Below are 56,018 nucleotides of genomic sequence, written 5' to 3'. Positions count from 1 at the left end.
TCAAAAACAAGAAAGACCGCTGCGCGATGTCTGCGCAGCGGACTTTTGTTTATAGCTCTTCCCGGCGGGTGTAGGGCGTCATGCCGTGGTCGGCGGGGTCGTAGGCTTCCAGCACGGTAATGTAGTTTTCCTGAAAGTGGCACAACACGGTCTTTAAAATGCCGCTCAGCTGCCCCTTTACCGTGATGGTGGACAGGACAAAGTCTGCCACCAGCTGCACCGTCTCCGGCTGCAGCTCAAAGCACAGGCCCACCGCCAGCATAGGGATGACGATCTGCTGCGCCTGCAGCGGCACCGCGCTGCCCAGCTTTTCCAGCACCGGACGGCTCAGCGCCGAGGCTGCCTGTACGCAGCGCTCCACCTTTTCCTGCGGGAAGCGCTGCATCAGTTCCATGCTGCGCAGCTGCGCCACCACGGCGGCATCGTCACGCACGATGCCCCGGGTCACTTCTTCCTCCGTGCGGGTGGTCGCGCATTGCAGCATACAGCGCATGGCGTCCTCATAGCCCTTGTAGTAGGTCTGACGGTCGCAGAACAGGTCCAGCATGGAGCGCAGCACGGCATCGGTCTCCTCGGAGACCGCCAGCCGCCCGAAGTCCATCGGCGTGCCTTCCATCCCTGCGCTGCGGTCGTTCAGTGCCTGCAGCTCCTCCGGGATGACCGTGGAGGGCAGAAAGCGGTCGTTGCCGTTGCGGTAAAAGCCCCACTCTGCGGGCAGGATGCGGGGGATGACATCGCCGCTGGAAACGATATTGAAGATATTGCTGGTGCCCCAGTTCTTTTTCAGGCTGCCGTCTGCCGCGTGGTTGTTGTCATAATCCTGCTGCAAATCGGGGCAGTCTGCCGCCGTCAGGGACGCCGGGGCGGCAAAGGTATAGACAAAGGTGTTTTTCTTTTCCAGCTGCGGCAGCACGGCGGGCAGACGCGCCGCCACAAGGTTGGCCACACCGCCGCCCCGGCTGTAACCGCCCATCCAGAGCTTCAGGGTGCCCAGCGGCTGGCGCTTTGCCGACGTCTGAACGTATCCTCGTATTTTTTCAACCAGCTGCCGCGCCGCCGTCACAAAGCCGACGTGGGCGCTGCCCGGCCCTGCATGAAGGTTGCCGGACCACTCGGCCCCGTAGCCGGAGCCACGCAGGAACGCCCCGATAATAGTCACCTGCCTGCCGCCGCGCACCAGCGTTTTGCGGGCGATGGCGCAGCCCACGGTGTCCGGGGTGTCGTTCAGGCTGTGGGTATAGTTGAACAGCTGCACCTCGGTAAAGCCCAGCTTTGCAAAGGCGTCCCGGATATGGTCGGCGCGGCCGACCTCCCCCTCCATCCAATAGCGCTGGTCGCTCTCCCATGTACAGTCGGCGGCTGCCGCCATGCCCAAGGTGGCCAGCGCCAGCTGGTTGTCGTACTCCGTGGCAGGGTGGTCGAACAGGCTGTCGCTGTAATAGTAGTCGTGCCGCAGGTCGGCACCGCAGCGGTCGCTGCGGTACCACAGGGTATAGTAGTCGTCCGGTACGGCGCGGCCGACCAGCGCCGTAGCCGCCCCGGCCTGCGGCAGCGCCGCACCGGGAGCCAGCGCACCCGCCGCAAGGGTCACCGCAAGACCCTTACAAAAATCCCGTCGTTTCATGGTTTCATCCCCCGCATCCGCTCCTGCGGCCTGTGCACCGCAGGCTTTTTTATAGTATAATCCTTTTTGCCGCCGGATGCAATTTTTACTTGCGGCAGCAGACGGGACGATTTAGAATGCGCGCCGCTATCGGGTTGCGGCACCCAGCATCCGCATCGTGCCTTGAGCGGCACTTGCGTCTTGCTGGCCGCTGCCCCAACAACTCCTCCCTGTTTCCGCCGCTGGCGGCGGTCGTCGTCGTTGCACTCTGCGCATATTCAGCGGAAAGAATATTTTAAATTTCGGGTTTCAGGAAAGTCTGCGGACTTTCCTGAAACCCATTTTCACGGGAGGGGTCGTAAAGGCAAACGGCATTTGTAGTGCCGCTTTCTGCGAAAGCGCGGCGCTGCGGGCGGGCGCTTGCTCCCCCGAGAGGGACGACTTCCCCCGGCCGGGGGAAGATGTCACCGCAGGTGACAAAAAGGGGAATCTGTCGCGCAGCGACTGAGGGGCTTCAAATCGGCGGAGCCGGAAAAAACGGTTAAAAGATCTTCACGCCGAACAGGCGTGAATCTTCAGTTTTTTCCGGTGTAGCCCTCCTCTTTGGGGTTAAAAGGGGCGAGCAGCCCCTTTTTCGTGGCTCCAGCGCGTCGAAATCGCTGGTGGTTTTCTGGTTCTCTTTTGCCACCAAAAGAGAACATCCCTCGGCTACCACCTCCTACCCCGTGCCGCTGCAACTGCCGCTTTTTCTCTACACTCTCTGTAAAAAATCAACCGGAAAGCTCCGCAGAACTTCCCGGTTGATAGATACCATAATATTCTTTATTACAGCGAAAGATCCAACTCATGGCAGTACTCCACGATGTGGTGGAACATCTGCTCCACGGCGGGAGCCATGGAGGTCGGGCGCTGCACGGCCAGACCCACCACGCGGTACTCCTCCGGCTCGATGGGGTACACCTTGACGGCGGCCTTGCAGTCCCGCAGCAGCATCTGCGGCATGATGGAGATGCCAAGCCCGGCCTCCACCATGGCAATGTTGGACTGGTCGTCGATGACGTGGCAGCGGCGCTCGGTGCCGATCTTGTATTTCTTGAGGAACTGGCGCATTTCGGCGTCGGTGGCATCGCACTGCACCACAAAGCTCTGGCCGTTCATCAGCGCCGGGGTCATTACGCCGTCCTGCGGCTCCGGCCAGTCCTGCGGCACGATGCACAGCAGCGGCTCCCGGAACAGCTCGGTGAGGTTGAATTCCTCCCGGCAGGTAGAGGACAGGAAAGCGATATCTACCTGACCGGTGCGCAGCCATTCCTTGACATCATCGTAGGTACCCTGATATACTTCGATCTCGATCTGCGGATAATGCGCCGCAAAGCTTTTCAGCAGCCCGGGCAGCAGCGAGGCACACACCGAGTTGAATACCCCCAGCTTTACCTTGCCCTTTTCCAAGCCGTTCAGACGGGCGATGCTCTGCTTCAGCGCCTCGTCACTGTTGAGCACATCGCGGATAGAAGGATACAGGGAAGCGCCGTAACTGGTCATGGATACGCCGTTTTTGCCGCGGTTGAACAGGGCAAAGCCCAGCTCCTCCTCCATTACGGCAATGGCGTGACTGATGGCCGAGGGGGTCAGGTGCAGCTGCTGTGCCGCCTTGTTGAAGCTGCCCTGCCGGGCCACGGCATCAAAAATTTCGTAGGAAAAAAGCGTCATGCCCAAAGCCTCCTTCCGTCTTTACTGGTTCGGAGACGCCCGATTCTCTGTGAATCTTTTTCATCTTTCATTTGAGATAGTTCAATTATCTTCTTGATTGTACTATCCCGCGCCTTTTCTGTCAAGCATTTTGCCCCGATTTTTGCACGTTCTGTGCAGATTTTGCCGCGATTTTTGCAGGAAATGCCGCCTTTATTACGTTATAGTTCCTGTAACGATTTTTAACGACCTGAACGAGGTATTTTTATGACCGCACTTTCCCCGCGCCGCACTTTCAGCGGCACTGCTCTTAAAACCATTGCCTGCATCACCATGCTGGTGGACCACATCGGCGCGTCCTGCATCGAGGCAGGCATCCTTACGCCCGGGCTGGACGCTGGCATCCTCTCGCAGGACACCCTTTCCGCCTACCCGCTGTACCGGCTGGACATGGTGCTGCGCTTCACCGGGCGGCTGGCCTTTCCCCTGTTCTGCTTTTTGCTGGTGGAGGGCTTTGTGCACACCCACAACGTCAAAGGCTATTTGGGGCGGCTGGTGCTGTTCGGCCTTCTGAGCGAGGTGCCTTTTGACCTTGCGTTCTTCCGCACCCCCTTTGACCCCAGTGCACAGAACGTTTACTGGACGCTGGCGCTGGGCGTGCTGGCTATGGCAGGGCTCAAGCGCTTTGAAAAGGAAAACGGCCTGCCCGGCTGGCAGGGGCTTGTGTGGGCGGGCGGGTGCGCCGCGCTGGCGCTGGCTGCCTGCACCGACTACAACGCCAGCGGCGTGATCATCATCTGCGCGCTGTACCTGACCCGCACAAACCGCAAGCGGCAGTGCCTTGCGGGCGCACTGCTGTTTATGTTCGAGCTCACCGCCCCGCTGGCCTTTGTGCTGATCTGGTTCTATAACGGGCAGCGCGGTGCGTGCAGTCCGCTGCAAAAAAAGGCCTTTTACTGGTTCTACCCGGTGCACCTGCTGGTGCTGGCAGGTATCACGAACCTGCTGCTGTAAAGCTTTTCCGGTTCAGCTGGCTCACCGCTGCAAGACGAGACGATTGGGAATGCCCTCCGCGTTGCTCTGGGCATATTCAGCGGAAAGATTATTTATAATTTGGGGGTTCTGAAAAGCCCGCGGAGCTTGTCGGGGCAAAGCCCCTCCATCTGCTTGCGCAGACCGCTCTGCCGCTTAAAAGCCCCACTGGGGCTTTCATTGCTGCGCAAACGCGGGCTTTTCAGAGTCCCTTTTTCACGAGTAAAAACGCTATAAAAAAGGAAAATCCCCCGCAGTTTTCACGAAACTACGAGGGATTTTCTTGGCGGAGTAGGAGGGATTTGAACCCTCGCGCCGTTGTTTAGACGACCTACGCCCTTAGCAGGGGCGCCTCTTCGGCCTCTTGAGTACTACTCCAGAGCAAAGTGTGTTACACTTATTCAATAAAAATGGCGGAGAGAGTGGGATTCGAACCCACGGTACGTTGCCGTACGGCAGTTTTCAAGACTGCTTCCTTAAACCACTCGGACATCTCTCCTTGTGGACACTCGCGTTACGCCGTGTCGAATGCCTATTTACTTTACCAGATTTGCGCCGTTCTGTCAAGCCCTTATGCAAATTTTTCTTTTTTCTGTACGATAGCTGCACAGCAGGCGCATTTATCACAACCTTTATTCGAAGTTTTTTTGGATTTTCTCTTTACAGAAACACCCTTTTGTTGTATAATAAAACCAACATAAACCACCCATTGGGAAAAGGAGCATCATCATGTCGTTTTCAGAGCTATTGAAGCAGTGCCGCAAAAAGCAGGGCGTCAGCCAAGCGGAGCTTGCCTCCAGACTGGGGGTCACCCAGCAGGCTGTCGGCAAGTGGGAAAGCGGCAAGTCCTCCCCCGACCCCTCCACCGTGGCCCGCATTGCAGAACTGTTGAACACCACGGCGGACTATCTGCTGGGGCTGTACCGCCCGGTCAGCAACGTTTCTGCCCCCGAGGAGCGCTTTTTCGGCAGCTACACCGAGAGCCTGATCCCGGTCATCGGCACGGTGAAGGCCGGTTACGGCGCACTGGCCTTTGAAGAGGACTACGGGCAGGAGTACGCCCGCGTGAAGGACCCCTCCAACTATTTTTATCTGGTGGTGCGCGGCGACAGCATGGAGCCCCGCATTCAGGATGGCGACCTTGCGCTGGTGCACAAGCAGGACACGCTGGAAAACGGCGATCTGGGCGTACTGATCTACGGCGACGAGGGCGAGGGCACCCTGAAGCGCTACATCCAGCGCGGCAACTGCGTGGTGCTGCAGCCCTTCAACCCCGCCTATCATGAAATGGTCATCAGGGGCGAGGACCTGAACCACCTGCACATTGCAGGCCGCGTGGTGGAAACCAAGGCCAAGTGGTAAGCGGAACCCTCTCAGTCATCGCTACGCGATGCCAGCTCCCCCAAGGGGGGAGCTTATAGCACTGCCATAAGCTTTTATCATTCATCCGATACGTTTCCGTTATCGCAAAAAAGCTCCCCCTTCGGGGGAGCTGGATGCGACCAACGAGAGCAGACTGAGAGGGTTCGAGGCCAAAGACGTCCCCTCTGTTTTTCATAAAGCCATCTGCTATTTTGCGTATGGCTTTATTTTTTGACCCTTTTTCCCGGTTTTATCCTTTTGGGAGGTGCATTCTGCATGGAACAGACCCTGATGGACAAGCTGACCATTCTGGCGGACAGCGCCAAATATGACGTTGCCTGCACTTCCAGCGGGGCGTCCCGCACCGCGCGCCCGGGCACGGTAGGCAGCTGCTACGCCCCGGGCTGCTGCCACGCCTTTACCGCCGATGGCCGCTGCGTCAGCCTGCTCAAGGTACTCATGACCAATTGCTGCTCCTTCGACTGCGGCTACTGCGTCAACCGCCGCTCCAACGATATCCCCCGCGCCACCTTTGCACCCCGGGAGCTGGCAGAGCTGACCATGGAGTTCTACCGCCGCAATTACATCGAGGGGCTGTTTTTGTCCAGTGCGGTGCTGGGCACCCCGGACTACACCACCGAGCGGATGCTGGCGGTGCTGCGGCTGCTGCGGGGTGAATACCGCTTTGGGGGCTACATCCACGCCAAGGCTATTCCGGGCACAAGCCCGGAACTTTTGCAGCAGCTGGGGTATCTGGCCGACCGTCTGAGCGTGAACGTGGAACTGCCCAGCGAGCGCAGCCTGAACCTACTGGCCCCGGACAAGGGGCGGCATTCCATCTTCCGCCCCATGAAGCAGATCGCGGTATCCGGCGCCGCCAGCCGGGAGGAGCTTACCCTCTACCGCCACGCGCCCAAGTTTGCCCCCGCCGGGCAGAGCACCCAGATGATCGTAGGCGCTTCGCCGGAGACGGACTACCACATCTTAAAACTGACCGAGGGGATGTACCACAAATACGGGCTGAAACGGGTGTTCTACTCTGCTTACATCCCGGTAGCCGAGGACACCCGCCTGCCCGCACTGGACACCAAGCCGCCCCTTCTGCGGGAGCACCGGCTGTATCAGGCAGACTGGCTGCTGCGGTTCTACCAGTTCGAGGCAGACGAAATTTTAGATAAGGATAACCCCAACTTCAACCCCTATCTGGACCCCAAATGCAACTGGGCGGTGCAGCACTACGGGCTGTTCCCGGTGGATGTGAACCGTGCCCCCTTCGAGATGCTGCTGCGGGTGCCGGGCATCGGCCCCAAAAGCGCCCGGCGCATCTGGCACGCCCGCAAGCAGGCGGCACTGGGTCTGGACGAGCTCAAGCGCATGGGCGTGGTGCTTAAGCGGGCGCAGTACTTCATCACCTGCCGGGGCTTTTCCGGGGCGCACCCGGGGCGCGGCAGTGCCGGACGGGAGCGCATTACCCGGGCGCTCATCGACCCCAACGTATTCAGCGGCAGCTGCGAGCAGCTGAGCCTGTTCAGCCCGCCCGCCGTGGACAACCTCATCGGGCAGGGCGTGCCGCCCCGGACGGCTGTCCGCATGGTAAGGGAGGAGGCCGTGCAATGTCTTGCCAAGGCGCTGTAAATCCCAAGGGGGCACGCAAGCTGCACGATGCCGACGTGGTCTACCTGTACGACGGCAGCTTTGAGGGCTTTCTGTGCTGCGTGTACGAAAGCTTTGCCCAGCACGAGCTTCCCTTTGCGGTGTGGACGCCCCAGCGGGAAACGGCCACCCTCTACCCGGTCAAGGACATTGCCACCGACCCCGCCGTTGCCCGGCGGGTATTCGCCAGCTTTGGCAAAAAGCTGGGCGCAGAGACCGAGTACCTCGTCAGCCGGGATTTTCTCTCCGGACAGGAGGACAAGGAGCTGCTGTTGCTCCGGTTTCTGCATCTGGCCTTTGCGCTGGGCCCGGGCACGGTCAAGCGGGAGGGACACCCGGTGGTCGCGCCCCTCTACGCCATGAAAAAAAGTCTGGACTGGGAGGTAGACAAGTTTCAGGGCTTTGTGCGGTTCGAGGAGCACGATGGCATGCTGGGCGCGGTCATCCACCCCAAAAATTATATCCTCCCCCTGCTGCGCCCACACTTCTGCGGACGCTTCCCGGAGGAGGATTTCATGATCTACGATGCCGTCCATCAGGCGGTGCTGCTGCACGAGGGACACAGCACCCGGCTGCTGGAGCTGGCAGCGCCCTTGGAGCTGCCGCCGCCCAGTGCGCGGGAGCAGCAGTTTCAGGCGCTGTGGACGCAGTTCTACAAAACGCTGGAAATCAAAGCGCGCCACAACGAAAAAGGCCGCATGACCCATTGCCCCAAGCGCTTCTGGGCGGATATGGTGGAGCTGCAGGGGGAGTTGTAATTATTTTTCCTGTGCTTCCAGTGCGCTTTCCACGCCCTTGAGCAGATCCTCTGCCGGGATGCCGTACAGCCTTGCCAACGCCATCAGGTTGGAGGTGTTCGGCTCCGAGGTGCCGTTCTCCCACTTGGACACTGCCTGACGGCTTACGCCGATAGTCTCAGCCACAAACTCCTGTGTCATCTTGCAGCGGGTGCGGTTCTCCTTGAGCATCTCGGAAAGCGACTTGCGCACGATCTTGACTTCCTCCGTGAGCTTGGGCGGCTTTTCCAGATTGCGGGCAATGCGCCAGAGCAGATAGAGTGCAGCCACGATGGCCACCGGCAGCAGCAGCCGCACGAGCATCGTCGCGACACTCACCGTCTGGAGCGCTCTGAAAAAAAGGTTGGTCAGAAAATCACTTTTCATATTCGTTTCCTCCTTTGGAAGCTTTCTCTTGTGGTTTTTGTGGCACGATTCTAGCACAAAAGCCCGGTTGCGTCCACCAACCAGAGCGCAAACTCCGGTTGCGGCGCGTATTTTTAGCCTATTGGGGGCAGATAATTCACAAAAACGTTGCATCTGCATCGTTGCAACGGGCAAAACCTATGGTATACTATAAGGGATATCCGGGCAGGCATTTCTGCCCCCCAACACCCCCGCTGCGGGGTCAACACAAAAGGAGTATTGTAGCGTTATGGTTCGCATTACTATGGAAGACGGCGGCATCATCGACATCGAGCTGAACGAGGAAGTTGCCCCCATCACCTGTGAGAATTTCAAAAAGCTGGTCAAGGAAGGCTTTTACAACGGCCTGACCTTCCACCGTGTCATCCCCGGCTTTATGATCCAGGGCGGCTGCCCGCTGGGCACCGGCACCGGCGGCCCGGGCTGGAACATCAAGGGCGAGTTTGCCGCTAACGGCGTCAACAACCCCCTCAAGCACACCCGCGGTGTGATCAGCATGGCACGCAGCATGAACCCCAACAGCGCAGGCAGCCAGTTCTTCATCATGCATCAGGATGCACCTCATCTGGACGGCCAGTACGCCGCCTTCGGCAAGGTGGTTGCCGGCATGGACGTTGTGGATAAGATCGCTTCTGTCCGCACCGACTGGAACGACAAGCCCACCACCCCGGTCAAGATGGCCACTGTGGAGCTCATCGAGGGCTAATTTTAAATGCAAAATAGCGGAACACCCTGCGGGTGTTCCGCTATTTTTTTGCAAAAAACTCTCTGTGAAAAGGGTGCCCCGGAGCGTCCGCAGACGCTCCGGGGCACTGAAATAAAAAATCAAATTCCTTGGAGCATGGCCAAAGCGCACGCGGCGGCCATTTCAAATCGTTTTCAGCAGCCTTCTTTTTCAGCCAGCTTGCGGCCCATGAGCACGCCCATGACCGAGGCCATCATCAGCCCGCGCGTCCAGCCGGAGGAGTCGCCCAGGCAGTGCAGCCCCTGAATGTTGGTGTCGAGGTTCTCGTCCATCTTCACCTTGTTGGAGTAGAACTTCAGCTCCGGGCTGTACAGCAGGGTCTCGTTGGCGGCAAAGCCGGGCACGACCATGTCCAGCATCTTGATGAACTCGATGATATTGGTCATGGCGCGGTAGGGCATGGCGGCGGTGATATCACCGGCCACGGCATCCTTCAACGTGGGCTTCACGTTGGACTGTGCCAGTTCCTTCTGCCAAGTGCGCTTGCCGTCCAGAATATCGCCGTAGCGCTGCACCATGATGTGGCCTGCGCCCAGCATATTGGTCAGCTCGCCCACCTTCTGGGCGTAGGCGATGGGCTGGTTGAAGGGCTCGGTAAAGTTGTGGGACACCAGAATGGCAAGGTTGGTGTTCGGACTCTTCTTTTCCTTGAAGCTGTGGCCGTTGACCACGGCAAGGTCGTTGTCGTAGTTTTCCTGCGCCACAAAACCGCCGGGGTTCTGGCAGAAGGTGCGCACCTTGTTCTTCCACGGCTTCGGGTAACCGATGAGCTTGGACTCATACAGCACCTTGTTCACCTTTTCCATCACCTCATTGCGGCACTCCACACGCACGCCGATGTCCACGGTGCCGGGCTTATGGGCGATGTGGTGCTCTGCGCAGAGCTTTTCCAGCCAGTCTGCACCGCGGCGTCCGGTGCCGATGACCACCTCGTCCGCGTACACAGGCAGCAGGCTGTCGCCGTCCTTCAGCAGCACGCCCTTGCAGCCTTCCTCTTCCAGAATGATGTTTTCGCACTCGGTATTGAAGCGCATCTCCACGCCGTTGTCCGCCAGATAGTTCTGGATGGCCAGATACAGCTCCTGTGCCTTCTCGGTGCCCAGATGGCGGATGGGGCAGTCCACCAGCTTCAGACCTGCGTGGATGGCGTTTTTGCGGATCTCCTTGATGTCCTCACCGGTGTAGATGCCCTCCACATGGGGGTCTGCGCCGAACTCCAGATAGATCTTATCGGTGTAGTCGATGAGTTCCTGTGCAAACTCCTCCCCGATGAGGGTGGGCAGGTCGCCGCCCACCTCGTAGGAAAGGCTCAGCTTGCCGTCCGAGAACGCGCCCGCACCGGAAAAGCCGGTGGTGATGGCGCAGGTGGGGCGGCAATTGACGCAGTGGCCTACCTCTGCCTTGGGGCAGTGGCGTTTTTCTACCGGCTTGCCCTTTTCCACCAGCAGCATCTTCTTTTTGCTGCCGTGGCGCAGCAGCTCCACAGCGGTAAAGATGCCGGCAGGGCCCGCACCCACAATGATCAGATCGTACTTTTCCATGATTTTGTTCCTTTTTCCTTTTCTTGATAATTGGTGTAGAATCCTCTCAGTCAACGCCTGACGGCGTTGACTGAGAGGGTTTATTCCTTACTCCCGCTTCTCCTGCTCCACGGTGGCGCTCTCGTCCACATGGTCCAGTTCCACGGCGGTAGCCTCTGCATCGGTGCGGGTCACGTCCGGGGCGACAACGCCGTCGCCGTTCAGGTCCTCGCCGGTAATGCTTTCCAGCACAGACTGGGTCTCCGGGTGCAGCTTGGCAAAGCGGCGCACGGCCAGCACGGTGTACAGAGCGCTGAGCAGGTTGATGGCACCCTCTACGATCAGGATGACGCCGATGGCCATCACCAGCGTTTCCATGGCGCCGAAGGGGTTTGCGATCAGGATGACGCCCAGCACCACGCTGAGCACCGGCAGCAGCAGAAAGCCTTTCCAGCTGTCATAGCCGCAGCGGCGCAGGTCCAAGGCGTTCTGCACCCGGCCAATGGCGTCAAAGATGACGAACAGGCCGAACACGATGGGCAGGATACTTACCACGATATCGCTGCGCAGCAGCAGAAAAACACCCAGTGCAAGGCAGATAAGGCCGGAGATCAGGGTAAGCTGGCTCTGGAACACCCCGCGCTCCACCACAAAGTAGCGGATCAGCTGCACCGCTGCGCAGGCCAGCACCACGCCGCCCAGCGCGTAGCAGACGATGTTCAGCGCCGTGCCGGGCTTCATGACCAGAAAAATGCCCAGCCCGACGTACAGCAGGCTCATGAGGATCAGATTCCACTTCAGCTTTTTTACCATAGAGATCACGTTCCTTTCGTTTGCAGGGCCGCTGCCCGCACCCGGGTCAGTGGTACAGGGGTGCGATGGTGGTCTTGTTGATACGGGCATAGAAGGCCATGCTCATCAGGATGCTGACGACTTCCGCAATGAGGAAGGCCCACCAGACATTATTGACACTGCCGGTCTGTGCCAGCAGCCACGCTGCCGGCAGCAGCACGAACAGCTGGCGGCAGACCGAAACGATCAGACTGAAGACGCCGTTGCCCAGCGCCTGAAAGACCGAGCTGAGCACGATGCTGACGCCCGCCAGCAGGAAATGCAGGCAGATGATGCGCATGGCCGGGATACCGATGGCCAGCATGGCGTCGCTGGCGGCAAAGATGCTCAACACCTGCCGGGGTGCGAACTGGAAGATGCAGAAGCCTGCCAGCATGATGCCCTCGGCGTAGCACACCGCCAGCTTGATGGTCTTTTTCACACGGTTCGGTCTGCGGGCACCGTAGTTGTAGCTGATGATGGGTACCATGCCGTTGTTCAGGCCGAAAATGGGCATAAACACAAAGCTTTGCAGCTTGAAGTAGACGCCGAACACCGCCACCGCCGTAGCGGAGAAGGCCATCAGGATCAGGTTCATGCCAAAGGTCATCAGGCTGCCCACGCACTGCATGGCGATGCTGGGCAGACCCACGGTGTAGATGCGGCCAATGGCCTTGGCGCTGGGACGGAAGCCTTTGAAGCTGATCTGGATGTCCGGGTTTTTGCGGGTGTTGAAGTACAACGTCATGCCTGCACCGCAGAACTGGCCGATGACCGTAGCCACCGCCGCACCGGTGGTACCGGACAGCGCCTCGCCGCAGTAGCCGAAGATGAAGATGGGGTCCAGAATGATGTTCACCACGGCACCCACCAGCTGGCTGATCATGCTCAGATAGGTGCGGCCGGTAGCCGCCAGCAGCTTTTCGCCCATGGTCTGAGTGAACAGACCCAGACTGAAGATGCAGCACACCGACAAATACTGGATGCCCTGCTGCGCAATGACGGGGTCACTGGTCTGGGCGTAGAAGTAGGGCTTCATACAGGTAAGGCCGATGACAAAGAACACCGCAAAGCTACACAGGGAAAGAAAGATGCCGTTTTCTGCGGTGGCGTTGGCACGGCTCTGGTTCTTCTCGCCAAGGCTCTTGCTCAGCAGGGCATTCACGCCCACGCCGGTGCCCACGCCCACGGCGATCATGACATTCTGCAATGAAAAGGCCAGCGATACGGCGGTAAGAGCGTTCTCGCTGACATGGGACACGAACACCGAGTCCACCACGTTGTACAGCGCCTGCACCAGCATGGAGATCATCATCGGGATGCTGAGTTTCAGCAAAAGGGGGTTGATCTCCATGGTGCCCATGATGTTTTCCCGCACCTCGGCGGGTGCGGTCTGCGATTGATTTGTTTTCACGATTTCTCCTTTTGAACACTTGGGATTGGGGATGCTGCGGCATGGATATCACTCTCAGTCAACGCCGCAGCCACTAAAGCCTTTCCCCCAAGGGGGGAAGCCTTCAGAAGGTATACGCTCTGTAAGAACTTCCCTTGCCGGAAACGTGGGCAGGGCGCAGAAGCGCCCTGCCCACGTTCTGTCGTTGTTTATTGGGTCTGGCTGGGGGTCACAGCGTCTTTTCCTTGGCGGCGGCTGCGTCCAAGATCATCTTCACGCAGGTCTCGCGGCCAAGGGCGGCGTTGATGGCCAGATCGTAGTTGTGGGCATCGCCCCAGCGGTTCTGGGTGTAGTAGTTGTAGTAGGCCGAGCGGTTGCGGTCGGTCTTTTCCACCTCGTCCTTGATGCCCTTTTCGTCCTTGGCCTTTACCAGAGGATTGGTCTTGGCGTACTGCAAACGCCACTCCTTGGGTGCATACACGAACACCCGCAGCACGTCCTTGCGCTCCCGCAGGACGTAGTCACCGCAGCGGCCAAGGATCACGCAGGGGCCTTCCTCGGCCAGCTGCTTGATGATACGGCTCTGCAGAATGAACACCTGATCGCCCAGCGGCAGCTCGTTGCCCATGGTGTACAGACTGTACAGCAGGCTGTGGGTGTGCCGTTTCTCGCTGGCGGCAACAGCCTCCTCCGACAAGCCGGAGTTCTTTGCTGCCATGGTGATCAGCTCCTTGTCGTAAAGCTTGATGCCCAGCGCATTTGCCACGTCCTCTGCGATGAAGCGTCCGCCGGTGCAGTACTCACGGCCCAAAGTGATGATCGTCTTTGCCATAATGTGTTCCTCCTGTTTCATATATCGCCCTGAAAAAGCTTACGGCTGTGCCGGGGCGTCCCCGGTCTGGCCATTGGCTTTGGGTTCTGTGCTTGCAGGTACAGGCTTCGGCTTCGGCAGCCGTACCTCTGCTACCCGCATGGTGCCGGTCTGGTCCACTGCATACACGCTGCATCGCCCGCCTGCGGCCAGCAGCTCCGGCGGGAACTGTACCCCGCCGTCCTCGGTGCGGGTACAGCGCAAAAAGGTGCGGTGAGCGGTGGTGGCGTGCGCCACGCCGTCGTGGGGCGCGCAGGCGATCCAGCCGGAAAAATCCTCCGGCAGGTCTGCGGGCTCTCCCCGCCGCTCAAAGTAGTAAACGCCCGGCTGGGTGCCGGCGCGCAGCTCGCAGCGCAGCCGCCGGGGACGGTCGGCCTCAGTCTCCCGCTGCTTTGGCCGCAGGGCAATGGCCTTGCCGGTAAAGTAACGCATAAAATCCACCAGCGCCATGGTGCAGTTCACCGCGCCGTCGGTATCGGCGGTGGGGTCGTTCAGCAGCACAAAATCTGCCATCACGGCGTCATCGTGGCCAAAACCGTGCAGCCCCATCCACAGCCGCACCGGGTCGCGCTGACCGCGCACCCGTCGCTCCACCTGCACCGCTACCGAGCAGCCGTCGTGGATCTGCTCCCGCAGGTCAGCAAGGTCCATCCATGCCTGCCAGCAGGGGTAGCCGCAGCAGCCTGCGGCGGCCGCCGCAAAGGCAGTGTTGCCGGTGCTGCGGGTGCTGCCGTCCTCCATGGCGTAGGCCACTTCTTCCGGCAGGATATCCTCGCCCCAGCGGTTCATCAGCGCCGCCATGACCAGCGGCAGATCCATCTCCCGCCCAAAGCTGGGGTCGTGGGCGGAAAGGCAGTATTCCGGCAGATAGAGCCGCCGGTTCAGCGCATGGCCGTTGCGCTTTTCCCACGCAAGGGGACGCACCGCCGCCGCCAGCAGACGCACCGCCGGGGTGACTTTATCGTTGTTGGTGGAAAGGTTCACCTGCAATTGTACGCCGGTGCCGCCGCCCGGGGCGGCCACCGTGACGGTATCGCCCATCAAAAAGATCATGCCGTCCTCGCTCTGGCTGGACACGCTGCACCGGGGGTAGTCCGGTGCCCACTTGCCAAAGCTCATCCAGGCTGTCCACGCCCCTGCTGCGTATACCCGGCAGCGCACCTCCACCATGGTGTCCCGGGGTGCATGGGCGTTCCAGCTGACATTCAGGTTGCAGAACGCCGGCATGGCGAATTCCGGGGTGGTGTAGCTGCCGTACAAAAGGCTGCGTCCGGCCACGCTATCCAGCACCAGTGCGCCGTTTTCCAGCGCAAGGTTGTCCAGCTGCCCGCGGGAAAAGGTCTCTGTCCCCTGCAGCACAAGATTATTCCGTTGTTCCATGGGACATCGCTCCTTTCCGCAGTTTTATCGCTTATTCCTCCGGGGTGTCGTCGTCGGCGTAGTCCTCCTTGAGGGCTGCTTCCAGCTCGGCGTCCTTCATCTTGCGGATGTTCTCCTCAATGTGGAACACCCGGTCAATATCGCCGTACACGATCTGGCAGGACACCTCGGTAACGAACCAGAAACCGAAGATCAGCATCAGGAAAAGCCCCAGCGGCATGCACAGGATCACCACGCCCCAGAACAGCACCTGCACGATGGCAGCAGCCAGTGCGTGGGGCAAAAAGGCGATCATGCAGTTGATGCTGTTTTTCAAAGTCAGGCTCAAAGGCTGGTCCAGCAGCACCACCTGCGGCCACATATAGGCAAACAGCATCTGGAACAGTACCAGATTGAGCACCGTAGCCACCCACAGCGGAACACCCACGTTGGTGCCGTGGTACAGCATATTGAAGCAGAAATAGACGAGGAAAATTTGCAGCGTGACCACCACGGTGTACAGCACACCGGGCACAAGGCTGGCCTTGAAGTTGCGCTTGAAGGCCTTGCGGTAGGTCACCCACCAGTAGCCCGCCTCGTCGCGCAGCGCGCGCAGGACGGTATCGTACATTCCGGCCAGTGCGGGCCCGGCCAGCAGACCGCCCACGGCGGCGCTGCCCAGCATCACCGGCAGACTGTTCTGCAAAAAGCCGATATACACCAGGCAGATAACCGGTGCAAACCCGATGCAGGTCAGCAGGTTTGCAAGGAACATGCCGTTCATATCACGGCCTACAAGCTCAAAAAAGCGGCCGATGCCGGTCTTGCGGGGGGCATCCTTTTCGACACCCTTACCGGCCTTGAAATCATTGGCAGAAGGAAAAAGACCCATAGTAACTGCGGTACCTTTCTTACGTTTTTAACCGGCACCGCAGGCGTTTTGTCTGGAAAGTGCCATTGTGCTAACTTTACAGATATAAATATACCTGTATTTTGTCAACTTTGCAAGATACAACCGGGGCTAATTGTAAAAAAATATTTATCTCTCCCTTTTTTACGCAAAATGTGCTACAATGACAATGGCATTTTTTGCAATAGGAGGAAACCATTATGAGCATTCTTCGCACCATTGCGATGTTTATTTATCTGTTCGGGTACATGATCCTGCATTACGGCATCCTGCGCCGCGCCGAGCGCGCCGCAGCCGCCGGAGATACCGCCACCGTGGAGCAGATCGTGAACCAGCATATCCCCCGCTGGAGCCGGGGCATCTTAAAGGTGACCGGTGTTTCCCTGTCCGTGGACGGACTGGAGAATATTCCCAAAGACCGCCCCTGCGTGTTCGTGGCGAACCACCGCAGCTACTACGACATCCCTTTGCTGCTGGCAGGGCTGGAAAAGCCCCACGGCATCCTTGCCAAGGAGGAGCTGGAAAAGATTCCCCTGCTCAACCGCTGGATGAAGCTGCTGGGCTGCGTGTTCGTGCAGCGTGATGATGTGCGCGCCTCGGTGCGGGCGCTGAACGATGCCACCGCCATCGTGGAGGGCGGCCGCAGCTTCGTCATCTTCCCCGAGGGCACCCGCTACAAGGGTGAAGAGGGCGGCGCAGGCGAGTTCAAGGCCGGTGCTTTCCGCATTGCGGTCAAGACCGGTGCCCCGGTGGTGCCGGTGGCTGTGACCGGTGCCCGCGCCCTGTTCGAGACAAACGGCAACCGCTGCCGCCCGGGCGGTGTGCGCATCAAGATCATGTCGCCCATCCAGACCGCCGGCATGAGCAAGGCCGAGCAGAAACAGCTGCCCGACGCCGTGCGCCAAAGCATTCTGGCTGCCCTGAAGTAACAGCCTTTCCCGCCCGTTTCATCACACAGGAGAACTATTTTATGGCAAGCTACCGTTACGAACGCGACATCGACCCCAAGGACCTCAAGCCCCGCAAACAGCGGCAATACAGCCGCAGGGAGCGCTGGGCAAACTGGTGGGACTACAACCTGAAATGGGTGCTCCTCTTCGGCATTGCGGGTGCGTTCGTGGCGTACTGCTTTATCGGGCAGTATTTCCTGACCACCCACCCGGATTACAACGTGGCGGTGGTAAGCCCCTACTACCTGCCCGAAGCCACCGTCACCGCCCTGCAAGAGCAGCTTGCCGCCTACGGCGAGGACTGCAACGGCGACGGCAAGGTGGTGGTAAAGCTGAACCAGTACACCATGGCTTTCAACAGTGAGGACTCGGACGCCTATCTGGATATGGCAGGCACCACCAAGCTTTCCACCGATATCCAGAGTTCCCTCAGTTCCATCTTTATCCTGTATGACCCCGCAGGCTTCCAGCAGACCACCGGCACGTTGCGGTATCTGGACGGCCATCTGCCCAAGTCCGATGCCGACAGCGACTGGTGGAACATGGTCTACCGCTGGACGGACTGCCCGGTGCTGACCGGGATGGAGCTGGGCAGCTACACCTCGGACGCAGTGCAGAGCGCCAGCGGCGACAGCCAGCAGCTGCTGGCAGATTACTATATCGGCATCCGGGGCGCATGGCTGAAGGAATCCGCTTCCCTGCTGGAAAACAGCGAGCCCCTTTGGGCAAACCTGACCGCCGGGGCAGTCTCCACCGCCGGGGAGGGGCACTAAAGATGCGCTTCCGCATCAAAGCCGGCGGCCCCGCCGCACGGTTCACCTTTGACCGCACCCCCAAACCCCAGCCGCCCGCGCCGCCCATTCTCCGCGCCGCAGACCTTGACAACCCCTACGGGCGCTATTACGGCAAAGCCCGCAGCTGGGAGGATATTTTGAAAAATAAAAACAGCGATTGAGAGGCTCTCTGGTCGTCGCCGCAGGCGATGACCGGAGAGCCTCTGTTTTCTATTTTCGTCTTTTTACCCATGGCTGATTTGAAATTTTCTCCACTCTCAAATGGAGAGCGGTTTGTTGTTTCTCTGTCCCGGTTATGGTATACTTACTAGGTATCCCCGCAAAAACCGACCAAAAAGGATGTGACCCCCATGGACGCACTGGAACAAGCCCGTGCCGAGATCGACACGGTGGATGCGCAGCTGGCTGCGCTGTTCGAGCGCCGGATGGCTGCCGTTTTGCAGGTGGCCGAATATAAGCGGGCGCACGGCCTGCCCATCTACGATGCCGCCCGGGAGGCCGCCGTACTGGAAAAGGCCGCAGCCCGCATTCAGCAGCCTGCGCTGCGCCCTTACTATAAAGACCACGTCCAGCACATGATGGATCTTGCCAAGCAATACGAAGCCGCTGTGCTGGGGCGCAACCGCGCTGCCTATCAGGGGGTGGAGGGTGCGTTTGCCCACATCGCCCTCAAGGCGCTGTTCCCCCACGCCGAGGCCGTGAGCTACTCCACATGGGACGAGGTATTCGAGGCCGTGGCCTCGGGCGAAGCCGCCCACGGCGTAGTGCCCTTTGAAAACAGCCACGCCGGGGATGTTTCTGCCGTGCTGGACCTGTGCTATAATCACCCGGAGCTGTGGGTGGTGGACGTGTACGACCTGCCCATCTCCCAGAACCTGCTGGTGCTGCCGGGCACCCAGCTTTCCCAGCTGCGCACGGTGTACAGCCACCAGCAGGCCATTGCTCAGAGCGAGACCTTTTTAAAGCAGTTCCGTCTGCCCGCCACCGCTATGGCCAACACCGCCATGGCTGCAAAGTTCGTGGCGGAAAGCAAAGACCCGACAAAGGCCGCCATTGCCAGCGCTGAGACTGCCGCCCTGTACGGGCTGGAGATTCTGGTGCCCAACATCAACACCGACGGCGACAACACCACCCGGTTCATCGTGCTCAGCCGCGAAAAGCCCACGGCGGGCAACCGGTTCTCCCTGCTTTTCACGGTGGACAACAAGCCCGGCAAGCTGGCCGAGGTCATTCAGGTCATCGGTGCCAGCGGCTTCAATATGGAGTCCATCAAGAGCCGCCCCATGCCGCACGTTCCCTTTGAATATTATTTTTATGTAGAGCTGGTGGGCGATGCCGCCGCCGGCGAGACCGCCGCGCTGCTGCGCGAGCTTGACCGCACCTGCCGGACGGTGCGGCTGTTAGGAGTGTATACAAAATGAGTGATTTTATCGGAACCAAGCTGACCATGAATCTGGGCGAGCGCAGCTACGACATCATCGTCAAGCGCGGCTCGCTGGAAAACCTGTATCAGTTCGCCCGGCTGGACCGCCGGGTGGCGGTGGTCACCGACAGCGGTGTGCCTGCACAGTACGCCCAGATGGTAGCCGACCAGTGCAAGGATGCCACCATCATCACCGTGCCGCAGGGCGAGGCCAGCAAGAGTTTTAAAATTCTGGAGACCGTGCTGCGGCAGATGCTGGACTTCGGCATGGGCCGGGGCGACCTTGTGGTGGCCGTAGGCGGCGGCGTGGTGGGCGACCTTGCCGGGTTTGCCGCTTCCATCTATATGCGCGGCATCGACTTTATCAACTGCCCCACCACCACCCTTTCCATGATCGATTCCTCCATCGGCGGCAAGACCGCCGTGGATCTGGGCGACACCAAGAACATCGTGGGTGCCTTCTGGCAGCCAAAGCTGGTCATCGTGGACCCGGACACCCTGTCCACCCTGCCCCGCCGCCACTTCATCAACGGTCTGGCCGAGGCCATCAAGGCCGGGCTTCTGGCCGACCCGGAGCTGTTCTCCATCTTTGAAAAAGAGGACGTGGATGACCGCATCGGCGACATCATCTGCCGCAGCCTGCGCTTTAAAAAGAGCATCGTGGAGCAGGACGAGACCGAGCAGGGTATGCGCAAAGCGCTGAACTTCGGCCACACCATCGGCCACGGCATCGAGGCCGTGAAGGGCATCAAGGGACGCCGCACCACCGGCCTGTTCCACGGCGAGTGCGTGGCACTGGGTATGCTGCCCATGATCGAATCCAAGGCGCTGCAAAAGCGGGTGCGCGGCGTGTACCGCCGCTTAGGGTTGCCCACCCGCACCGCCTACGATAAGGAAAAGGTGCTGGCCGAGATGCTGCACGACAAAAAAGCACAGGACGGACAAATCACCATCATCAAAGTGCCCGGCCTTGGCTGCTGGCGCGCCGAGACCATCCCTGTGGAGGGGCTGCGCCCGCTGCTGGGCATGGAGGACTGACCCATGAAAAATACCTTTGGCAGCGACCTTTCGCTGACTATCTTCGGCGAGAGTCACGGCCGTGCCGTGGGCGCTGTGCTGGACGGCATGGCCGCCGGTGTGCCGGTAGACGAGAGCTTCCTCGCCGCCTGCATGGATAAGCGCCGTGCCCGGGGCGACGGCCTTTCCACCCCCCGGGTGGAGGCAGATGCGGTGCAGCTGCTTTCCGGTGTGGTGAACGGCCACACCACCGGCACCGCCATTGCCCTGATGATCGAAAACCAGAACACCCGCAGCGGCGACTACGCCAAGACCGCCGACCTGCTGCGCCCCGGTCACGCGGACTTTACCGCCTACGCCAAGTATCACGGCTTTCAGGACGCCCGGGGCGGCGGGCACTTTTCCGGCCGGGTGACCGCCGCCCTCGTGGCAGGCGGCAGCATCGTGCTTGCCGCATTGCAGCGGGCGGGTATTGATATCGCCACCCACATCGCCCGGTGCGCTGGTCTTGCAGATACGCCCTTTGCACTGGACGACCCCGCCGCCCTTGCGGCACAGGTGGAGACGCTTGCCAGTAAGACCGAGGGCTTTGCGGTGTTGGACGCCGCCGTGGAGGAGCCCATGAAAGCCGCCATCCGCGCCGCCGGTGCCGAGGGCGACAGCGTGGGCGGCGTGCTGGAAACTGCCATCCTCGGTCTGCCCGCCGGCATCGGCGAGCCTTACTTTGACAGCGTGGAGAGCGAGATCGCCCATCTGGCCTTTTCCATCCCGGCGGTCAAGGGCATCGAGTTCGGCACCGGCTTCGGCTTTGCCGGGCTGCGCGGCTCGGAGGCAAACGACGCCTTCCGCATGACGGCAGAGGGCGCGGTGGTCACCGCCACCAACCACAACGCAGGCATCAACGGCGGCATCGCCAACGGGATGCCGGTGGTGTTCCGCACCGCCGTCAAGCCCACTCCCAGCATCTACAAGCAGCAGGATACGGTGGATTACATCGCCAAAAAGGACGCGCAGCTGTCCATTCAGGGGCGGCACGACCCCTGCATCGTGCCCCGGGCCGCCATTGTGCAGACCTGCGCCGCCGCCCTTGCGGTGGGCGATCTGCTCACCGCCCGGTACGGTGCCCGGTGGATGACCGACCCCACCGGCTACCGGAAGGAGGCCTGAGATGGAATACGGACTGATCGGCGGCAAGCTGGGACACTCCTACTCCAAGACCATCCATGAGCTGCTCTGCGGGTACAGCTACGAGCTGTGCCCCCTGCCCACCGAGGCAGATGCCCGCGCCTTTTTGCAGCGGCGGCAGTTCAAGGCCATCAACGTGACCATCCCCTATAAAAAGCTGGTGATGGAGTACTGCTCCTTCATCGACCCCCGCGCCCGCGCCATCGGTGCGGTGAACACGGTGGTCAATAAAAACGGCCTGCTCTACGGCTACAACACCGATTATCTGGGCTTTGCCCACCTGTGCGAAGCCCACGGCGTGGAACTTGCGGGCAAAACGGTGCTCATTTTAGGCACCGGCGGCACCCACAACACCACCCGCGCGGTGGCGCTGGACAAAGGTGCTGCCAAGGTGCTGACGGTCAGCCGCACCCCCGACCCGGAAAAGGGCGAGCTGAGCTACGCCGAAGCCGTGCGCAGCGGCGCACAGGTGGTGTTCAACACCACCCCCGCCGGGATGTACCCAAACGTGGGCGTGTGCAGTCTGGACGTGGCCGCCATGCCCGGGCTGGAAGCCGTGGTGGACGTGGTCTATAACCCCAACAAGACCGAACTCATTCTCCGCGCCGAGGACGCCGGTGTGCCGGTAGCCGTAGGCGGGCTGGAGATGCTGGTGGCACAGGCGGTGTATGCCGCCGAATACTTCCTTGGCCGCAAGTTCGAGGACGCCCCGGGCGAGGTGCGGCGCATTACCGCTGCGCTGCGCCGCGAGACGCTGAATATCGCCCTTGTGGGAATGCCCTCCTGCGGCAAATCCACCCTTGGCCGCCTGCTGGCAAAGCAGCTGGGCAGACCGCTTGTGGATCTGGACGAGGAGATCGTCAAGGCAGACGGACGCAGCATCCCGGATATCTTTGCCGCCGAGGGCGAAGAAGGCTTCCGGGCAAAGGAAGCCGCGCAGATCGCCCGTTTCGGCAAGGAAAAAGGACTTGTGCTCTCCTGCGGCGGCGGCGCGGTGAAGCGGGCAGAGAATGTCCGCGCCCTGCGCCAGAACGGCGTGGTGCTGTTCATCGACCGGCCGGTGGAAGCGCTGGCTGTGGGCGGCAACCGTCCGCTTTCTTCCAGCGCCGAGGCGCTGCGCACCATGGAAGCCCAGCGCCGCCCGCTGTACCTTGCCGCCGCAGATGCGGTGATTTCTAACACCGGCACGCTGGCCGAGGCGCTGGCAGCTGCACAGGAGGCACTGGATGAAATTTTTGATTCTTAACGGGCCAAACATCAATCTGGCGCGCTGGTCTGAGCCCGGCGTGCCGGGCGAAGTGGACTACACCGGCCTGATGGACTATGTGCAGGCGGGCTGCGACCAGCTTGGCATTGAAACGGATATCTGTCAGTCCAACCACGAGGGCGATTTGATCGACGAGATCCAGTCTGCCCCCGGGCGGGTGGACGGCATCGTGCTGAACCCCGGCGGCTACGCCCATTACAGCGTAGCCATTCTGGACGCGCTGCGGCTGTGCAGCGTGCCCGCCGTAGAGGTGATGTTGGACGCCCCGGACGAGCGTGAGCCCTTCCGCAAAACGGATGTGGTGTCCTTTGGCTGTCAGGGGCATTTTATCGGCGAAGGCCCGCAGGGCTACCTGCACGCCTGCATCTGGCTGGCGCAGCTGCTGCGCACCGATGGCTCCTCTAAGGCGCATATCGTGATGTAAAACAAACAGGAAAGGAACGACCTCCCATGATCATCTCCACCAAAAAAGGCACTCCCAAAGAGGAGCTGGAAAAGATCGTTGACAAATTCGAAAAGCAGGGTCTGGACGTGACCCTGATCACCGGCAAGGACTACAACGTGTTCGGTCTGGTGGGCGACACCACCAAGATCGACGAGCGGGACGTGCTGGCAAACCCGTGGATCGACAACGTTACCCGCGTGTCCGCGCCCTATAAGCGCGCAAACCGCCTGTTCCACCCCGCAGACTCGGTCATCGATTGCGGCGGCGTGAAGATCGGCAGCAAGGAAAAGATCGCCGTCATGGCGGGCCCCTGCAGCATCGAAAACGCCGAGCAGGCGCTGCGCATCGCGCAGGGGGTCAAGGCGGGCGGCGCAGCGCTGTTCCGCGGCGGTGCCTACAAGCCCCGCACCTCTCCCTACGCCTTTCAGGGTCTGGAGACCGAGGGCATCTTGGACATGGTAAAGGCACGCGAAGCCACCGGCCTGCCCATCGTCTCCGAGCTGATGAGCGAGGACCGCATCCCGGAGTTTGAGGAGTATGTGGACGTGGTGCAGATCGGCGCACGCAATATGCAGAACTTCCAGCTGCTCAAGGCCGTGGGCAAAATGCACAAGCCCGTGCTGCTCAAGCGCGGCCTGTGCAACACCATTGAAGAGTGGATCATGAGCGCCGAGTACATCATGGCCGGCGGCAACGAGCAGGTCATCTTCTGCGAGCGCGGCATCCGCACCTTTGAAAAATACACCCGCAACACGCTGGATCTCTCCGCCGTGCCCCTCATCCACGAAAAGACCCATCTGCCCATCGTGGTAGACCCCAGCCACGCCACCGGCAAGGCCAATCTGGTGGAGCCTATGATGATCGCCGCGGTAGCCGCCGGTGCGGACGGTCTGGAGGTAGAGGTGCACTACGACCCCCAGCACGCATGGAGCGACGGCGCACAGTGCCTGACCCCGGACGCCTTTGCACAGGCCATGGCAAAGTGCCGTCAGGTGGCTTGGGCTATCGGCCGGAATATGTAAAAAACGCCTTCCTGTTCAGGGAAAGCGCCAGCTACCAGCGCCCTCATCCGTCTGCTCCCTGCGTTCGCAGCCACCTTCCCCCGACCGGGGGAAGGCTTTGGTGCAGTACCGATGCAAGGGCGAGAAAAAAGGATAACACCGCTATGCTTGTAACCATCAGACCTGCCCCCGGCGGCATCGGGGGCGTGATCGCCGCGCCGCCCAGCAAAAGCATGGCGCACCGCGCCGTGCTGTGCGCCGCGCTGGCCGTAGGGCGCTCTCACATCACCCATCTGGAATTCAGCAAGGACATCTCTGCCACCCTGTCCGCTGCCGCACAGCTGTGCGCCGCCGTGGACATCGGCGCGGACGATGCCACTGTGCAGGGGCTTGGGCATTTTCTGCCCCTGACCGCCCCGGTGGACTGCTGCGAAAGCGGCAGCACCCTGCGGTTTTTGATCCCCATTGCCAGCCTGACCGGCCAGCCGGTCACCTTTACCGGGCGCGGACGGCTGATGGAGCGCCCGCAATGCGTATACGAAACGTTATATCGTGAGCAGAATCTACGGTTTGAGCAGTCCCTCTCCGGGCTGACCGTGGAGGGTGCACTGACCCCCGGGGACTACCGGCTGGCAGGCAACGTGTCCAGCCAGTTCATCAGCGGGCTGCTGTTCGCGCTGCCTTTGCTGCCCGGGGACAGCCAGCTGCACCTTATTCCCCCCGTGGAGAGCCGCAGCTACATCGACATGACCCGCGCCGTACAGGCCGCCTTTGGGGTGCACAGCCGCTGGCTGGACGAAACCACCCTGCTGCTGCCCGGCGGGCAGCAGTACCACCCCTGCGACTACAACGTGGAGGGCGATTACAGTCAGGCCGCTTTCCCGGCGGTGCTGGGTGCGGTGTGCGGCGGGGTGACCATCACTGGCCTTGCACCGGATACTTTGCAGGGCGATGCCGCTATTCTGGACATCCTGCGCCGGTGCGGCGCGGTGTTCACCCGCACGGGCGACCGCGTCACCTTTGCAAAAGCACCCCTGCACGGGGTGGATATCGACCTTGCGGACTGCCCCGACCTTGGCCCCGTGCTGATGGTGCTGGGTCTGCTGTGCGAGGGCACCACCGTCATCCGCAACGCGGAGCGGCTGCGGTTGAAGGAGAGCGACCGCATCGCGGCCATGGAGGCCGAGCTGCGCGCCTGCGGCGGCGTGCTGGAAAGCGACGGCGGCACCATCACGGTGCACGGCTGTGCGGAGCGTCTGCACGCCCCTGCCGCCCCCCTGCACGGCCACAACGACCACCGGGTGGTCATGAGCCTTGCGGTGCTGGCTGCTGCCGCCGCACTGCCCCTGACCGTGGACGATGCCGAAGCCATCCAGAAGAGCTGGCCCGGCTTTTTTGCAGATGCAGCGCCGCTTGGCGTGGAGGTAGAAGATGCTTGATAAAACAAAACGTTATCTCGTAGTGGGTCTGGGTCTACTGGGCGGCAAGTACGCGCTGGAGCTGACCCGCGCAGGCTTCCATGTGGACGGCATCAACCGCAGCGAGGGACATTTGCAGTACGCGCTGGAGCACGGCTATATCGCCGGCGGTAAGACCCACGATTTTGAGGACCTTGTCCGGCAGGCCGACCATATCATCTTTGGCCTGTACCCCACCGCGCTGCTGGACTGGTTTGGCACCTACGGCCACCTGCTCAAGCCCGGGTGCATCTTTACGGATGTTTCCGGCGTCAAGACCGGCCTTGTGGAGCCGGTGCAGGCACTGTGCCCGGCAGGGGTGGAGTTCATTGCCAGCCATCCCATGGCAGGCCGCGAAACTTCCAGCGTGGAACACGCCGCCGAGGTGAATTTTGCCCCGGCAAACTTCATCATCACTCCCACCGAAAAGAACACCCCGGCGGGCATCCAGTGGGCAAAGGAGCTTGCCGAGGTGCTGGGTTTCAAGCATATCTGCACCCTGACCGTGCAGGAGCACGACCGGATGATCGGCTATGTCAGCCAGCTGTGCCACGCCATTGCCGTAAGCCTGATGTGCGCCAACGACAACTCCTCGCTGTGCGAATACACCGGCGACTCCTTCCGCGACCTGACCCGCATTGCACGCATCAACGACAAAATGTGGGCAGAGCTGTTTTTGTGGAACAAGCAGAACCTGATCAGCGAGATCGACCAGTTCGATTCCGCTTTGCAGGAGATGCGCGCCGCCCTTGTAGCGGACGACCGGGACAAGCTGGAACAGATGTTCCGCCTTTCCACCCAGCGCCGCGCCGCCTTTGACAAAAAGCTGCCGGAATAAACCGTGACGGAGGTATTGCCCCATGCCCAAGCAGGAAGGACAGAAATCCAAGCTGGTAACGCTGCTGCGCATCCTTGAGCAGCGCACCGACGAGACCCACCGCCTGAACGTGCCCCAGCTGGTGCAGCTGCTGGAAAATCAGGGCATTCTGGCCGAGCGCAAGAGCATTTACAGCGACATCGACACCCTGCGCAGTCTGGGCTACGACATCCAGCTGCAGCGGGGGCGCGGCGGCGGGTACTGGATGGCCAGCCGTGCATTCGAGCTTTCGGAGCTGAAACTGCTGGTGGATGCGGTACAGTCCAGCAGTGTCATCTCGGCGCGCACCAGCAAACGCATCATCCACAAGCTGGAAGCCCTCTGCTCCGACTATGAGGGCACCCAGTTGCAGCGTCAGGTGTATGTGGACGGACGCCCCAAAACCGACAGCCAGACCCTTTTGTACAGCATCGACGCGCTGCACACTGCCATCAACCGGGGATGTCTGGTGCAGTTCCGCTACAAGGGCAGCAGCGCCGTGCGCACCGTAAGCCCGTGGCAGCTGGCATGGGAAAACGGCTGCTATTACCTGATCGCCTATCAGGACGAAAAAGCACCCCCGGTACGCCACTACCGGGTGGACCGGATGGCCGGGGTGCTGGTGCTGGACGAGCCGCGCCGGGGCAAGGAGTTCTTCCGCACCTTCGACCTGCCCGCCTATCTGCGCAAGCACTTCAATATGTTCGGCGGCACCGAGTACCGGGTCACCCTGCGATGCGCTGCCGACCTTGAGCCGGTCATGCGGGAGCGCTTTGGCCGGGAGCCGGTGTTCTGCCCGGAGGACGCAGAGCACTTCCACTTTGACGTGCCCATCTGCGTCAGCCAGCAGTTTTTCGGCTGGGTGTGCGGCTTTGGCGGCAAGGTAGAGGTCACCGCCCCCGCCGCCGTCCGCGCTCAGCTGCACGAGATGGTGCAGAGCCTTGCGGAGCAGCATGAATAAACAGAAAGGGTTCCGGAAACGCCTGCGGGCGTTTCTGGAACCCTTTTTCCTATCAATTTTTCCTTATTCCTCAAATTCCAGATCGCTGGGCTGGATGAGGTCAAGCTCTGCGGCGGGCTCGGCGATGAGGCGGCGGCTCTGGTTGAAGATGGCCTTTTCCAGCGTGTTGCGCGCCAGACGGCCGTTGCCGGCGGTGCGGCTGTCCAGCGCCTGACGGCGCTTATAGTAGCCCAGCAGCGGGAAGGTGCAGCCCTCGGCAAGGCGGTAGCCCTTGCCCTTTGCCAGCACGGCGGTGATGTCCAGCAGCTCGTCTGCGGTGTAGTCCGGGAACTCGATCTTGTTGGGGAAGCGGCTGGCAAGGCCGCTGTTGGCGGTGAGGAATACCTCCATCTCCTTGGTGTAGCCCGCAAGGATGACCACCAGCTCGTCCCGGTGATCCTCCATGCCCTTTACAAGGGTGTCGATGGCTTCCAGCCCAAAGCTGTCCTGCTGGCCGCGGTACAGGCTGTACGCCTCGTCAATGAACAGCACGCCCCCTAGTGCACTTTCGATGACGCTGTTGGTCAGCGGGGCGGTGTGGCCGGTGTAGCGCCCCACAAGGTCGGCGCGGGTCACCTCCACCAGCTGCCCGCCCCCCAGCGCGCCGATGGCCTTGAGGTACTTTGCCACCAGCCGGGCAATGGTGGTCTTGCCGGTGCCGGGGTTGCCGGTAAAGATCATGTGCATGGACAGGCTTGCGGTCTTGAAGCCTGCCGCTGCGCGGCGCTGCTGCACCTGTAAATTGTCTGCCAGACCGAACACATACTCCTTGACCGGGGCAAGCCCCACCAGCGCATCCAGCTCGGCGCGGATCTGCTCCACCGCGCCGGTGTAGGCCGCCGGAAGCAGGCTGAACAGGTCTGCCGGGGCGGCACCGTTCAGCGCAAATTGCAGCCCCTCGGGCGCGGCGGTCAGCGCCACCGTGCCGGACAGTTTTGCATCGGTCTGCAGGCAGTACTCGCTCAGAGCCCGGAAGATCCGCTCGCAGCAGTCTGCCAGCCCCTCTGCGCCCTTTTCCTTGGAGCACTGCGCCGCCACATAGTCCCGCACATCCGCCCCGGCGGCGAGGGTCAGACCCAGACGGCTGTTCACCCGCTGCGCCAGCGCGTTCAGCTGCTGCGCGGCCAGCGCCGCCAGCGCTTCCGGGGTAAAGGGGGCGGTCTGGCACACATCCCCTACCGCCGCCACAAAGGACGCGCCAAACTTATCTGCCAGCGCCTCCCGTCCCTTGCGGGAGAAGAAGATCAGGTACTTGCCGCAGGGGTCGATGCGGCTCACTGCGCCGGGGGCAAGGGCCGTGCCGGCTTCTACCAGAATGCCCTCCTTGTTGACCAGATACCGGCTGGACAGGGGAGCACTGCCCTTGACCGCAAGGTCGGAGAGAATGCGCAGAAAGCCGGGGTGGCAGCTCTCGTAGTGCTCAAACACCACGATCTCGCCCGGGGCGTGCAGGGCGGCGTAAAGGTCCTGCAAAAACAGCTTTTCCGCGCCGGGGTCGGGGTAAAGCGCAAGATCCATCACCGCCATCCGGTCGCTCTGCAAAAGCCCCCGCGCCGCCATGATGCGGGCAGTCTCCGCCAGTGCAAAGTGCCGCCCTGTGCCCGGAGCGCCCCACAGCAGGATCACATTGCGGGCGGCTGCGCCCTCGGTGCCCAGCACAAAGGGGCGGCGCATGGCCCGCACCACGCTGTCCACAAAGGCGTCCTGCCCGAGGACGGTCTTTTTCACCTCGGCGGCAAGGCCTTCAAAGCTGCCCAGCTGCTCCGGTTTTGTGTCTGCCGTGCCCTTGGCCAGCAGGCCGTCCGCTTCCATGTCCCGCAGCATCCGGCGGCTGTCCTCCAGCGCCGTCTGCACCCCGGCATCCTGCGCCTTCAGCCGGGCGTTCTGCTGCTTCAGCAATTCGTCCAGCTGCTTTTGTTGTTCCAGCAGCGCCGCGTTCAGGTCCGGCAGGCCGCTGCCCGCCGGTTTTTCGGGCTGCGGCTTTTCCGGCTGCGGCTGCGCGCCGCCGAACTTCAGTTTGCCGCCCGCGCCGAACACGCCGTTCATCAAGCTTTCCCAATCATCGGTGTATGCCATGGTGCTGCCCTCCATCGGTGTTTTTTCTTCCAGTATAGTGAACTGCGCGGCATTTTGCAAGCACAAAAAAGCTCCCCCTTTCGGGGGAGCTGATATCCGCGTCTATGCGGGGATCATGCTGTTTTCTCAGCCCTTGCAGCCCTGCTCTTCCCAGTCGCCGAAATCGTTGGCATCGGCGATCTTGGTGACGTCGATCTTGCCGTTCTCGTCCTTGGGGGCAACAGCGGGGCCGGCCTCCACGGGGTTGGCGTTCGGAGCTTCGGGGTCGTACACAGGGCGCTCTTCGGCGGTCTCCGGCTGGGTCTGGGGTGCGTTCTCAGCAGGGGCGGGTGCTTCCGGTGCGGCTTCCTCGGCAGCTTCTGCGGCGGCATCGGCAGCCTTTGCCTCTTCCTTGGCCTCGGCCTCTTCGTAGGCCTCGGCGGTCTTTTCGGCCTCCTCGGCGTCCTTTTCGGCTTCCTCCGGGAACTCGACCTCCTCCACATGGAGCGGGTCTTTCTGGTTCAGGATCTTGTCCAGCACCACGATGGCAGCGCCGGTGACGGCCACGGCAGCAGCCGTGCCAAGAATACGGAACAGAGTTTTCATACCAGAACCTCCTTGTTATCAAGAAACGTTAAGAGAACGTTACGACCTCTTCCAGGGGCTTTTCAGCGGGCTCTACCGACACGGCGGTCAGCACCGGGCCCTTGCCCCGGTAGATGTTGTGGAACTTGTAGCCCACCTTGGCAGTCACCCGCACCCAAGCGCGCTGTTCCAGCGCCTTGTAGCCATCGTAGCTGCAGGGGAAGCCCACGAACTGGATATCCTGCACGCAGCAGGTCATGGCAAAGCGGCCGGGCACAAAGCTGTTTTTGCCAGCACGGTTGGTCTGGCAGACCTGTGCCAGAAAGCGCACCGTCTTGCCGGTGTACTTCTGGGGCTCGTCCTGACAGTCCATGTACCAGATGCCAAAATCGTCATCCGGGATGTCGATGGGGTCAGCGTTGATATCAAAGGGCAGCGGGTCGGGAATATCATCGTAGGCTACGCTGCCGTCCTTGAACTCGTAGGCGATATCGCACTTGCGGGAGGCCTGCCGCACCAACTTGTGCAGCTCCTGCCGGGCGTCATCGTTGTTCACGGCTTCGGCGCGGTTGAACACGATCAGCTCGCTGCGGGCGATCTTGTCCAGCATCAGACTGCGCATGGAGTTGTCGCGGGCGTAGGTCAGAGCGGTGGTGCCGTCGGCGGTGGCGATGCACTGGTACACCAGCCAGTTCTCGGGCAGGGCATCCGCTAGATCCTGCAGCAGCCACATGCCGTTGTACTCGATGACCACGCGGCCTGCGTCTGCTTCCTTGCCCAGCTTTGCAAGGTTCTGGGGGTTCAGCTCGGACTTGTCCTCCAGCACCTTCACGGTCACGCCGGGGAAGGCGAACTTCTTCTCGTTGTACTCCTCTTCGCCCTCCTCGCAGATCAGCAGCAGGGTCTTGTCGCCGGAGTCGAAATTGGGGTCTTCAAAGGTCTCCTGAATAAACTTGGTCTTGCCGCTTTCCAGAAAGCCCACAAACAGGTAGACCGGGATCTCTTTTGCCATAATAAATGGTTGCTCCTTCTCTCAATAATGGGGTTCTCAGCAGCCGAACAGCTGGGCGATAGCGGTCTCGTTCAGCTTGGAGCCGATGACCACCAGCTTGCCGCCCACGTCTGCGCTGCGGCTGCGCACTTCCCACTCGCCGGGCACATAGTCGAACTCCAGCCAGCCGTCTGCGCCGCCGTCCACGATGCCCTTGCTGCGCAGGATCATGCCGTAATTGCCGGTATCCAGCTCGGTGAGGGCGTGCTCCACCTCAGCCTTGGTGAACTTGCGGGCCGTCTCCACGCCCCAGCTGGTGAACACTTCATCGGCGTGGTGGTCGTGATGATGATGACCGCAGCAGCAATGACCGTCATGGTCGTGGTGATGCTCGTGCTCCTCGTGGTCGTGGTCATGCTCGTCATGGTCATGGTGATGATGCTCATGCTCGTGCTCGTCGTCATCATCGTCATGATCGTGGTGGTGACCGCAGCAGCAATGGTCATCATGATCGTGCTCGTCGTGGTCGTGGTGATGATGCTCGTGCTCATCCTCGTCGTCATCATCGTCATCATGGTCATGATGATGGCCGCAGCTGCACACACCGTTCTCATGGTCGTGATGATGGTGATGCTCGTGCTCCTCTTCCTCGTCCTCGTGGGCGTGCTCCTCGTTGGCCTTGGCAGCCATGGCGATCAGCTCGGCCTTGAAGTCGTCCTTGGTGGACATGGCCTTCAGGATCTGCTCACCGGTCAGGTGATCCCATGCGGTGGTCACGATGGTGGCGGTGGGGTTCTTTTCCCGCAGCATTGCCACGGCGGCGGCGATCTTTTCCTCGCTGGCGGTCTGGGTGCGGCTGAGCAGGATGCAGCTTGCGTGGCTGATCTGGTCATCGTAGAACTCGCCAAAGTTCTTCATATACATCTTGACCTTGTTCACATCGGCCACGGTGACAAAGCTGTTCAGCTGCACGTCCAGATGCTCCGCCACGCCCTCCACGGCGCGGGTCACATCGCTCAGCTTGCCCACGCCGGACGGCTCGATGACGATGCGGTCGGGGTGGTACTGCTCCACCACCTGCTGCAGCGCGGTGCGGAAATCGCCCACCAGAGAGCAGCAGATGCAGCCGGCGTTCAGCTCGTTGATCTGGATGCCGCTTTCCTTCAGGAAACCGCCGTCAATGCCGATCTCGCCGAACTCGTTCTCGATCAGCACCACCTGCTGGCCTGCAAAGGCCTCGGTGATCAGCTTTTTGATCAAAGTAGTTTTGCCGGCGCCAAGGAAGCCGGAGAAGATATCGATTTTAGTCATGTTCCAAATGCCTCTTTCTTTTTATCGCAATATTCGCAATTGTTAGCGCAAAGGGCCGCAGAGTGCTGACCCAAAAATACTACACCTCTATTATAACAAGGCTGTCAATGGAAAACCGGCCTTTTTCAAGAAAAAATTGTAACTTTTTTTGCAAATTGACGGCGTTTTGGGGCGTGGACGAACTCCCTCAGTCAAAACCTGACGGTTTTGCCAGCTCCCTCTGGGAGAGAGCCTCTGGCGCACCCGCAAACTTTGCGCTTTAGCCGGAAACTGTACCGCTATGCCAAAGGCCCCATCTCAGAGGGGGCTGTCGCCGTAGGCGACTGGGGGAGTTCGCTCCTAAACCCTCCCCCGCATTGCATTCTTCCCCGCAGAATGATACAATAGCAGCAGCAAACCATCGCCGCCGGACGTTTTTCCGGCAAATGACAGAAAGAGGGCTTTTGTTATGAGTATGAACACAGTTCCCGAGCGTCTGGCCGCGCTGCGTGCCGCTATGAAGGCAAACGGCGTGGACGTTTATCTGATCCCGGTGGGCGACCCGCATTCCAGCGAGTATCTGCCCGACCACTACACCTCCCTGACCTACTTCTCCGGCTTCCACGGTGAGAACTCCAACTTTGTGGTCACCATGACCGAGAGCGCCGTCTGGGCAGACGGCCGGTACTTTGTGCAGGCAGAGAAAGAGATCGCCGGCACCGAGATCCAGCTGATGCGCATGGGCGAGCCGGGCGTGCCCACCGCCGAGGAATACTGCGGCAAGGTACTGCCCGAGGGCGGCACGCTGGGTCTGTGCGGCCTGACCGCCAACTGTGCACTGGTCAACAACCTGAAAAAGGAGCTGGAGTCCAAGCACGGCAGCATCAAGACCCTGTTCCTGGAGGACGAGCTGTGGGTGGAGGGACGTCCTGCCCGCCCGGCTACCCCGGCATGGATCTTACCCAAGGAGTACGCAGGCTTCTCCCCGGCAGAAAAGCTGGAGCAGCTGCGCGCAAAGCTGAAGGAGCAGGGCTGCACCGCCCAGCTGGTTGGCAAGCTGGATAATCTGGCTTGGCTTCTGAACCTGCGCGCCATGGATATCGAGTGCACCCCCTACGCCATGGCCTACTGCTATGTTACCCCCAGCCGCGCCGTGCTGTTCATCAATCAGGCGCGGGTCACCCCGGAGGCAAAGGCAGAGCTGGAAGCCAACGGCGTGACGCTGGCCGACTACGACAGCATTCTGGACGTGATGGCCGCCGAGACCGAGCCGCAGACCGTGCTGGCAGAAAGCGCTACCGTGAACTACGCCGTGTATCAGGTGTTGGAAAACAACCCCGCCCTGACCGTGAAGGACGCTGCCGACCCCCTGCTGGCCATGAAGGGCGTGAAGAACGAGGTAGAGCTGGCACACCTGCGCGAGTCCCATCTGCGGGACGCCGTTGCCATGGTGCGGTTCCAGATCGAGCTGGAGAACCGTCTGGCTTCCGGCGAACAGCTGACCGAGCTGACCGTGGACGAGATCTTGCACAAGTACCGCAGCGCGGACGACAAGTTCCTTGTGGAAAGCTTTGGTACCATTGCAGCCTACGGCGGCAACGCAGCCATGATGCACTACCACGCCACCCCGGAGGATCACGCCGTCTTGCAGCGCAAGGGCTTTTTGCTGGTGGACAGCGGCGCAACCTACATGGACGGCACCACCGACATCACCCGTACCTACCCGCTGGGCGAGCTGACCGAGGACGAGCGGCTGTTCTATACTTGGACGCTGCAGTGCCACATCGACATCGCCAAGGCCGTCTGGCTGGATTACTGCGACTGCCATATGCTGGACACCATCGCCCGCGAGCCGCTATGGCGTCACCTCATCAACTACCGCTGCGGCACCGGCCACAGCGTCAGCTTTGTGGGCAACGTCCATGAGGGCCCCCACGCTTTGAACGGCCGCAACACCACCCTGATGCGCCCGGGCATGATCGTCACCGACGAGCCCGGCGTGTACGAGGCCGGAGAGGTGGGCATCCGCATTGAAAACGAGATCGAGTGCTACCACAAGGCCGACAACCAGTACGGCACCTTCCTTGCCTTCCGTCCCCTCACCTTTGTGCCCATTGCCACCTCTCCCATCGTGCCCGGCGTGCTGGACAAGGAGCAGATCGCTTGGCTGAACGACTATCACCGCAAGGTGTTCGAGCAGCTGGCACCCCGCCTGACCGAGGACGAGCGCGCATGGCTGGCTGAGAAGTGCGCCGCCATCGGCTGCTGAAAGCAGCTGCCTCTTGTGCGTTGAAGTGTAAACTGCTATAAAAAATCCGAACGGTCTGAATCCTATATGGCACAGGGTTCAGACCGTTTTTTTGTAAAATATCTCTTTACGGCAAAACGTTCCTTGACATTATCGGTTTTATCCGATAAAATATAGATAGAAAGATTCGGTGTGAGGATGTAAAAATGCGGGGATATGATGTTGACTTCTTCATAAGGGAGAATGGCGATTGCCCGGTAAAAGAGTTTTTGCTCTCCCTTGACAAAAAGATGCGGGCAAAGCTTTTGGTGGAACTCGACCTGCTGGAAGAAAACGGTCCCCAGCTCAGAGAGCCCTATTCAAAGCATCTTGAGGACGGGATCTTTGAGCTTCGGGCAAAGCAGGGGTCGGACATCACGCGCGTGCTGTACTTCTTTTTTGTAGGAAAGAAAATCGTCCTTACAAACGGATTCACAAAGAAGACCCAGAAAACACCCCGCGCTGAGATAGCGACCGCGAAAAAATACCGTGCGGAATACATAGAGCGAAAGGAGAGTCTCTCATGAGTGATTTTAGAAAATTCCTTGATGAACAGCTTGAGGATCCGGAGTTCAAGGCTGAATGGGACGCTTTGCAGCCGGAACGCGCACTGGTTCAGGCCATGATCGATGCACGCAAACGCACCGGCATGACGCAGCAGCAGCTGGCAGAAAAAACCGGCATCTCTCAATCCGACATCAGCAAATTCGAAACAGGCGGCGGCAACCCTTCCATCAAGACCTTGCAGCGTCTGGCGGCAGGCATGGGAATGATCCTTCAGGTTGAGTTCAAGCCTGTCACAAGCGCCCACTGAGCTGCGGACACGTTTCCGTTTTGACAGACATTGTTTTTGAAAATTGCGGTAGATCGTCTACCCTGCAAAGGAAACCGAACCATGATCTTTCACATTGCGATATGCAGTCCGGACGGGGCGCTGCGCAGCAGGCTGGAGCACCAGTGCATGGAGTTCTTTGCCCGACGGGAGGACGCCTGCATCGTGGAGCAGCTGCAAAGCCCGGAAGCGCTTTTGCAGCAGGATGCCGCCGGGCTGCGGTACGAGCTGTACCTCATCGAGCTTGCGGCGGTAGCCCGGCCCGAAGGGCTTACGGCGGCGGCAGAGCTGCGCCGCCGGGGCCGCCGCGCGCCGCTGGCTTTTGTGGCCCGCACCCCGGCGCACGCATACAGCGCCTACCGGGTGGACGCCATGCAGTATCTGCTGCAGCCGGTGCACCAGCCGGAAGTTTCTGCCCTGCTCAAGCGGGCGGTGGAGCCGGAATACGGCCCAACCCTTACCGTGACCACCGCCGACGGTGTGCGGGCGCTGACCTATGCCGAAATTGAATATCTGGAATGCACCCACCACATCGTGCACTTCCACCTGACCACCGGAGAGGATGTGGCCTCCCTCTCGCTGCGGGTGCCCTTTTCTGCGGTGGCGCAGCCGCTGCTTGCGGACGGCCGCTTTGTGCAGCCGCACCGCTCCTATGTGGTCAATCTGGAAGCAGTACAGCTGCTGTCCCCCGGCGAGGTACGGATGCGCAGCGGGGCACGCATCCCCATCCCCCGCGGGCGGGAAGCCGCCGTCCGGGAGGCTTTCTGCGCCCGGGTAGGGTAAAAAGCAAAAAGTCGCTGCACATTCGTGCAGCGACTTTTTTGTTTAACGATTTATTCTTCCTTATGCCGGGGCTTTTTGCGGCGGGCGTGCTTTTGGGGCTTGCGGCGGGGCTTTTTGCGGGAGGGCTCGGGCTGGACAGAGGCATCGTTCAGGCGGGACATTGCATCCAGCAAAGCACCCTGCAGGCTGTCCGAGGGTACCCCGCTCTCCGAAAAGGCGAACAGGAATTTGTAGATCTGGGGCTGCAGCTCCTCGTACAGCCCAAGGCGGGTGTACACCTCCTTGAACAGCTGAAAAATCTGTGTCTTGTTCTCTACGATGCCGCGCAGGTCGATCTGGGTATGGCAGAGGCTTTTGGGGTTCTGGATATAATGATACCCGGCCTCGGGGATGGAAACGAACACCTGTGCGTGCTCGAGATACCCCATGTTGAAGATCAGATCCTCCGCCCAGTGCACATCGGGCGCAAAGCCAAGCTGGTTCTGTGCAATGATCTCCCGGCGGTAGAGTTTGTTCCACAGCACGCCGTAGTAAAAGGAGGCGGGCTGCTGCATCAGGCGGCGGGCGTAGTCCTCCCGGCTGTAAACGCCCTGCGGCAGAAAGCCGTACTTATGCACCTCGGTCTTGGGGGCTTCCGGCTCGATGCCAAGGGAGGTCTGCAGCGTTTCCAGCGCGTGCCCGGTCTTGCTGGAGTTGGAGGGGATCACCATCCAGTACGGGGCGATCACAAGGTCGGCGTTGTGCTCCAAGGCAGCCTGCACAAGGTTCTGGGTGTAATCAGGGTCCAGTGCGTCATCACTGTCCGCAAACTGGATATAGTCGCCCTGCGCAAGGGTAAGCCCGGCATTCCGCGTGCGGGAAACACCCTCGTTCTCCTTATCCACCACCACGATGCGGGGGTCCTTGGCCCGGAACTGCTCACAGATGGCAAGGCTGTCATCCGTAGAGCCATCATTCAGCACGATGATCTCCAACTCCTGATAGGTCTGGCTGCAAATGCTTTCCAGACAGCGGGAAAGCCCCTTCTGGGCGTTGTATACGGGCACAATGATGCTGACGAGGGGGTTCGTCATGGCAGGGCCTCCTTTTTTGACGACAGAATTTGAGTATTATTATTATCATACTCCTGCGGCGCCCGGATTACAAGAGCGCCGCACTGTGGCAGTTTTGTGAAACCTTACGCCTGCGCCCAGTCCAGTGCAGTCCAGTCCGGCAGGAACTGGTCGCAGATGCGGCGCAAAGCGGGGGCGTCGGCGGCGCTGGTGGTGTCCTGAATGCCCACCAGATAGAAGCCGGCGTCGTGGGCGGTCTGGGCAGCGTAGAGCGCGTCCTCGCACACGGCGCACCCGGCGGGCTCCGTGCCGCCAAGGCGGTGCAGCGCTTCCATAAAGGGGGCGGGGCTGCTCTTGCTCATAGCACCCCGCGCCTCAATGTAAAAATCAAAGTATTCGTCGATGCCAAGGCGGGTCAGCACGGTGCGGCACTGGCTGCTCCATGTGTTGGAGCAAACGCACATCCGTGCGCCCTCGGCCCGCAGCCGGGCAAGGGTGTCCCGCACGCCGGGCTTCAGTTCCACCTTCTCGTACAACTGGGCGATCACCTCGCGCATCACGTCCAGATAGCCGTTCCTGTCCAGCGGCAGCGCATACTCCCGGATGAGGTACTGTGCGCCGTCCTCCATGCCCATGGTCAGCAGGGTCTCGTGCAGGTCTGCCTTCGGGGTGCGGCCAAAGCGTGCCAGCAGCGCCTCCGGGGCGCCCTCCCATACCACCACCATGCTGTCGGTCAGGGTGCCGTCCATATCAAAGATCCATTGTTTGCAGTGCATACGTTCCTCCTGTTGTGCGCCCTCCGGGCCGCTTTTATACTCATCTCCGGTTAGTATAGCACGAAACTTTCACAGGAAAAAGGCATGATCTCTGAAAAATCGGGAGAATTTTACCTGAAAGTATGGTATAATTATAACAATTTTAGAAAATACCGGGAACGTGCACGGGAGGGCTTGATATGGAACGCAGAGAACCCACGCAAAAGGCGCTGGTGCTGGCAGGCGGCGGTGCGCGCGGCAGCTATCAGGTAGGCGTCTGGCGGGCTTTGATGGAGCTGGACTGGCACCCGCAGATCATCACCGGCACCAGCGTGGGCGGGCTGAACGGCGCCATGTTCGTGCTGGACCTGTACGAGACTGCCCGGGATATGTGGCTGACCATCCGCAGCCGGGATGTGATGGAGCTGCCGGAGGAAAACGCCGACCTTTCCGCCCTGCACCAGTTTCTGCGCCGGGTGGTAAAGGAAGGCGGCATGGATGTGACCCCGCTGGAGGAGATCGTGGAGCGGGTGCTGGACGAGGACGCGCTGCGGGCAGCGCCCATCCGGTTCGGCATCGTGACGGTGGAGCAGCGCGGGCTGCGCCCCCGGGAGCTGACGCTGGAGGATATCCCTGCCGGGCAGGTACGGGACTACCTGATGGCTTCGGCGGCCTGCTTCCCCGCATTGCGGGCGCGGCAGATCGACGGGGTAAAGTTTCTGGACGGCGGGTACAGCGATAATATGCCCACCGGCCTTGCCAAGACCATGGGCGCAGAGGAGCTGGTCTGTGTGGATCTGGAAGGCGTGGGCATCACCCGCCCCAACCTGACCGGCCTGCCCACCACCATGATCCGCAGCTACTGGGAGCTGGGCGATATCCTGCACTTCGACCCCGACACCGCCAAGCGCAACATGGAGCTGGGCTACTACGACACCCGCCGCGCCATGGGATACCTGCGGGGCTGCGCTTATGCTGTATCCTGTGACGCCCAGAGCTGCGAGGATGCCGCCGCTTTTGCCCAGAAGTTTAGTCAACTGCAAAAGGCCGTGCGGGAAAAATATCCCGTGACCCTGACGGCAGATGTGGCTCTTAAACTGGCCAATATGACAAAGGACGCCCAGCTTGCCCCGCTGGAAGCCGCCGCCGAGGACGCCGGGGTAGACCCCACCCATTTCTACACCACCCGGACGCTGGCCGAGGCGTTTCTGGCCGCGTGCGACAAAGAGCGTATGGAAAGCTTTGCCCCGCTGTTCACGGGCAGCAGCACCGCCGGGCAGGCGGCGCTGGCCGCTTTGCTGCCCAATACATTCTTACAGGCGCTGGTGTGGCGCACTTTGACCGCACCGGCTTTGCCGGAGGTGACAGAAGATGAAGGTTTATAAAGGCGTATCCGCATCCCCCGGACTGGTGCTGGGTCAGGTGAGCCGACTGGAACATCATGTGGAGACCTTCAGCCACGGCCCTTTCAACCCGGAGCGGGAGCTGCGGCTGCTGGCAAATGCCGTGCACACGGCGCAGAATGAACTGGACTCCATGGCGGAGCGCGCCGCCCCCACCGAGCAGGCCATCTTTTTGTTCCAGAGCATGATGCTGGACGACGAGGGCATGATGAACGAGGTGCGCTTTTGCATCAATGCGGGCATCAGCGCCTCGGCGGCGATGCATCAGGTGGGACAGCGCTACGCCGACCAGCTTGCCAACATGAAGGATAACCCCTATATGCAGTTGCGCAGCGTGGATATTCTGGACGCCACCCGCCGGGTGATCAATATCCTGACCAACCGCCCCCGGGTGTGGCTGGCGCTGGATCATCCGGTGATCCTTGCCGCCGACCGGCTGATGCCCACCGACCTGTTCAGCGTGCCCTCCGGCATGATCTTGGGCGTCATCACCGCCGAGGGCAGCGGCCAGAGCCATGCCGCCATCATTGCCCGGGCAATGAACATCCCGGGCATCGTGCAGGTGGGCAAGGATTTTCTGGACGACTGCGACGGCCGCACCGTCATTCTGGACGCAACCAACGGCAACTGCATCCTTGACCCGGACGCCTCCGCCCGCCAGCAGGCAGAGGCCAGCATCTGCCAGCTCCAGCGCGAGGACGCGGAGATGAAGCAGCTGCACAGCCTGCCGGATGAAACGCGGGACGGCGAACCCTTTGAGCTGCTGGCAAACTGCTTCGGCCCGGAGGATATCGACACCGCCATGCAGTCCGGTGCCAAGGGCGTGGGGCTGCTGCGCAGCGGCTACATGATGCTGCCCGGGCGCATTCTGGACGAGCAGGAGCAGTATTTCTTCTACTGCTCCTGTCTGGCAGCGGCAAACGGCTGCCCGGTGACCGTGCGCACCTTCGACTTTGGCTCCGACCGCACCGTGGCCGATGCCAATCAGGGGCCGCAGTCCTCCAAGCTTGGCCTGCGCGGCATCCGCAACAGCCTGCGCCAGCCCCAGCAGTTCCAGACCCAGATCTGCGCCTTGCTACGCGCCGCTGCCCGGGGGCCGCTGCGGGTGATGTTCCCCATGGTGACCGATGTAGAGGACTGGGACGCCGCCATGAGCATTGTGGAGCACTGCCGCCAGAGCCTGCGGGAGCGGGGTGTGCCCTTTAACGAGAACACCCAGTTCGGCGTGATGCTGAGCATCCCCGCCGCCTGCCTGACCGTGGAGGACTTTGTAGCCCACGGCTGTGATTTTCTGGTCATCGGCACCAACGACCTGACCCAGTACACCCACGCCGCCGACCGGGAGCTTGCCAGCGCGGAGCACTACTACCGCCCCGCCAGCCCGGCCATGAAAAAGTTGATCACCATGGTGATGGATGCCGCCAGCGCGCACCACGTCCCGGTGACCATCTGCGGCCTTGCCGTGGGCAACCCCGCCAACACGGCGCAGTACCTGCACCTCGGTCTGCGCAGCTTCTCGGTAAGCCCCCAGAACCTGCTCAAGGTAAAGCGAGCCCTGCTGGACACCGATGCCCACCCGGATGCAGGGGAAAACGGCTGAAAATGCTTTTACAAAACGTAATATAACGTAAAATAATAAGAGGCTGTTGCACAAACCCCTGTGCAGCAGCCTCTTTCGCTCTTTTTTGTTATAGCTGTCGTTTTTCTTTACGACCCCCTTCCGTGAAAAAGCACCCCGGGAAAATCCGCAGATTTTCCCGGGGTGCCAATTTTAAATAATTATTCCGCTGAAGATGGTCAGAGCAAAGCGGAGACCATTTAAATCGTCAAGCGTCTTACTCCAGATTCCCCGTCAGGGTCATGACAGCGGAGAGCACCGCCAGCGGGGCGGTCTCGCAGCGGAGGATGCGGGGGCCAAGGCCCACCGTTTTTGCCCCGGCCTTGGCGGCCATTTCGGCCTCCTCGGCGGCAAAGCCGCCCTCGGCGCCGGTCACGATGGCAAGGCGCAGCTTTTGCCCATCGGCGGGCTTTGCCTCGGCCAGCAGCTGACGCAGGGGTGCGCCGCCGCACTCGTAGCAGAACAGCACAAGGTCGTACTGGTCAAAGCTGCGGCACACCGCCCCAAAGTTCGGCAGCGGCAGGGCTACGTTTGGCAGAACGCCCCGGCCGCACTGCTTGGCGGCTTCCAGCGCAATGCGGTTGTAGCGCTCGTTCTTCTGCTCCTCCTTTTTGGGTGCAGCCACGCAGTAGCGGCTGAAGAAGGGTACGATGTGGGCAGCGCCCAGCTCCACCCCGTGCTTGATGATCTGTTCCAGCTTGTCCTGCTTGGGATAGCCCGCCAGCAACGTCACCTCCACGGTGGGCTCGGCGGCGCTGGGGTAGCCCGGCTCTACGGCAAAATCCACCCTGTCCTCCCCAAAGCCGGTGATGGTGGCGGTGTACTCTACGGCGTTGCCGTCGCAGAGAATGACGGTATCCCCCGGCTTTGCCCGCATCACCCGGGCAAGGTGATGGGCGTCCGCACCCCGCAGGGTGGCGGTGCCGTCAGAGATCTCAGTGGTAAAGTAGCGGTGCGGCATACTGTGCGCTCCTTCTTATAATATTTGAATCTCAGGCCTTTTTGCAGACGATGCACTCCCAGCCGCGCTTTTCCTTGACTTCCACCACGGCGAGACCGGCTTTTTCCAGCCCAGCGATTACCTCGTCCTTGCGGCTGTCGATAATGCCGCTGGCAATAAAGGTGGCACCCTCGGCCATCAGGCCGGGCACGGCGGGCGCAAGGCTGAGGATGGCGTTTGCCACGATGTTGGCAGTGATGATATCATAGGTGCCGCTGGCCTTGTCGGACAGGTCGCCCACCAGCACGGTCAGCTTATCCTGCACGCCGTTCAGGGCTGCGTTCTCCCCGGCGGTACGCACCGCCACGGGGTCGATGTCCACACCCTCGGCGCTGGCAGCGCCCAGCTTGAGGGCGGCAATGGCAAGGATGCCGCTGCCGGTGCCGATATCCAGCACCCGCTCACCGCCGCGCACCTGCTCGTCCAGCGCCTCAAGGCAAAGGCTGGTGGTCTCGTGACCGCCGGTGCCGAAGGCAAGGCCGGGGTCAAGGATCAGCTTTACCCGGTCGGTATCGTACTGCTGCCACGAGGGCACCACAGCCAGACGGCTGCCGATCTCCATGGGGTGGTAGTATTTGCGCCAGCCGTTCTGCCAGTCCTCCTGCTCCACGCCCTCGGTCTCCACGGTGTAGGGGATGCCGGCGGCTTCCATGCGGGCGGCGATGAGCGCCAGCGTCTCCACCTGAGAAGCGCCCGGCTCCAGATACAGATGGATGATCACGGTATCCCGGGGCTTGTCCAGCAGCTCCTGCTCGATCAGGTCCACATGGGCGATCTCGGCCACCTGCTGCTCGATGTCGCTGTAATCCTCGATGTAGATGCCGCCCTCGGCGATCAGGGTGGCAACGGCTTCGGCGTTTTCGGCATCAGCCTTGGCCACGGTCAGGCGGATATCGGTCCATTCCATAGTACAAGTCTCCTTTTTTATCCTTGCCCTTCCGGCAGTGCCGGAGGGAAAAATTCTGTTACCTGTATAGTACCCGATTCTGCGCCCGGATGCAAGCCCCTTGGCAAAACCGGCGGCGCTGGTACAATGTTTGCACAGATTGACTTTCGGTAAAACATTCGGTATGCTATACTGGACAGGACAAAAACGTGATGCTGCGCAAAGGAGCATCGGAAAGGGATCTTTATCGTATGTGTACTAAAACCTTCACATGGCGGCTGCTCACCGGCCCCGAGCTGACCGGGGTGTATCTGAACGAAATGCGCCGGGACTTCCCCGCCGGGGAGCTGAAGCCCCTGAGCATGATCCTGACCAGCGAAGCGGAGGGCACCGCCCACACATGGGGCGTGTTTGACGGCGACACGCTGGCGGCTTATCTTTTGATGGTGCGGCCGGAGGGCTGCCGGGTGAGCCAGCTGGATTATTTCGCCGTGGTACCCGCCTACCGCGCCCACGGCATCGGGGCGCAGCTGCTGGCACAGCTGCCCGCCCAGGAGGGCGATGCCGAAGCGATTTTGATCGAGGCCGAGATGCCGGAAAAGGCCGAAGACGCCGCTATGGCCGTGCGGCGTCTGGGCTTCTACGCCCGCTGCGGCGCATGGGACACCCACTACACCGAGCATCTTTTTGACGCATGGTTCCGTATTCTGGTGCTGGACTGCCCGGGCTGCGCCTCCCTTGCCCCGGAGGCTGTGGTAGAGGCACTGGCCGACTGCTACCGCCGCACCATCAGCCCCACCCAGTGGCAAAAGCACGTTCAGTTCTTTGCCCCGGATGGCAGTGTGTGCGGGTAACCAAACCATCAGATGCGCAGGGCGCGGAGGAAGCTTCCATGAGTGAATTTTCACATCTGAAAAACAAGCTGCTGGCCGAGCAGGTGGAGGACCAGATCTACCATTATATTCTGGACGAAGCGCTGGAGCCGGGCGCAAAGCTGCCCAACGAGTTTGCGCTGGGCGAAAAGTTCCGGGTGGGGCGCAGCACCATCCGCGAAGCGGTCAAGCTGCTGTCCAGCAAGGGCATCGTGGAGGTGCGGCAGGGCTCCGGCACCTATGTGGTGACCACGGTCAAGGGGCTTTCCGACCCGCTGAACCTGCGCAGCGTGCAGGACAAGAATGCACTGGCCTTTGATCTGGTAAACGTCCGTCTGCTGCTGGAGCCGGGCATTGCGGAAATGGCCGCGCAGAACGCCACCCCGGAGGATATTGAGCGACTGCGGCGGCTCTGCGAGCGGGTGGAGACCAAGATCCACGAGGGCGACCGCTACATCGAGGACGACATTGCCTTCCACACCTGCATCGCCGAGAGCAGCAAAAATCTGGTGGTAGGGCAGCTGATCCCGGTCATCGATACAGCGGTGATGATGTTCGTGAACGTCACCCACAAAAAGCTCATCGACGAGACCATCATGACCCACCGCATGATCACCGAAGCCATTGCCAACCACGACCCCATCGGCGCAAAAGCCGCCATGGTGATGCACCTGAACTTCAACCGCAGCTACATCAAAAAGGTCTACGATGGCGAGGACCCGGATGACGGCACCATCGGCATGGCGGCGTATGTCAATTGATACACAAAACTGATTGAAAATGCGCTCCGCTTTGCTCTGCGCATAATCAGCGGAAAAATATTTTTTATAGAGCAATGCCGGAGCGTCTGCGGACGCTCCGGCATTGCATTTTCACGGGTGGGGTCGTGAAGGGAAGCGGCAGCTGCAGCGCCGCTTTCTACGAAAGCGCGGCGCTGCCGGAAAGGCTTTGACTGAGAGAGTCCCTCCCAAAGTCATCAGATGATTTTTCTCCCGCGTTTTTGCCAAAAGCAGCTTTGACGGCCGATTTTGGGCAAAATTCGCCCGGATTTGGGCAGTGTGCATGATGTATCCCAGAGTTTTTGCACAAAAAGTAGGACATACCCGTGACAACTTGCAAAGAGACGTCTGCGGATTTACAATAAAGCCACAAAAAGGTCCCGCAGAAAAAGGACGGAAGCAAGCAGTATTTGGAGGTAATGAATATGGAGTTGCGTTCACAGGAAGTCCGCACTTTAGCACCCGAGAACGACCCCCTGAAAATGGGTATGGGCTGGAAGGTCGAGGACCTTTCCAAGCCCCAGATCATGGTGGAGAGCACCTTCGGCGACAGCCACCCCGGCAGCGCCCATCTGGATCAGTTCGTCAAGGAGGCTGTGCAGGCGGTCAACGACAACGGCGGCAAGGCTGCCCGCTACTTTGCCACCGATATGTGCGATGGCATCGCACAGGGTCATGACGGCATCAACTACTCGCTGCCCCACCGTGACGCCATTGTGAATCTGGTGGAAGCACAGGCCAACGCCAGCGTCTATGACGGCGGTGTGTTCATCGCCAGCTGCGACAAGTCCGTGCCCGCCATGCTCATGAGCATCGGCCGTTTGAAGGACATGAGCGCCATCGTGGTCACCGGCGGCGTCATGGAAGCCCACACCCTGCCCAAGGAGTATGTGGTCAACGACCCCGCCTGCGCCATCAACGAGTTGCTGACGCTGGAGCAGATCGGCAAGTTCGACGCATGGGAAAAGACCGGCGTCATCCCCAACAGCCAGCTGGATTACTACAAACACAACGCCTGCCCCAGCTGCGGTGCCTGCTCCTTTATGGGCACCGCCTCCACCATGCAGATCATGGCCGAGGCACTGGGCCTGATGCTGCCGGGCACCGCCCTGATGCCCGCCACCGCCCCGGAGCTGAAGCAGGCCGCCTACGATGCCGGCAAGCAGCTGATGGAGCTGGTCAAGAAGGGCATCACCGCCAAGGATATCGTGACCAAGAAGAGCTTTGAGAACGCCATCATGGTGCACGCCGCCATCTCCGGCTCCACCAACGCCACCATGCACCTGCCCGCCATCGCGCATGAGTTCGGCATTGAGATCGACGCCGACACCTTTGACCGGATGCATCGCGGCGCACACTACCTGCTGAACATCCGCCCCTCCGGCGATTGGCCCGCACAGTACTTCTACTACGCAGGCGGCGTGCCCCGGGTGATGGAGGAGATCAAGTCCATGCTGCATCTGGATGTGATGACCGTCACCGGCAAGACGCTGGGCGAGAATCTGGAGGAGCTAAAGAAGAACGGCTTCTACCAGCACTGCGACGCCATTCTGGCGGAAAAGACCGCCGGTTTTGCCCGCCCGGTCAGCCGCGAGGACATCATCCACAGCTTTGACAACGCCAAGGGCACCGACGGCAGCATCGCCATCCTGAAGGGCAACCTTGCCCCGGAGGGCTGCGTCATCAAGCACACCGCCTGCCCCAAGAATATGTTTGAAGCTACCCTGCGCGCCAAGCCCTACGACAGCGAGGAGGCGTGCATCTCCGCTGTGCTGCACGGCGAGGTGAAGCCCGGCGACGCCATCTTCATCCGGTATGAGGGCCCGCGCGGCAGCGGTATGCCCGAGATGTTCTACACCGGCGAGGCCATCTGCGCCGACCCGAAGCTGGCTTCCAGCGTAGCCCTGATCACCGACGGACGCTTCTCCGGCGCAAGCCGCGGCCCGGTCATCGGCCATGTCAGCCCGGAGGCTGCCGTGGGCGGCCCCATCGCACTGGTAGAGCCGGACGACCTGATCCAGATCGACGTGCATAACCGCAAGCTGGCCATCGTGGGCGTGAAGGGCGAGCCCAAGACCCCCGAAGAGATGGACGCCATCCTTGCCGAGCGCCGCGCCAATTGGAAGCCCAAGGCTCCCAAGTACACCAAGGGTCTGCTGAAACTCTACTCTCAGCACGCCGTCAGCCCCATGAAGGGTGCATACATGGAGTAAACTACTCCGCATAAACAACAGAAAGTAAACTGTCCGGCGGGTTTTGCCGGACGGCTTGGATAAGTGCAACCAAAAATCACGAAACGGAGGAAATTTCTATGACAGCAGTTGCAACACCCGATGCGGCACGGCTGGTTTTTGCTGCCGTGGCAGGCCTGATCCTATTGCTCATTCTCATTATCAAGTTCAAGGTACACGCCATGATCTCCATCCTGATCGGTGCGGTGGGCATCGGCCTGATGGCCGGTATGCCTCTGTCCGACATCATCGGCTCGGTGAACGAGGGCATCGGCAACACCTTAAAGGGCATCGCTCTTCTGGTGGGTCTGGGCTCCATGTTCGGCGCCATTCTGGAAGAATCCGGCGGCGCACAGACCTTGGCTGTGACCATGGTGCGGAAGTTCGGTGACGAAAAGGCCGCGTGGGCACTGGGCATCACGGGTCTGGTGGTGGCCATGCCGGTGTTCTTTGATGCAGGACTTATCATCCTCATTCCGCTGGCCTTCTCTCTGGCAAAGCGCACCAAGCGCTCCGTACTGTACTACGTCATCCCCCTGCTGGCCGGTCTGGCGGTCGGCCACGCCTTCATCCCGCCCACGCCGGGTCCCGTTCTGGTGGCTACCATGCTGGGCGTTGACCTTGGCTGGGTCATCCTCGTCGGCATCTTCTGCGGCATCTTTGCCATGATCGCCGCCGGTCCCATCTGGGGCAGCATCTGCGGCAAAAAGTACATGGTTGAAGTCCCCGAGCACGTTGCACAGCAGGCAGACATTGACGAGAGCAAGCTGCCCAAGTTTGGCACCATCGTGGGCATCATCATGATCCCGCTGCTGCTCATCATCGCAAACTCCGTGGCAAAGGTAGTGCCCGCACTGGCAGGCATCCAGCCCGTTCTGGCCTTCCTCGGCGAGCCCTTCATGGCGCTGCTGCTGGCTACCATCGCTGCTATGTACCTGCTGGGCACCCGCCACGGCTACACTAACGCCCAGCTGGAAAAGATCATGACCAAGTCTCTGGAGCCCACCGGTATGATCCTGCTGGTCACTGCCTGCGGCGGCGTGCTGCGCTATATGCTGCAGAACTCCGGTCTGGGCGATGTCATCGGCAACGCCGTGGCAAACGCCAGCCTGCCGCTGGTTCTGGTAGCCTTCATCGTGGCTGCTCTGGTGCGCATCTCGGTGGGTTCCGCTACCGTGGCTATGACCATGGCAGCAGGCATCATCTCCGCCATGCCCGGCCTCAGCGCGCTGAGCCCGCTGTACCTTGCCTGTGTCACCGCTGCCATTGCAGGCGGCTCCACCGTCTGCTCCCACTTCAACGACTCCGGCTTCTGGCTGGTGAAGAGCCTTGTGGGTATGGACGAAAAGACCACCCTCAAGACCTGGACCATCATGGAAACGCTGGTCGGCGGCGTGGGCTTCCTGGTAGCCCTCATCATCTCCTTCTTTGCCTGAGCGCCTGTCCGGGGCCTGCACCCCGGGATAAGCGTTGGGAGATCTCCTTATTCATTTACCTCGTTACCTCCTTCAAAAACAGCCGCTCCGGGTGCGCCCGGAGCGGCTGTTTTGTGTCCAGAAAAAACTGGGAGAGATAAAAAACGGAACGGCTGCAGACGTTCCGTTTTTTATGGGATCAATGCTTTTATCCTCTCTCCGTAAACCTCGGTGAACACCCGGCGCAGGGTGGCAATCTCCGGGCGGGGATCGTCCCGCAAGGTCAGCAGAACGGTGTCCGGCAGGGGCAGCCATACCTGCCGGTACCACGCTGCCGGGTAGGCAGAGTATCGCATGGGGAACAAAAACATCCCGCGCCCGGCCAGCAGCTCGGTGTAGACATGGGCGTAGTTTTCCACGCTGCGCCATTCCATGGTGGAAAACGGCATTCCGGGCTGGACGCCTGCATAGTCCACAATCTCCTGATACAGCGGCTCGTAGTACACCCGCTGTCCTGCAAGGTCTGCCAGCTGCAGGCTCTCGCGGGGGTAAAGCGGATGTTCCGGCGCGAGCGCCAGATAAAAGGTGTTGTGCATGATGGGGGTACGCTCCACCTCCGGCTGCGCCGACCCGAAGGGCAGGACCACGGCGGCGTCCGCCTCGGTGCAGAGCATCAGATGGGCGTTCATCCGCGGCGGGGCGGTGTCCACCCGGAACTCGTGCCCGGGCAGCACGGTGTGCAGCCGCTCCATCAGCACCGGGTAGATGGGGTCGTGCTGCAGCAGCACCGGCGGCAGGCGCAGGGTGAGGGTGTGCCCGGCAGAAAAGCCCTTCAGCGCGGTGCGGGCGTTCAGGATGCCCCGGTACAGCTGCTCTGCGTGAGGCACAAAGGCGCGGCCTGCCGCCGTCAGCACCACACGGGTGGTGCTGCGCTCGAACAGCGTCAGATCCAGCTCTTTTTCCAGACTGCGGATCTGGTAGCTGAGTGCGGGTTGGGTGCAGTACAGCTCCTTTGCGGCGGCGGTAAAGTTCAGTATGCGCTGCACGGTCAAAAAACACAGCAGCTGATGGTCGTTCATGGCTGGGGCTTCTCCTTTCTCTGATTTATATCATCAGTATACCATAGAACGCCGGAGTTATAAACGTTTTTTATCACGCTTGCAAAAATCTTTTGTTTCTCTTTTGGTTCGTTATATTTTATACTATCTGAGGACAGGGACAAAAAATCCCGCACACACGAAAAAAGAAGGAACACAAAAAAGGAGAAACAAGATGGAAAAGATCTCTCGTAAGGGCTTTCTGAAGGTTGCCGCTGCCGCCGCCATGAGCGGCGTCACCGCAGGCGCTCTGGCTGCCTGCAACGGCAGCAGCGCTTCTTCCGGCAGCGTAGCAGACGCTATCTACACCCCCGGCACCTACACCGGCACTGCTACCGGCATCGGCGAGGTGAAGGTGACCATGACCTTCAGCGCCACTGCTATCACCGATGTGGTGGTGGATACCTCCAACGAGACCGAGAGCATCGGCGGCGTGGCTGCCCCCACCCTGCAGGAGGCGCTGATGGAAGCACAGAATGCCGAAATCGACAACATCTCCGGCGCTACCGTCACCACCAACGCCGTCAAGAAAGCTGCCGCCAGCTGCATCGAGCAGGCCATGGGCGTAAAGACCGAGACCCCTGCCGCAGAGCAGACTGCTGATTCCGGCGAGGACTGGCTGGGTGAGGAGCCGGATGTGCAGGCTTCCGAGACGCAGGACTTTGATGTGGTCGTCATCGGTGCCGGTCTGTCCGGCATCTGCGCTGCCCGCGCCGCCGCCGAGGAGGGCGCAAAGGTCGCTATTGTGGAGAAGAGCGCCTCCTTCAACTGCCGCAGCGGCGAGTACGCTCTGCTGAACGGCAGCCTGAACAAGCGCTGGGGCCGCGAGAACATTGTGGACGAGGATGTGGTGGTCGACCGCCTGATGCGCGAGTGCACCTTCCGCAACAAGCGCCCCATCCTGAAAAAGTGGGCCAGCCATGCACACGAGGTCATGGATTGGTTCATCGAGGCTTATCCTGAGCTGACCATCTGCGACACCACCCGTCAGGTGGTCACGCAGGAGCAGTTCGACAAGGGCATTCTGGTGCCGCTGGCATGGCCGCAGCCCGAGCACTACGACTACCGCAACGAAGAGTTCCCCACCTTCCCCTCCAGCATGGAATTCCGCTCCTCCCGCAAGGATCAGCAAGGCTTTGTGGTGGAAGCCAACCTGAACAAGGCCATCGAGGCCGGTGCCAAGACCTTCTACGGCTGCTTTGGCACCAAGCTGCTCAAGGACGGCGACGGCCGCGTGACCGGCGTGATCATCCGCGATGCACAGAACGGCAATAAGTACATCCAGCTCAACGCTGCCAAGGGCGTGATCCTTGCCACCGGTGACAACTCCGGCGATGAGAAGATCATGAAGCACTTTGCCCCCGAGGTGGTGGAGAAGCAGATCATGAACATGGGTGCCATGGGTATGCTGGGCGTAGACGTGGAGGGCAACTCTGTGGAGACCGGCGACGGCCTGCGCATGGGCGCATGGATCGGCGCAAAGGTGCAGGATCACCACGCACCTATAACCCACCACATGGGCAGCGGTATGGGCATTACCCCCTTCCTGCAGCTCAACAAGCGCGGCGAGCGCTTTATGAACGAGTGCATCCCCGGCCAGCAGCTGGAAAACCAGATCGAGCTGCAGCCGGAGTGCACTTCCTTCCAGCTGTACGACGCCAAGTGGGGCGAGCAGATCCCCTATATGCCGGCCAACCACGGCGGCCTGTGCTATATCATCCCGGAGGACGAGGATGAGTCCAACCCCAACTACACGGACCGTCAGTACACCAAGATCAGCGCCAAGGCCGAGGCTTACCAGTTCAAGGCCGACACGCTGGAGGAGCTGCTGACCCAGTGCGGCTACGAGGGCGAGGCACTGGACACCGCACTGGCCTCTATCCGGCGCTACAACGAGCTGGCCAAGGCCGGCTCCGATGACGACTTCGGCAAGCCCGCAAGCCGGATGTTCGCACTGGAAAATCCCCCGTACTACGCCTGCCAGTGGGGCACTACTGCCATGCTGGTCTGCGCGGGCGGTCTGGAGAGCGACGAGAACTGCCACACCTTCACCGAGGAAGACCCCGCCAGCCCCAAGCGCGACATCATCAAGGGCCTGTATGTCTGCGGCAACGTGCAGGGCAGCCGCTATGCGGTGGAGTACCCCATCTGCATGCGCGGCGTCAGCCACAGCCTGTGCGTCTACTACGGCTACATTGCAGGCAAGAACTGCGTGGCCGGTGTTTGATAAGCCCACCGCACAATAACTGAACCATCCCCCGCCCGGAGCAGTCTTTTTTCTTCCTGCTCCGGGCTTTTTTGCGCCTGCGTGACCCGGTCACGGAAAAGCGGGCGGCGTATGGGGTATACTGATGGTGTCAGTAAAACACAACACCCATTCAGGAGGGAAAAAATATGGCAGTCATCAACATTACCAAGGAAAACTTTGCACAGGAAGTGCTCCACAGCGAAAAGCCCGTACTGCTGGACTTCTGGGCCAGCTGGTGCGGTCCCTGCCGGATGCTGAGCCCCGTGGTGGACGAAGTAGCCGAAGAGCGCACCGATGTAAAGGTGGGCAAGGTGAACGTGGACGAGCAGCCGGATCTGGCGGCGCAGTTCGGGGTAATGAGCATCCCCACCCTGCTGGTATTCGAGCAGGGCAAGCTGGTGCGTCAGGCTGTGGGCGCCCGCCCCAAGGCCGGTGTGCTGGAGCTGCTGGGCTGAATTATTGTTTTGAATGTGGTACAGCGGAACACCTGCGGGCGTTCCGCTGTACCTTTTTTCATGGGGAAGGACACAAAGGCAAACAGCAAAGCGCCCGCCCTATGGTTCGAGCAGAACCACGGGGCGGGCGCTTATTTTATATGGAGTTCAGAAGAAAAATGCGGGATTCAGCTTACAGCTGGGGGCCTGCGGAGACCAGAGCCTTGCCGTGCTCGTTGCCCTCGTACTTGGCGAAGTTCTTCACGAAGCGGCCGGCCAGATCCTTTGCCTTCTCTTCCCACTGAGCGGCATCTGCGTAGGTGTCGCGGGGATCGAGGATGGCGGGGTCAACACCGGGCAGAGCGGTGGGAACCTCAAAGTCGAAGTAGGGGATCTTCTTGGTGGGAGCCTCGTTGATAGCACCGCTCAGGATCGCGTCGATGATGCCGCGGGTATCCTTGATGGAGATGCGCTTGCCGGTGCCGTTCCAGCCGGTGTTGACCAGGTAAGCCTTTGCGCCGCTGGCCTTCATCTTCTTGACCAGCTCCTCAGCGTACTTGGTGGGGTGCAACTCCAGGAAAGCCTGACCGAAGCAAGCGGAGAAGGTGGGGGTGGGCTCGGTGATGCCGCGCTCGGTGCCTGCCAGCTTTGCGGTAAAGCCGGACAGGAAGTAGTACTGGGTCTGCTCCGGGGTCAGGATGGAGACCGGGGGCAGAACGCCGAAGGCGTCAGCAGACAGGAAGATCACGTTCTTAGCTGCGGGAGCAGAAGAAACGGGACGCACGATGTTCTGGATGTGGTTGATGGGGTAGGACACACGGGTGTTCTCGGTGACAGACTTGTCAGCGAAGTCGATGTGACCCTCGGCATCCAGAGTGACGTTCTCCAGCAGAGCGTTGCGCTTGATGGCGTTGTAGATATCGGGCTCGGACTCCTTATCCAGGTTGATGACCTTAGCGTAGCAGCCGCCCTCGAAGTTGAACACGCCGTTGTCGTCCCAGCCGTGCTCGTCATCACCGATCAGCAGACGCTTGGGGTCGGTGGACAGGGTGGTCTTGCCGGTGCCAGACAGACCGAAGAAGATGGCGGTGTTCTCGCCGTTCTTGTCGGTGTTGGCAGAGCAGTGCATGGAAGCAATGCCCTTCAGCGGCAGGAAGTAGTTCATCATGGAGAACATACCCTTCTTCATCTCGCCGCCGTACCAGGTGTTGACGATGACCTGCTCCTTGCTGGTGATGTTGAACAGCACAGCAGTCTCGGAGTTCAGGCCCAGCTCCTTGTAGTTCTCGACCTTAGCCTTGGAAGCGTTGTAAACAACGAAATCAGGCTCAAAGTTCTCCAGCTCCTCAGCGGTGGGACGGATGAACATATTGGTAACGAAGTGTGCCTGCCAGGCCACTTCCACGATGAAACGCACTGCCATGCGGGTATCCTTGTTGGCGCCGCAGAAAGCATCCACGACGTACAGGCGCTTGTTGGACAGCTCCTTCTGAGCGATCTCCTTGACAGCCTTCCAAGCCTCCTGGGAAGCGGGGTGGTTGTCGTTCTTGTACTCATCGCTGGTCCACCACACGGTGTCCTTGGAGTTCTCGTCCATCACGATGAACTTGTCCTTGGGAGAACGGCCGGTGTAGATGCCGGTCATCACGTTCACAGCACCCAGCTCGCTGACCTGACCCTTCTCGTAGCCTTCCAGCTCGGGATTGGTCTCCTCGGCGAACAGCTGCTCGTAGGAGGGGTTGTGCACGACTTCAGTCGTGCCGGTGATGCCATACTTGGTAAGATCCAACTTTGCCATATTTGCGTACCTCTACTTTCGTTTGATCCTTACATAACTCTGTGTAGGAGATGCAGCGCCATTTATGGTACGGACACCGCATAAGGGGGAGACAGCACAAAACGATGCAATGCAAATTCTCCTGTCTATCATTATACACAAAAGCTTTTCAAAAGCAATAAATGGAAGGTTCTGTTTGCAAAAAAGAAACAAATTTCATAAACAAGCTTTCCCACATTAAGTAAATTCCCGAAGCCCTGCAGGGACGCAGACTGTGAAAAATAAGGCGGGACGGGAGAAAACCGACATTTTGATAAAAGTTTGACAAGCAGGGATGCAAGGTGGGACCCCCGACCCCGGTGGGGCAAAAAACACAGCAGACAGCTCTTTGGTACAAGACCGAGAAAATGTAAATGAGCACAAAAAATAAGATGATAGTTGAAAAAAATAAAGCGGTATGGTACTCTAAAGCTAGAGAGGACTCTCCGAGAAACAGAAACCAACATGCCGAAAGAGAGGAAGTGCTTTTCTATGAAAAAGATCGCCCCGATCCTGCTGGCCATGGTTTTGGCCCTGACCCTTTGCCTGGTGGGCTTTGCGGATGCAGAAAGCTATGACGATGATCCATTGGAAGAAACGGCGGCTTCCACGTCCGAGGAGGCCTTGGAGGAGGCAGAGCCGGTTCCTGCCAGGAGCAGTGAGTGCGACGCTTGTGGGAAAATGTCTCGCGTAACCCCAAAAAAGACACGTTTGAGACCGGACCGGAGGAAGTAAAATGCATCCATTATCCCCACGGGACGGACGAAGTCTATTATCAGCATGCTACGTATTACCAGGTCTGCGGTTCCTGCGGATACAAGTCCGGCACATGGACTGTGGACGAGGGAGAGTCGCTCCGGTACTGCCACGGGTGGTCGGCGACAAAGCACTGAGTTCCGGGGAGAGCGATTTTTGTACGGCTAAATGGAGAGGCCCCTGTAGCAGGGTGCCGCTGACCGTTTCAAGAACTTGTGAGAAACAGCAGCCCAGAGCCCTGAAAACAGCTTTGGGCTGCTGTTTTTGCCCTTTTTGGCAATATTTTGGCCAGAAGAAACGTTTTAGTGGTAAAGGGACCTTACTTATGCTATGCTGGTTCTGTATATAGATGATACTTTTCCCCCTTTGCCGGGGGCTGACATAAGGGAAACTGCCATGAAAACCATCTACATTCTGCTCACCCGCTCCGGCACGCTGCTGTCCAAACTGGTCTATGCCGCCACCGGTTCCAGCTATACCCACGCCTCCATGGCCTTTGATCCAGAGCTGAGTTGCCTGTACAGCTCCACCCGCAAAAACGGCTACACCATGTTCCCCGCAGGCCCCAGCAAGGAATATCTGAACAAGGGCGTTTTCCGTCTGCGGGACAACGCCCCCTGTGCGCTGTATGCGCTGGAGGTGTCCGACGAGGCCTATTCCCACGCCCTGCACCGCGCCGAGGAATTCATGCGCCACAGCGAGGAGTACAGCTTTAATATTCTGGGGCTGATCCTGTGCGGGCTGCATATCCGCTGGCAGCGCCGCCGGCATTATTTCTGCTCCCAGTTTGTCAGTGAGGTGCTGGAGCAAAGCGGCGCTTTGGCGCTGCCCAAGGACAGCACCCTGATGCACCCCAACGACTACCCCCTGCTGCCCCAGCTGAAGTGCCTGTACAAGGGACGCTTAGCCGACCTGCCCCAGCGCAAGGCCATGGAGCTGGGCGAGACGCCCTCGATGGTCAGCATCTATACCGGCCTGCTGGTGGAGCTGCTGCAGCGCCGGGCGCAAAGGTTTTTTGAGTAACTTTGTTGTATAAAACTGAAATTTCCGCTTTTTTAGGTGTCGCTCTTGCTTTTTGCAGCCAATTGTGGTAATATTATTCGGCGGTATTGTTTTGCCGCAGAATATGCGCTCGTAGCTCAGCCGGTAGAGCATCTGACTTTTAATCAGAGGGCCAGGGATTCGAGCTCCCTCGAGCGCACCAAAATCCCACGAAGAATCGCAAGATTCATCGTGGGATTTTCCTTTTTCTGGGGCTCTGCACACTT

At 60.4% G+C, this 56,018-nt stretch carries 50 protein-coding genes and 3 tRNA genes; 32 read left to right on the top strand and 21 right to left on the bottom strand.

What is annotated here, in order from left to right:
- Positions 1 to 49: 49 nt before the first annotated feature.
- Both C7J97_RS01315 and C7J97_RS01310 read right to left on the bottom strand, forming a co-directional pair.
- Positions 50 to 1,624, bottom strand: a complete 1,575-nt coding sequence (locus tag C7J97_RS01315) for a lipase family protein (protein ID WP_113991814.1) — start codon at positions 1,622 to 1,624, stop codon at positions 50 to 52.
- An 804-nt stretch (positions 1,625 to 2,428) separates the two neighbouring features.
- Positions 2,429 to 3,313, bottom strand: coding sequence for a LysR family transcriptional regulator (locus C7J97_RS01310; RefSeq protein WP_112090977.1), 885 nt, complete (start codon positions 3,311 to 3,313; stop codon positions 2,429 to 2,431).
- Positions 3,314 to 3,559: 246 nt separating this feature from the next.
- Between C7J97_RS01310 and C7J97_RS01305 the strand changes: the two genes are divergently transcribed.
- Positions 3,560 to 4,306 (top strand): TraX family protein, encoded by a 747-nt coding sequence (locus C7J97_RS01305; RefSeq protein WP_113991813.1) that lies wholly within the window; start codon positions 3,560 to 3,562, stop codon positions 4,304 to 4,306.
- A gap of 302 nt (positions 4,307 to 4,608) precedes the next feature.
- Here the strand turns inward: C7J97_RS01305 and C7J97_RS01300 are convergent.
- Positions 4,609 to 4,702: transfer RNA gene (locus C7J97_RS01300), tRNA-Ser, on the bottom strand.
- A gap of 33 nt (positions 4,703 to 4,735) precedes the next feature.
- Positions 4,736 to 4,823, bottom strand: a tRNA-Ser gene (locus C7J97_RS01295).
- Positions 4,824 to 5,053: 230 nt separating this feature from the next.
- Between C7J97_RS01295 and C7J97_RS01290 the strand changes: the two genes are divergently transcribed.
- From C7J97_RS01290 to C7J97_RS01280, 3 genes are all read left to right on the top strand, one after another.
- Positions 5,054 to 5,686 carry a LexA family protein gene (locus tag C7J97_RS01290; protein ID WP_015537218.1) on the top strand — a complete coding sequence of 211 codons (633 nt, stop codon included), beginning with the start codon at positions 5,054 to 5,056 and terminating at the stop codon, positions 5,684 to 5,686.
- A gap of 276 nt (positions 5,687 to 5,962) precedes the next feature.
- Positions 5,963 to 7,321 (top strand): putative DNA modification/repair radical SAM protein, encoded by a 1,359-nt coding sequence (locus C7J97_RS01285; RefSeq protein WP_113991812.1) that lies wholly within the window; start codon positions 5,963 to 5,965, stop codon positions 7,319 to 7,321.
- The gene (locus C7J97_RS01280) at positions 7,300 to 8,097 is read left to right on the top strand and encodes a TIGR03915 family putative DNA repair protein (protein ID WP_113991811.1); all 798 of its coding nucleotides are present in this window, start codon (positions 7,300 to 7,302) and stop codon (positions 8,095 to 8,097) included. Before C7J97_RS01285 ends, C7J97_RS01280 begins: the two co-directional genes overlap by 22 nt.
- Here the strand turns inward: C7J97_RS01280 and C7J97_RS01275 are convergent, their stop codons facing one another.
- Positions 8,098 to 8,502, bottom strand: coding sequence for a helix-turn-helix domain-containing protein (locus tag C7J97_RS01275; protein WP_113991810.1), 405 nt, complete (start codon positions 8,500 to 8,502; stop codon positions 8,098 to 8,100).
- 268 nt (positions 8,503 to 8,770) lie between these two features.
- On the opposite strand from C7J97_RS01275, the gene C7J97_RS01270 reads away from it, so the two are divergent.
- The gene (locus tag C7J97_RS01270; RefSeq protein ID WP_097785286.1) at positions 8,771 to 9,247 is read left to right on the top strand and encodes a peptidylprolyl isomerase; all 477 of its coding nucleotides are present in this window, start codon (positions 8,771 to 8,773) and stop codon (positions 9,245 to 9,247) included.
- A gap of 173 nt (positions 9,248 to 9,420) precedes the next feature.
- Here the strand turns inward: C7J97_RS01270 and C7J97_RS01265 are convergent, their stop codons facing one another.
- The 6 genes from C7J97_RS01265 to C7J97_RS01240 all read right to left on the bottom strand — a co-directional run bounded on the left by C7J97_RS01265 (position 9,421) and on the right by C7J97_RS01240 (position 16,152).
- Positions 9,421 to 10,827 carry an NAD(P)/FAD-dependent oxidoreductase gene (locus tag C7J97_RS01265; protein ID WP_005921675.1) on the bottom strand — a complete coding sequence of 469 codons (1,407 nt, stop codon included), beginning with the start codon at positions 10,825 to 10,827 and terminating at the stop codon, positions 9,421 to 9,423.
- Positions 10,828 to 10,914: 87 nt separating this feature from the next.
- Complete coding sequence (locus C7J97_RS01260) at positions 10,915 to 11,619, bottom strand: HdeD family acid-resistance protein (RefSeq protein WP_097782876.1); 705 nt, start codon at positions 11,617 to 11,619, stop codon at positions 10,915 to 10,917.
- Between the two features lie 46 nt (positions 11,620 to 11,665).
- Entirely contained in the window at positions 11,666 to 13,051 is a 1,386-nt protein-coding gene (locus tag C7J97_RS01255; protein WP_113991809.1) for an MATE family efflux transporter, read from the bottom strand.
- 208 nt (positions 13,052 to 13,259) lie between these two features.
- The gene (locus tag C7J97_RS01250; protein ID WP_097779069.1) at positions 13,260 to 13,862 is read right to left on the bottom strand and encodes a cytidylate kinase-like family protein; all 603 of its coding nucleotides are present in this window, start codon (positions 13,860 to 13,862) and stop codon (positions 13,260 to 13,262) included.
- A 39-nt stretch (positions 13,863 to 13,901) separates the two neighbouring features.
- Complete coding sequence (locus C7J97_RS01245) at positions 13,902 to 15,281, bottom strand: hypothetical protein (RefSeq protein ID WP_113991808.1); 1,380 nt, start codon at positions 15,279 to 15,281, stop codon at positions 13,902 to 13,904.
- A 31-nt stretch (positions 15,282 to 15,312) separates the two neighbouring features.
- Positions 15,313 to 16,152: a DUF624 domain-containing protein gene (locus tag C7J97_RS01240; protein WP_005921666.1), complete on the bottom strand. Its 840-nt coding sequence runs from the start codon at positions 16,150 to 16,152 to the stop codon at positions 15,313 to 15,315.
- 218 nt (positions 16,153 to 16,370) lie between these two features.
- On the opposite strand from C7J97_RS01240, the gene C7J97_RS01235 reads away from it, so the two are divergent.
- The 12 genes from C7J97_RS01235 (at position 16,371) to C7J97_RS01180 (ending at position 27,526) form a co-directional block, all read left to right on the top strand.
- Entirely contained in the window at positions 16,371 to 17,099 is a 729-nt protein-coding gene (locus C7J97_RS01235; protein WP_113991807.1) for a lysophospholipid acyltransferase family protein, read from the top strand.
- A gap of 41 nt (positions 17,100 to 17,140) precedes the next feature.
- Positions 17,141 to 17,893, top strand: a complete 753-nt coding sequence (locus tag C7J97_RS01230) for a hypothetical protein (protein WP_005921660.1) — start codon at positions 17,141 to 17,143, stop codon at positions 17,891 to 17,893.
- Positions 17,894 to 17,895: 2 nt separating this feature from the next.
- Entirely contained in the window at positions 17,896 to 18,075 is a 180-nt protein-coding gene (locus C7J97_RS01225; protein WP_113991806.1) for a hypothetical protein, read from the top strand.
- Between the two features lie 189 nt (positions 18,076 to 18,264).
- The gene (locus C7J97_RS01220; protein WP_055186298.1) at positions 18,265 to 19,335 is read left to right on the top strand and encodes a bifunctional chorismate mutase/prephenate dehydratase; all 1,071 of its coding nucleotides are present in this window, start codon (positions 18,265 to 18,267) and stop codon (positions 19,333 to 19,335) included.
- Positions 19,332 to 20,375, top strand: coding sequence for a 3-dehydroquinate synthase (gene aroB / locus C7J97_RS01215; protein WP_113991805.1), 1,044 nt, complete (start codon positions 19,332 to 19,334; stop codon positions 20,373 to 20,375). The genes C7J97_RS01220 and aroB overlap by 4 nt, the downstream gene beginning before the upstream one ends.
- Before the next feature lie 3 nt (positions 20,376 to 20,378).
- Positions 20,379 to 21,521: a chorismate synthase gene (gene aroC / locus C7J97_RS01210; protein WP_113991804.1), complete on the top strand. Its 1,143-nt coding sequence runs from the start codon at positions 20,379 to 20,381 to the stop codon at positions 21,519 to 21,521.
- 1 nt (position 21,522) lies between these two features.
- The gene (locus C7J97_RS01205) at positions 21,523 to 22,785 is read left to right on the top strand and encodes a shikimate kinase (RefSeq protein WP_113991803.1); all 1,263 of its coding nucleotides are present in this window, start codon (positions 21,523 to 21,525) and stop codon (positions 22,783 to 22,785) included.
- The gene (locus C7J97_RS01200) at positions 22,766 to 23,230 is read left to right on the top strand and encodes a type II 3-dehydroquinate dehydratase (RefSeq protein WP_015537199.1); all 465 of its coding nucleotides are present in this window, start codon (positions 22,766 to 22,768) and stop codon (positions 23,228 to 23,230) included. Before C7J97_RS01205 ends, C7J97_RS01200 begins: the two co-directional genes overlap by 20 nt.
- A 26-nt stretch (positions 23,231 to 23,256) precedes the next feature.
- Positions 23,257 to 24,273, top strand: coding sequence for a 3-deoxy-7-phosphoheptulonate synthase (aroF, locus tag C7J97_RS01195; protein WP_113991802.1), 1,017 nt, complete (start codon positions 23,257 to 23,259; stop codon positions 24,271 to 24,273).
- 143 nt (positions 24,274 to 24,416) lie between these two features.
- On the top strand, positions 24,417 to 25,691 hold the full coding sequence (gene aroA, locus C7J97_RS01190; protein ID WP_113991801.1) for a 3-phosphoshikimate 1-carboxyvinyltransferase: 1,275 nt from the start codon (positions 24,417 to 24,419) through the stop codon (positions 25,689 to 25,691).
- Complete coding sequence (locus C7J97_RS01185) at positions 25,684 to 26,547, top strand: prephenate dehydrogenase (RefSeq protein WP_097782864.1); 864 nt, start codon at positions 25,684 to 25,686, stop codon at positions 26,545 to 26,547. The genes aroA and C7J97_RS01185 overlap by 8 nt, the downstream gene beginning before the upstream one ends.
- A 22-nt stretch (positions 26,548 to 26,569) precedes the next feature.
- On the top strand, positions 26,570 to 27,526 hold the full coding sequence (locus C7J97_RS01180) for a helix-turn-helix transcriptional regulator (protein ID WP_113991800.1): 957 nt from the start codon (positions 26,570 to 26,572) through the stop codon (positions 27,524 to 27,526).
- A gap of 63 nt (positions 27,527 to 27,589) precedes the next feature.
- Here C7J97_RS01180 and C7J97_RS01175 read toward each other — a convergent pair whose 3' ends face one another.
- The 4 genes from C7J97_RS01175 to C7J97_RS01160 all read right to left on the bottom strand — a co-directional run bounded on the left by C7J97_RS01175 (position 27,590) and on the right by C7J97_RS01160 (position 32,507).
- Positions 27,590 to 29,656, bottom strand: coding sequence for an AAA family ATPase (locus C7J97_RS01175; RefSeq protein ID WP_113991799.1), 2,067 nt, complete (start codon positions 29,654 to 29,656; stop codon positions 27,590 to 27,592).
- A 111-nt stretch (positions 29,657 to 29,767) separates the two neighbouring features.
- Positions 29,768 to 30,226, bottom strand: a complete 459-nt coding sequence (locus C7J97_RS01170) for a hypothetical protein (protein WP_015537193.1) — start codon at positions 30,224 to 30,226, stop codon at positions 29,768 to 29,770.
- Between the two features lie 28 nt (positions 30,227 to 30,254).
- On the bottom strand, positions 30,255 to 31,217 hold the full coding sequence (locus C7J97_RS01165) for a TIGR03943 family putative permease subunit (protein WP_005921643.1): 963 nt from the start codon (positions 31,215 to 31,217) through the stop codon (positions 30,255 to 30,257).
- A 36-nt stretch (positions 31,218 to 31,253) separates the two neighbouring features.
- The gene (locus C7J97_RS01160; RefSeq protein ID WP_113991798.1) at positions 31,254 to 32,507 is read right to left on the bottom strand and encodes a CobW family GTP-binding protein; all 1,254 of its coding nucleotides are present in this window, start codon (positions 32,505 to 32,507) and stop codon (positions 31,254 to 31,256) included.
- Positions 32,508 to 32,955: 448 nt separating this feature from the next.
- On the opposite strand from C7J97_RS01160, the gene C7J97_RS01155 reads away from it, so the two are divergent.
- The 4 genes from C7J97_RS01155 (at position 32,956) to C7J97_RS01140 (ending at position 36,388) form a co-directional block, all read left to right on the top strand.
- The gene (locus C7J97_RS01155) at positions 32,956 to 34,755 is read left to right on the top strand and encodes an aminopeptidase P family N-terminal domain-containing protein (protein WP_113991797.1); all 1,800 of its coding nucleotides are present in this window, start codon (positions 32,956 to 32,958) and stop codon (positions 34,753 to 34,755) included.
- A 185-nt stretch (positions 34,756 to 34,940) separates the two neighbouring features.
- Positions 34,941 to 35,300, top strand: coding sequence for a type II toxin-antitoxin system RelE/ParE family toxin (locus tag C7J97_RS01150; RefSeq protein ID WP_113991796.1), 360 nt, complete (start codon positions 34,941 to 34,943; stop codon positions 35,298 to 35,300).
- Positions 35,297 to 35,587 (top strand): helix-turn-helix domain-containing protein, encoded by a 291-nt coding sequence (locus C7J97_RS01145; protein WP_112091669.1) that lies wholly within the window; start codon positions 35,297 to 35,299, stop codon positions 35,585 to 35,587. Before C7J97_RS01150 ends, C7J97_RS01145 begins: the two co-directional genes overlap by 4 nt.
- A gap of 81 nt (positions 35,588 to 35,668) precedes the next feature.
- A complete protein-coding gene (locus C7J97_RS01140; RefSeq protein ID WP_113991795.1) occupies positions 35,669 to 36,388 on the top strand; it encodes a LytR/AlgR family response regulator transcription factor in 720 nt (239 codons plus the stop codon).
- Positions 36,389 to 36,438: 50 nt separating this feature from the next.
- Here the strand turns inward: C7J97_RS01140 and C7J97_RS01135 are convergent, their stop codons facing one another.
- Together C7J97_RS01135 and C7J97_RS01130 are read right to left on the bottom strand one after the other, a co-directional pair.
- Entirely contained in the window at positions 36,439 to 37,461 is a 1,023-nt protein-coding gene (locus C7J97_RS01135; protein ID WP_113991794.1) for a glycosyltransferase, read from the bottom strand.
- Between the two features lie 104 nt (positions 37,462 to 37,565).
- Positions 37,566 to 38,216 (bottom strand): HAD family hydrolase, encoded by a 651-nt coding sequence (locus tag C7J97_RS01130; protein ID WP_005921630.1) that lies wholly within the window; start codon positions 38,214 to 38,216, stop codon positions 37,566 to 37,568.
- 179 nt (positions 38,217 to 38,395) lie between these two features.
- Between C7J97_RS01130 and C7J97_RS01125 the strand changes: the two genes are divergently transcribed.
- On the top strand, positions 38,396 to 39,580 hold the full coding sequence (locus C7J97_RS01125; RefSeq protein WP_113991793.1) for a patatin-like phospholipase family protein: 1,185 nt from the start codon (positions 38,396 to 38,398) through the stop codon (positions 39,578 to 39,580).
- Positions 39,567 to 41,198 (top strand): phosphoenolpyruvate--protein phosphotransferase, encoded by a 1,632-nt coding sequence (locus tag C7J97_RS01120; protein WP_113991792.1) that lies wholly within the window; start codon positions 39,567 to 39,569, stop codon positions 41,196 to 41,198. The genes C7J97_RS01125 and C7J97_RS01120 overlap by 14 nt, the downstream gene beginning before the upstream one ends.
- 235 nt (positions 41,199 to 41,433) lie before the next feature.
- On the opposite strand, the gene C7J97_RS01115 is transcribed toward C7J97_RS01120, so the two are convergent.
- Together C7J97_RS01115 and prmA are read right to left on the bottom strand one after the other, a co-directional pair.
- Positions 41,434 to 42,177 carry an RsmE family RNA methyltransferase gene (locus C7J97_RS01115; protein ID WP_113991791.1) on the bottom strand — a complete coding sequence of 248 codons (744 nt, stop codon included), beginning with the start codon at positions 42,175 to 42,177 and terminating at the stop codon, positions 41,434 to 41,436.
- Positions 42,178 to 42,208: 31 nt separating this feature from the next.
- Positions 42,209 to 43,123, bottom strand: coding sequence for a 50S ribosomal protein L11 methyltransferase (gene prmA / locus C7J97_RS01110; RefSeq protein ID WP_113991790.1), 915 nt, complete (start codon positions 43,121 to 43,123; stop codon positions 42,209 to 42,211).
- 230 nt (positions 43,124 to 43,353) lie between these two features.
- Between prmA and C7J97_RS01105 the strand changes: the two genes are divergently transcribed.
- The 4 genes from C7J97_RS01105 (at position 43,354) to C7J97_RS01090 (ending at position 48,420) form a co-directional block, all read left to right on the top strand.
- A complete protein-coding gene (locus tag C7J97_RS01105; protein ID WP_113991789.1) occupies positions 43,354 to 43,956 on the top strand; it encodes a GNAT family N-acetyltransferase in 603 nt (200 codons plus the stop codon).
- 38 nt (positions 43,957 to 43,994) lie between these two features.
- Positions 43,995 to 44,735, top strand: a complete 741-nt coding sequence (locus C7J97_RS01100; protein WP_044959854.1) for a FadR/GntR family transcriptional regulator — start codon at positions 43,995 to 43,997, stop codon at positions 44,733 to 44,735.
- A 449-nt stretch (positions 44,736 to 45,184) separates the two neighbouring features.
- A complete protein-coding gene (ilvD, locus tag C7J97_RS01095; RefSeq protein ID WP_435387766.1) occupies positions 45,185 to 46,966 on the top strand; it encodes a dihydroxy-acid dehydratase in 1,782 nt (593 codons plus the stop codon).
- A gap of 98 nt (positions 46,967 to 47,064) precedes the next feature.
- A complete protein-coding gene (locus C7J97_RS01090; protein ID WP_005921612.1) occupies positions 47,065 to 48,420 on the top strand; it encodes a GntP family permease in 1,356 nt (451 codons plus the stop codon).
- 170 nt (positions 48,421 to 48,590) lie between these two features.
- On the opposite strand, the gene C7J97_RS01085 is transcribed toward C7J97_RS01090, so the two are convergent.
- Positions 48,591 to 49,478, bottom strand: coding sequence for a LysR family transcriptional regulator (locus C7J97_RS01085; RefSeq protein WP_113991788.1), 888 nt, complete (start codon positions 49,476 to 49,478; stop codon positions 48,591 to 48,593).
- A 193-nt stretch (positions 49,479 to 49,671) separates the two neighbouring features.
- Between C7J97_RS01085 and C7J97_RS01080 the strand changes: the two genes are divergently transcribed.
- Both C7J97_RS01080 and trxA read left to right on the top strand, forming a co-directional pair.
- Complete coding sequence (locus tag C7J97_RS01080; protein ID WP_223450605.1) at positions 49,672 to 51,723, top strand: FAD-dependent oxidoreductase; 2,052 nt, start codon at positions 49,672 to 49,674, stop codon at positions 51,721 to 51,723.
- 167 nt (positions 51,724 to 51,890) lie between these two features.
- Positions 51,891 to 52,199 carry a thioredoxin gene (gene trxA, locus C7J97_RS01075; RefSeq protein WP_005921611.1) on the top strand — a complete coding sequence of 103 codons (309 nt, stop codon included), beginning with the start codon at positions 51,891 to 51,893 and terminating at the stop codon, positions 52,197 to 52,199.
- Positions 52,200 to 52,371: 172 nt separating this feature from the next.
- Here trxA and pckA read toward each other — a convergent pair whose 3' ends face one another.
- Entirely contained in the window at positions 52,372 to 53,976 is a 1,605-nt protein-coding gene (gene pckA / locus C7J97_RS01070) for a phosphoenolpyruvate carboxykinase (ATP) (RefSeq protein WP_005921605.1), read from the bottom strand.
- 510 nt (positions 53,977 to 54,486) lie between these two features.
- Here pckA and C7J97_RS01065 point away from each other — a divergent pair.
- From C7J97_RS01065 to C7J97_RS01055, 3 genes are all read left to right on the top strand, one after another.
- Positions 54,487 to 54,729 (top strand): hypothetical protein, encoded by a 243-nt coding sequence (locus tag C7J97_RS01065; RefSeq protein ID WP_113991787.1) that lies wholly within the window; start codon positions 54,487 to 54,489, stop codon positions 54,727 to 54,729.
- A gap of 417 nt (positions 54,730 to 55,146) precedes the next feature.
- Positions 55,147 to 55,773: a hypothetical protein gene (locus C7J97_RS01060; protein ID WP_113991786.1), complete on the top strand. Its 627-nt coding sequence runs from the start codon at positions 55,147 to 55,149 to the stop codon at positions 55,771 to 55,773.
- Positions 55,774 to 55,878: 105 nt separating this feature from the next.
- Positions 55,879 to 55,954, top strand: a tRNA-Lys gene (locus C7J97_RS01055).
- Positions 55,955 to 56,018 lie beyond the last annotated feature (64 nt).

It is taken from the genome of Faecalibacterium prausnitzii (genome assembly GCF_003324185.1).
In the GTDB taxonomy this organism is placed as follows: domain Bacteria; phylum Bacillota; class Clostridia; order Oscillospirales; family Ruminococcaceae; genus Faecalibacterium; species Faecalibacterium prausnitzii.
This window is presented reverse-complemented; position numbering and strand designations above follow the sequence as displayed.

Excerpts from the sequence above, each read along its gene's own strand:
- C7J97_RS01180 (WP_113991800.1), top strand. The coding sequence starts at position 26,570 with ATGCCCAAGCAGGAAGGACAGAAATCCAAGCTGGTAACGCTGCTGCGC.
- C7J97_RS01145 (WP_112091669.1), top strand. The coding sequence starts at position 35,297 with ATGAGTGATTTTAGAAAATTCCTTGATGAACAGCTTGAGGATCCGGAG.
- C7J97_RS01200 (WP_015537199.1), top strand. The coding sequence starts at position 22,766 with ATGAAATTTTTGATTCTTAACGGGCCAAACATCAATCTGGCGCGCTGG.
- C7J97_RS01220 (WP_055186298.1), top strand. The coding sequence starts at position 18,265 with ATGGACGCACTGGAACAAGCCCGTGCCGAGATCGACACGGTGGATGCG.
- C7J97_RS01240 (WP_005921666.1), bottom strand. The coding sequence starts at position 16,152 with ATGGGTCTTTTTCCTTCTGCCAATGATTTCAAGGCCGGTAAGGGTGTC.
- C7J97_RS01085 (WP_113991788.1), bottom strand. The coding sequence starts at position 49,478 with ATGAACGACCATCAGCTGCTGTGTTTTTTGACCGTGCAGCGCATACTG.
- C7J97_RS01170 (WP_015537193.1), bottom strand. The coding sequence starts at position 30,226 with ATGAAAACTCTGTTCCGTATTCTTGGCACGGCTGCTGCCGTGGCCGTC.
- C7J97_RS01135 (WP_113991794.1), bottom strand. The coding sequence starts at position 37,461 with ATGACGAACCCCCTCGTCAGCATCATTGTGCCCGTATACAACGCCCAG.
- C7J97_RS01175 (WP_113991799.1), bottom strand. The coding sequence starts at position 29,656 with ATGGAGGGCAGCACCATGGCATACACCGATGATTGGGAAAGCTTGATG.
- aroC (WP_113991804.1), top strand. The coding sequence starts at position 20,379 with ATGAAAAATACCTTTGGCAGCGACCTTTCGCTGACTATCTTCGGCGAG.
- C7J97_RS01105 (WP_113991789.1), top strand. The coding sequence starts at position 43,354 with ATGTGTACTAAAACCTTCACATGGCGGCTGCTCACCGGCCCCGAGCTG.
- C7J97_RS01140 (WP_113991795.1), top strand. The coding sequence starts at position 35,669 with ATGATCTTTCACATTGCGATATGCAGTCCGGACGGGGCGCTGCGCAGC.
- C7J97_RS01310 (WP_112090977.1), bottom strand. The coding sequence starts at position 3,313 with ATGACGCTTTTTTCCTACGAAATTTTTGATGCCGTGGCCCGGCAGGGC.
- C7J97_RS01225 (WP_113991806.1), top strand. The coding sequence starts at position 17,896 with ATGCGCTTCCGCATCAAAGCCGGCGGCCCCGCCGCACGGTTCACCTTT.
- C7J97_RS01260 (WP_097782876.1), bottom strand. The coding sequence starts at position 11,619 with ATGGTAAAAAAGCTGAAGTGGAATCTGATCCTCATGAGCCTGCTGTAC.
- aroB (WP_113991805.1), top strand. The coding sequence starts at position 19,332 with ATGAGTGATTTTATCGGAACCAAGCTGACCATGAATCTGGGCGAGCGC.
- trxA (WP_005921611.1), top strand. The coding sequence starts at position 51,891 with ATGGCAGTCATCAACATTACCAAGGAAAACTTTGCACAGGAAGTGCTC.
- C7J97_RS01285 (WP_113991812.1), top strand. The coding sequence starts at position 5,963 with ATGGAACAGACCCTGATGGACAAGCTGACCATTCTGGCGGACAGCGCC.
- C7J97_RS01090 (WP_005921612.1), top strand. The coding sequence starts at position 47,065 with ATGACAGCAGTTGCAACACCCGATGCGGCACGGCTGGTTTTTGCTGCC.
- C7J97_RS01165 (WP_005921643.1), bottom strand. The coding sequence starts at position 31,217 with ATGGCAAAAGAGATCCCGGTCTACCTGTTTGTGGGCTTTCTGGAAAGC.
- C7J97_RS01235 (WP_113991807.1), top strand. The coding sequence starts at position 16,371 with ATGAGCATTCTTCGCACCATTGCGATGTTTATTTATCTGTTCGGGTAC.
- C7J97_RS01160 (WP_113991798.1), bottom strand. The coding sequence starts at position 32,507 with ATGACTAAAATCGATATCTTCTCCGGCTTCCTTGGCGCCGGCAAAACT.
- C7J97_RS01120 (WP_113991792.1), top strand. The coding sequence starts at position 39,567 with ATGAAGGTTTATAAAGGCGTATCCGCATCCCCCGGACTGGTGCTGGGT.
- C7J97_RS01245 (WP_113991808.1), bottom strand. The coding sequence starts at position 15,281 with ATGGAACAACGGAATAATCTTGTGCTGCAGGGGACAGAGACCTTTTCC.
- C7J97_RS01150 (WP_113991796.1), top strand. The coding sequence starts at position 34,941 with ATGCGGGGATATGATGTTGACTTCTTCATAAGGGAGAATGGCGATTGC.
- C7J97_RS01080 (WP_223450605.1), top strand. The coding sequence starts at position 49,672 with ATGGAAAAGATCTCTCGTAAGGGCTTTCTGAAGGTTGCCGCTGCCGCC.
- C7J97_RS01185 (WP_097782864.1), top strand. The coding sequence starts at position 25,684 with ATGCTTGATAAAACAAAACGTTATCTCGTAGTGGGTCTGGGTCTACTG.
- C7J97_RS01280 (WP_113991811.1), top strand. The coding sequence starts at position 7,300 with ATGTCTTGCCAAGGCGCTGTAAATCCCAAGGGGGCACGCAAGCTGCAC.
- C7J97_RS01100 (WP_044959854.1), top strand. The coding sequence starts at position 43,995 with ATGAGTGAATTTTCACATCTGAAAAACAAGCTGCTGGCCGAGCAGGTG.
- C7J97_RS01275 (WP_113991810.1), bottom strand. The coding sequence starts at position 8,502 with ATGAAAAGTGATTTTCTGACCAACCTTTTTTTCAGAGCGCTCCAGACG.
- C7J97_RS01305 (WP_113991813.1), top strand. The coding sequence starts at position 3,560 with ATGACCGCACTTTCCCCGCGCCGCACTTTCAGCGGCACTGCTCTTAAA.
- C7J97_RS01155 (WP_113991797.1), top strand. The coding sequence starts at position 32,956 with ATGAGTATGAACACAGTTCCCGAGCGTCTGGCCGCGCTGCGTGCCGCT.
- C7J97_RS01065 (WP_113991787.1), top strand. The coding sequence starts at position 54,487 with ATGAAAAAGATCGCCCCGATCCTGCTGGCCATGGTTTTGGCCCTGACC.
- aroA (WP_113991801.1), top strand. The coding sequence starts at position 24,417 with ATGCTTGTAACCATCAGACCTGCCCCCGGCGGCATCGGGGGCGTGATC.
- C7J97_RS01270 (WP_097785286.1), top strand. The coding sequence starts at position 8,771 with ATGGTTCGCATTACTATGGAAGACGGCGGCATCATCGACATCGAGCTG.
- C7J97_RS01205 (WP_113991803.1), top strand. The coding sequence starts at position 21,523 with ATGGAATACGGACTGATCGGCGGCAAGCTGGGACACTCCTACTCCAAG.
- pckA (WP_005921605.1), bottom strand. The coding sequence starts at position 53,976 with ATGGCAAAGTTGGATCTTACCAAGTATGGCATCACCGGCACGACTGAA.
- prmA (WP_113991790.1), bottom strand. The coding sequence starts at position 43,123 with ATGGAATGGACCGATATCCGCCTGACCGTGGCCAAGGCTGATGCCGAA.
- C7J97_RS01250 (WP_097779069.1), bottom strand. The coding sequence starts at position 13,862 with ATGGCAAAGACGATCATCACTTTGGGCCGTGAGTACTGCACCGGCGGA.
- C7J97_RS01125 (WP_113991793.1), top strand. The coding sequence starts at position 38,396 with ATGGAACGCAGAGAACCCACGCAAAAGGCGCTGGTGCTGGCAGGCGGC.
- C7J97_RS01115 (WP_113991791.1), bottom strand. The coding sequence starts at position 42,177 with ATGCCGCACCGCTACTTTACCACTGAGATCTCTGACGGCACCGCCACC.
- C7J97_RS01265 (WP_005921675.1), bottom strand. The coding sequence starts at position 10,827 with ATGGAAAAGTACGATCTGATCATTGTGGGTGCGGGCCCTGCCGGCATC.
- C7J97_RS01060 (WP_113991786.1), top strand. The coding sequence starts at position 55,147 with ATGAAAACCATCTACATTCTGCTCACCCGCTCCGGCACGCTGCTGTCC.
- C7J97_RS01130 (WP_005921630.1), bottom strand. The coding sequence starts at position 38,216 with ATGCACTGCAAACAATGGATCTTTGATATGGACGGCACCCTGACCGAC.
- C7J97_RS01230 (WP_005921660.1), top strand. The coding sequence starts at position 17,141 with ATGGCAAGCTACCGTTACGAACGCGACATCGACCCCAAGGACCTCAAG.
- C7J97_RS01315 (WP_113991814.1), bottom strand. The coding sequence starts at position 1,624 with ATGAAACGACGGGATTTTTGTAAGGGTCTTGCGGTGACCCTTGCGGCG.
- C7J97_RS01290 (WP_015537218.1), top strand. The coding sequence starts at position 5,054 with ATGTCGTTTTCAGAGCTATTGAAGCAGTGCCGCAAAAAGCAGGGCGTC.
- aroF (WP_113991802.1), top strand. The coding sequence starts at position 23,257 with ATGATCATCTCCACCAAAAAAGGCACTCCCAAAGAGGAGCTGGAAAAG.